Here is a 57671-nt window from a genome sequence, read left to right as displayed (position 1 = left end):
GTGGCTTTGGCGGCTCTAGCGATTATATTTATCATTCCTGTTTTTATAGATTACTGGGAGACCGGAATGGTTAACAGATTTCCTACTCTGATGGTATGCGGCTTCACCATGCTGTCAGCTGTACAGGCTTTTTTTAACGGTCTGGTGCTGGAGAATATAGCACTGGGTAAAAGAAGGCAGTTTGAAATGGATCTCAATTCTCTTCAGAGAAAGAAGACCAGGATGCAGGAAGAGCCTGAAGCCAAAGGCTGAAGCCTTGTGTATCCAGCGTATATTGTTTAATGATATATATAATTCATTGATGTAATAAAGGAAGGAAGTAATAATTATCATGCCTATCAAGATCAATTGTTTTATGGGAAAGCTTGGATGGAATGCCAGAAAATATATGCCTAACCTTGCCAGCGGTGCTTATCTGAAGCTCCAGTTTCTGACTAGGTCCAGGGCTCAGAAGAAGTATGTGGATTATTTCCTGGGCGGCGATAAGATACCTATGCCAAATGTGGTAAATATAGAGACTATCAACAGATGCAATTCCACATGTGCCTTCTGTACAGCCAATGTAAATGCAGAGAAGAGGCCACTTATGAAGATCGAAGATGACCTTTATTACAGCATCATCGATCAGCTGGCTGACTGGGGCTATAAGGGACATCTCACACTTTATGGCAACAATGAGCCCTGGCTTGATACAAGGATCGTGGACTTTCACAAGTATGCCAGGGAAAAGCTTCCTGAGTCATTTATATTCATGTCCACCAATGGCCTGCTCCTGACCATTGATAAGGTCAAAGAGATAAAGCCTTATATAAACCAGCTCATTATCAACAATTACAGCCTTGAGATGAAGCTTCATCCCAATCTTGAAAAGATAGTTAGGTATGTAAAGGCACATCCTGAAGAATTTGAAGATCTGGATATCCAGATACAGATGAGATATCTGCAGGAGGTATTGACCAACAGAGCAGGAAGCGCACCCAATAAGAAGGCTACTGAGAAGGTGATCAAAGAGACTTGTCTTCTTCCCTTCACAGATATGTGGATCATGCCCAACGGCAAGGCCGGCCTGTGCTGCTGTGACAATTATGAAGTGACTGACTTTGGTGATCTTCACAAGATCAGCGTCAAGGAGGCCTGGGAGGATCCTCGTCTCATGGAAGTCAGACGTATGATCGCAGATGGCAGGCAGAATTACAAGTTCTGTCAGCACTGTGACTTTATAGATGCCGGCTTTAGAATGCAGCTGGTCAAGGCTATCCTGGAAAACGGCGAAGATGCCGCACACAGGATCGGAGGCCAGGAACGTATGAAGGTCTTTGGCCAGGAAAAATAAAAGGTTACTGATAGCAAGATAAACTATATATATGATATTTGGCCCAATGGGGGGCGGAGAAGGCTATGCCCTACGTATTAGAGAATATAATTGATTTTCTGAAGAAGTTTTGGTATCTCATTCTAATAGCTGTATTTCTGATAGCTGTGATCATTTTCTTTTTACTGGTGGGAGAGGACAGTATGATTGCCATTCATGACAATCTTGACCTCTTTATACCCCAGTTTATGATGATGAAGAATGATAATTCCTTCTTCCTCATGGAATCGGGTACGGATTTTCTAAATGGGATCAGCAGGAATGTGCTGCCTTCGGAATTTTACCTTGGCAGCATAGTATATATGATCTTCCCCGCCTACAAGGCCTATATTGTCTGTTATATTCTAAAGGTAGTGATAGCTACAGGCTCAGGTCTTCTCCTTGCCTATGATGTATATGAGCATGAAGGCCTGGATAAATGGACCAAAAAGCATGTTTATTACGTCAGGCCCCAGCCCAAGGACCCTCATGCTTTTATGGCAGCATCTGCCCTTGCAGCGTTTGGATATGGGATAGTAAATCTCTTTCCTACATTTGGCATAGCCTTTGCATCAATGCCGCTCCTTATATTCTATCTCAGGAAAGTGAGAAGAGAGCCGCATTTTGTTTGGTTTATTCTTATTTTCTTTTACCCTGTTTTATCTTATTTTTCATATTTTGGACTTTTTATAATAGGATATATTTTTCTATCCATATTTTTCCTCTGGATATCCAGTAAGGAGTTTCCATGGACTAATCTCCTGGCGATGATAATCCTCGCCATTGGTTATGCTCTGTGTGAATACAGGCTCTTTGGTATGATGCTCTTTTCTGATGAGGTGACTATCAGGTCTACTATAAAGATAGCGACCATGACTCCTCTCCAGGCGACTCTTGAAGGCCTTAAGGTGTTTGCAGGGGGCATGATGCATGCTGATGATGCACATATGTATATCATCCTGCCTGTATGCATCATATATTTCTTTGTACTGAATATTGGATATATGAGAGATGGTAATCCCAAGGGCATATTCCATGATTATTTCAATCTCAGTATCCTGGGACTGGTATTTAACAGCGCGGTATATGGTCTCTATTACGTGGGACCTGTTAGAGCTTTCTTTGACCGCCTTATACCACCCCTTGCAGGATGGCAGTGGAATAGGACTGTATTCTTCAACCCCTTCCTCTGGTATATGGCCTTTGGCATAGTCCTTTGCAGGATCGCCATGAGCTCGGGCAGCAGGGACAGATCAGGCAGTGAGAAGCTCAGGATGAGACTCCTTGCAGCTGTTCTTGGTGTGGCCGCTTTGTTTGCAGTCCTTGCAGAGCCTATGCTCCCCTTTGGATCCGGGGCCAGGTATAACGATATCTACTATACGCTCCACTCTCTCTATTACCGCAGTCGTCATGACGGACAGGGACCGGATAGTCTTAGCTACAGGGAATTCTATGATACAGAGCTCTTTGACAAGATAAAGAGCGATATCCATTATACAGAAGGCGAGCAGGCAGTGGCATACGGCCTCTATCCTGCTCAGCTGGAATATAATGATATATCTACTCTTGATGGTTATCTGGGCTTTTATTCTCAGGAATACAAGGATAAGTGGAGAAAGGTAATAGCACCGGCACTGGAGCTTATGCCTGAGTCTGCAGCCTACTTTGACAACTCGGGTATCAGGTGCTACCTATACTCCGGGACTGAGGCAGCCATTCCTATGTATACCAGGAGCCTTGGAGGTATCAGTGCAGAGCCTCTCTATATTGATAATAATGCCCTGTGCGATCTGGGCTGCAAATATGTATTTTCCAGGATAGAGATCACGAATACAGAGGATGTGGGACTGACACTTGTTGGAGATTATGAGGGTCTTGCATATAAGCTCTATGTATATGAGCTTTCGAGGCTGGATATGCCAAAAGAGTCTGAAGACTAAAAAATAGCGTTTCGGATGAGCTATGATAAGAAGCCATCCGAAACGCTTTTTCATATTAACAGATAATTATCAGTGTATGGAGCCGGCATTTGCTTTATCAACTGGAGAGAAGGGCACCCATACATACGTAAGATCGTCTGTGACGTATTCCACGTCCTTAACAGTTCCCTTTTTGGCAAGGGCTATTGCTGCTTCGATGCAGGCAGCTCCCTGGCCAATAGCTGACTGATATACGCTAAACTGCATTTCGCCGTCCAGGATGGACTGACATCCGTCTACTGTTGCATCAATGCCTACTACAGGCACCGCTGCAGGATCTATTCCCATATCCTTCATGGCTTCTACTACGCCCAGAGCCATAGAGTCGTTATTGCAAATGACGCAGTCATAATCCTGCCCTGTCTTTAGGAATATCTTGAATTCGTCGGCTGCCTTCTGGGTATCCCAGTAGGCAGTATCGTTGAATACGAAGTTGGCATTTACTCCGTTCTTTTTGAAATAATTCTTTACAGCCTTGGTCCTGTTGATGGCAGCAGGGTGTCCGGGCTGGCCCTGGAAGAGCACTACGTTGAGGCTTCCGGGATTTCCCAGTTTGTTCCAGACATATTCGGCCTGCATGGTACCTGCATCTATCTCATAGCTTCCCACATAGATGTATTTATCGGGAGTCAGGTGTTCCTTGGAAGGCTGGGAGTTGGTAAAGATGATAGGCGTATCACCTGCTGTGACCTCAAGCTGCAGGGCAGTATCTGTGTCCACAGGATTGCATATAATGGCATCGTAGCCCTTGCTCACCGCATCCTTTATTTGAGCTACCTGTTCATCAACTGTGGCACAGGGCGCTCCGATATCGACCTTGACTCCGGTCTTTGCTCCTGCATCTGCAACTGAGTTCATGACCAGTTCCTTGAAGTCATCCAGGGTCAGGGTAGAGAAGAAGACCTTGACACCTGAGCCGTCAGCAGTGCCTCCTGAGGATGAAGCTCCGCAGCCATAAAGGGAGAGGAGCAGTAGGCTTGAAGCTGTCAATAATGCTAGTATTCTTTTGATATTATTATTGTGCGACATGGTATATATCTCCTATATAGAACAGATGATCACTTTTAATGGCTCACAGCTACCAGCTTTAGATCTTGAATTTCTGAACGTAGGATGTGAGAGTCTGGGATGTCTGTGCCAGCTCGTGAGAGTTGTCAGCTACATCCTGGCTGCTCTGAGTGATATTCTTGGCCATTTCGACCATATTCTCGCTGGTAGCCAGGATCTCATCAGCACTGGCTGCCTGTTCCTCTGATATGGCTGCTACGTTTGTAGCTACATCATCAACCTTTTGAACATCTTCCAGCATGGCATCTATGAGGCCATTGGATTCCTGGATGTTGACATAGATCTTGTCAAAGGTTTCCACTGCTATGTTGATCAGCGAAGAATTGGCTTTGATACTCTCTGCACTGTCATTGGCCTCACCTACAACCTTGTCTATAAGCTCTCTGACATCATTGATCAGTGCCGAGATATTCTGGGCGCTATCTGCAGAAGTCTGTGCCAGCTTGCCTATCTCTGTAGCAACTACAGCAAAGCCCTTGCCGGCATCTCCGGCCCTTGCAGCTTCAATGCTGGCGTTCAGGGACAGGAGGTTGGTCTCTTCAGCGATCTCACCGATCATGCCTACGATGTTGGTGATCTCTTCGGATGCCTGACCTACCTTGTTGATGGATTCTACCAGCTCCTCATTTGCCTTTGATATGTCGTTCATGGCAAGGCTTACCTTCTCCATGTCTTCACGGCCCTTTTGGGAGATCTCTACGGTCTCCTTCATGCTGGCACCAGCCTTGTCACTGTTATCCCTGGTATCAGCCACAACCTGAGCCAGGGTGGTAGCATTGGCAGCTATGTCGTTAACAGCTGTAGCCAGCTGGTCAACGGTCTGATTGAGCTGATCCATGGCTTCTGACTGGGCCTGTGATGCATCAAACATGATCTTGGATACTCTGGCACTGTTGTCGGATTCACCGCCCAGCTTATCGGATTCCTCGCTGATGTGGGAGAGCATGCTGCGCATGGAAGCTACGAATTCCGAAAGCTTGCTGCCCATGATGCCTATCTCATCATCACTGGAAGAATCTACTTCGATAGTGAAGTCTCCGGCAGTCATAGAAGAGATATTGCCTGAGATATTGCCCAGAGGAGCTATGACCTTCCTGATCACGAACAGTACGATGATCACGATCAGGATAATAGCAATGCCGCCTACCATAAAGAGGAGGACGCCCATCTGAGTTACTACCTGTAATATCACAGCTGTAGGGATATAAGATACCAGCACCCAGTCTGTGCCCGGTACTTCCTTAAAGGCTACCATGTTGCTGCTGATCTCTTTGCTGCTGAGATCCTCACCTATGATGGAGGAAGCTGCGCCGGCAAGGAGGGCATCACTACTGCTTTCAGACAGAGTGGTTCCAACAAGGCCTGAATCTCTGTGGGCCAGGATCCTGTAATCGTTGGTATCTACGAGAAATGAGCTTGCTCCTGACATCTTGACACCGGAATTGACGATGATAGTGATCTTATTAAGTGTCACATCAGCGCCCATGACCTTGATGACATCTGATCCGTCATTCAGGATACCTGTGGCGCTTATAACGGTCTCGCCCTGATCGTTGGTATAAGCTGTACCGTAAGCCATGGCTATACGGGAGAGACCCTGCTTGAACCAGGTACTGCCTGTGATATCGGTCTCATCCATAGTAGACTCAGTGGCTTTGTAGAGCTTGCCCTCTGTAGTGCCGATATAGAAGCCCTCAGGGGCATTGCTGTTATAGCCATAGAAGGAGTCCAGAATAGGTACCAGCAGTTCTTCATCAGCTCCTACGCTTTCCACGGTATGCTTGGCTGTCTGGAAGTAGGTCAGATTCTCCGTCAGCCAGGCTTCGATATTATCAGCCTGATTGGAAATGGAGGATTCCAGGGTCTCCCTTGCCATCTGACGCATCTTGTTTTTGGCTATGGATGCGGAAATATTGACCAGTACCAGCACCGTTACGATGATAACGGGGATGATGTAGATGAGGAGCTTTCTGCTGATCTTTTTGTTCTTTTTCTTTAGAGAAGTGATCACAGACTTTGTTTTTTTCTCCTTTTTTGAACTCATAATCATGATCTCCTGTATATATTATTAATGTCTTTGTCTGACTTTTTGACAGGGGCAAATGTAACGCTCCTTTACTATATTTCGGAGAAAAAGAGGATTGGATTAGAGAATTTTATAAATTAAAATAATTTAATGGCAGGAGTATAACCTGTTTTTGTCAGGTATATCCTGAAATAGAAAGATAATAGATGATCGGATAAATAGAAAAACCCCGATATCTCCATGTGATACGGGCCGCGGAATAGAAGCGCTTTTGTGTATTCCTGAGAGGCGGATCTGTATCATAGTTAGATATCGGAGTTAAGTAATTATATGTTCTTTACCAAATGTAATCCTTGATGTGGATAATGGAATCGTCGCTATTTGCAAGCCCCAGGTCATACTTGATATAACGCATCAGGGCTGCTGCATAGGCGCGGCGGCCATATATTGATAGGTGGACATTGTCCTCCAGATAGTCCTTGTAGGTATTCTTGTCCAGGTCCAGGACTGTGCCGCTCATGGAATTGAACTTGATGCAGTTCTCTGTATCATCAGCTATGAGAGTGGCTTCATTGGCATATTGGGCAAGGCTCCCTATTCCCTTGGATACAGTAAAGGCATCGCCCATGTCTGCTCCTGATCCATTGTAGAAGCGGCAGTAGCAGGGGGTACAGATAATGAGCTTGGCATGAGGGTTGAGCTCTCTTAGGATCATGATACCGGTCCTGAGAGCTCCTGCAAAAGTATGCTCGCTGTAGGGATCATCATCGTATTTCATATCCAGACCGTTGTAATAATCATTCCATCCATACTCTATGACAAAGTAGTCAACGGCGGTCACTCTGACCTTCTTAAAGTCTTCAAGCCATCTATCTGATAACTGGCTGTACTGATCAGGTGAGATATCACCCTTTAGCATGCGGCAGATCGCCGTGAAATTGGGCTCTTCATAATCACTGCCGTAGGTGGTATCAGTCTGGCTCCTCTCTATGGCGCAAGTGGTGCCACCGATTCCCAGATTGTACATATTGGCATAGGGGGAATTAAACATGGCTCCAACAACCTCAGGGATGGAGTTGTATTCGTTGCGGTGCCTGTCAAACTGGCTGTCGCCGATGAATACGATGTTCATATAACCGTCCAGCACAGGCTCGTTATATCCAAAGTCAAATGGCGGTGCTTCATCTTCCGGTTCAGCTTCTGTCACATCATCGCCCTCAGACTCTGGCGAGGTATTCTCAGGGGCTGCGTCAGCTTCCTGGTCTGTGCCATCGCCTGCTTCGCTTTTGGCTTCATCCGGGACATTTTCTTCTGAGTTGTCCTCTGCACCTGTCTTATCTTCGTCAGGAAGGGGATCTGTATTATCTTCATTAGTGATATCGTTATCGTCTGATTCTTCCCGGACTATTTCGCCAGGTACTTCGTCCTGTGGCATGTCCAGCCTGGGAGATGTGCAGCCTGCCATAAAGGCTGTCATCAGGACTATTGACAAGGCTTTATATATCTTATTTTTCATATTTCTCCTCCAATTATACTGCCCAAAAACAGTAACTAAATACTAACATATGTATTTAGATGTGGCAATTTATGGCATTACCCTTTATAATAAACTAGTTGTAATATTATGAAATGAGAGGCCTAGAATGAAAAAAGCACTTATCATTGGCGCTGGTCCTGCGGGACTCACAGCGGCATACGAGCTGTTAAAGCAGTCATCCCAGTCGGGAGAGAAGATCGATGTAGTGGTATTTGAAGAGTCAGGCGACTTTGGTGGTATTGCCAAGACAGTTAATTACAAGGGCAACAGGATGGATATGGGCGGACATCGTCTCTTCTCCAAGGTGCCTGAGGTTAACGCGTGGTGGAGTAATATGCTTCCGGCTCAGGGCGCACCTGCAATGGATGATATTATTCTGAACAGAGAAGTAGAGACTGCAATTGGCGGACCCGATCCTGAAAAGGAAGACAATGTAATGCTAAGGCGCCGCCGTGTCAGCAGGATCCTCTTTGATGGCAAGTTCTTTGATTATCCTATCAGTCTGAAATGGAATACTATTAAGACTATGGGATTTGCTACCACTATGAGAGTGGGATTCTCATATCTGGCTGCAGTTTTTCATAAGAGACCTGAAGATAATCTGGAAAACCTCTATATCAATAATTTCGGCAGGAAGCTTTATTCCATGTTCTTTGAGTATTATACAGAGAACCTCTGGGGCAGGCATCCCAGTGAGATCGATGCTTCCTGGGGAAAGCAGAGGACCAAGGGCCTGTCTATATTTGGTATCATCAAGGACTATTTGGGCAAGCTATTTAAGGTTAAGAACCGCAAGGTCAATACTTCCCTTATAGAAGAGTTTAAATATCCCAAATATGGCCCGGGCCAGATGTGGGATGTCACGGCACAGAAGGTTGAAGAGCTGGGCGGCACTATCTTGAAGCATGCCCGTGTTAAATCTTTCCACAAGGATGAGAAGGGCCTTCTCACATCCCTGACCTATGAACAGGATGGCAGGGAGATGACAATGGAAGGTGACTATTTCATCTCTTCCATGCCTATCAAGGACCTGGTAGGAGGTATGAATGACGTACCTGCAGAGCCTGCTCGTATAGCAGAGGGCCTGCCTTATCGTGATTATATGACTCTGGGCGTTCTGGTTCCCAGGATCAACCTTAAGAATGAGACCAAGCTGACCACTGTATCCAATATAGTGCCTGACTGCTGGATCTACGTACAGGACAGAAATGTCAAGATGGGCAGACTCCAGATCTATAATAACTGGTCTCCTTATCTGATCAAGGATCTGAAGAATACTGTATGGCTGGGACTTGAGTATTTTGTCAACGAAGGTGACGAATACTGGAATATGACTGAGAAAGAGTTCTCTGACCTTGGCGTATCAGAGATGGTCAGGCTGGGACTCATCGATTCAGCAGACTGTGTTCTGGATACTCATATGGAGAAGGTCAAGAAGGCATATCCTGCATACTTTGATACCTATGATGAGATCGATACTCTCATAGAGTGGCTGGATACTATTGATAACCTTTACTGCGTAGGACGTAACGGTCAGCACCGTTATAACAATATCGATCATTCCATGATCACTTCTTTTGAAGCTGTTAAATGTATCATGACAGGCTCCAAGGATAAGACCGCTATGTGGAAGGTCAATACCGAAGAGGGCTATCACGAAACAGTTGATGAGAAAGACGGAGAGAACGAAGTAGACTAAACTCCGAATATAGATCAGTAAGGAAAAAACAATGTCTGAAAATACATCCAGACCGGTCCTGTGGATCGTAATTCCATGCTATAACGAAGAAGAGGTGCTGCCTGTGACAGCTCCTCTTTTCCTGCATATGGTAGAAGAAATGACTGCCTCCGGCAAGATATCGGATAAGAGCAGGATCCTATTTGTGAATGACGGTTCTTCGGACAGGACCTGGCAGCTGATAGAGGATCTTTCAGATAGTGATCCCCATTACATAGGTATCAGCCAGAGCAGGAACAGAGGCCATCAAAATGCCGTACTGGCAGGACTTATGGAAGCCAAGGAGTATTGTGATATCACCATATCCATAGATTGTGATGGGCAGGATGATATTACTGCCATGGACAGGATGGTGGATGAATACCTTCTGGGCGCTGAGGTGGTATACGGTGTCAGGGCATCCAGGAAGAGCGATTCTTTCCTAAAGCGCTTTACTGCAGAATCCTTTTATAAGCTTCTCAACTCCATGGGAGCTGAGGTGGTATTTAATCATTCTGATTACAGACTTATCAGCAGCAGGGTCCTGGAGGAATTTGAGAATTTCAAAGAGGTCAATCTGTATCTGAGAGGAATGATCCCCCTTGTGGGCTTTAAATCTTCATCAGTCTATTATGAGCGTCATGAGAGGATGGCCGGTAAGAGTCATTATCCTATATCCAAAATGCTACAGCTGGCCTTTGACGGCATTACATCACTGTCTGTCAGGCCCATATCCATCATCACCAGTATAGGTATGATGACAAGTTTGATGGGCTTTATAGGTATCATCTGGGTATTTCTGGTATATTTTAACGGCTATAAGGTGGATGGATGGGCATCTACTCTTTGTATAGTATTATTTATCGGAGGTATACAGCTCTTATCTATGGGTGTGATCGGCACCTATATTGGCAAGATATACCTGGAGAGCAAGCATCGTCCCCGCTATATCATCAGCGAGAGGACCTGGCAGCCTTATGAGAGGCATTACAAGGGATAAAGACTATGGACATTCTTTGAATTGCAGGGATGTGCTTTGGCGTTGTGAATACAGTTTTGAAAGGAATGAAAATGGATTTATCATTGGAAAATAGTGTATGTCTGATAACAGGAGCGGCAGGCTTTATAGGCTATAATCTGTCTATGAGGCTGCTGGACATGGGAGCTATCGTTATCGGCATTGACAATATGAATGACTACTATGATGTGTCCCTTAAAGAAGAGAGACTCAGGATTCTGGAAGATAAAGCTTCCGGAGAGACTGAGGGCTCTTTTACTTTTGTAAAAGGAGATATATCCGATAAGGCGGCTGTAGATAGTATATTTGAAGAATATAAGCCTGATATTGTAGTGAACCTGGCTGCTCAGGCGGGAGTGCGCTACAGTATAGATCACCCTGATGTATATATAGCCTCTAATATCATAGGCTTCTACAACATATTGGAAGCCACAAGGCACAGCTATGATCGAGCAGATGGACAATACATGGGAGTACGTCATCTGGTCTATGCATCCTCTTCATCTGTATATGGCCAGAATGCCAAGATACCCTTTAGCACAGAGGACAAGGTAGACGAGCCTGTAAGCCTCTATGCTGCTACCAAGAAATCCAATGAGCTTTTGGCTCATTCCTATAGCAAGCTTTATAACATTCCCAGTACGGGACTTCGCTTCTTTACAGTATATGGTCCTATTGGAAGGCCTGATATGGCATACTTTGGCTTTGCAGATAAGTTAAAGCGCGGAGAGAATATCAAGATCTTCAACTATGGCAATTGTCAGAGGGATTTCACATATGTGGATGACATAGTAGAGGGCCTTGTCAGAGTCATGGTAAAGGCGCCTGATAAGCATGACGGTGAAGATGGACTGCCTGTTCCGCCTTATGCGCTCTACAATATTGGCGGCGGCAGACCTGTGAACCTTCTGGACTTTGTCAGCATATTGGGAGAGGAGCTCATGGGGGCAGGCGTGCTTCCCACGGATTTTGACATGGAGGCACATATGGAACTGGTGCCTATGCAAAGGGGCGACGTACCGGTCACCTATGCAGACACTGAGGCTCTTGAGAGAGATATGGATTATCGTCCTTCCACAGATCTTAGGACCGGTCTTAGGGCTTTTGCACGCTGGTATGCTTCCTTTTACAAATAAATGACGTGCATTCCTGAGTAAACACTTTTTTGTAAAATAATGCTTTATTATTGCTGATTTTCCTTTTTGGCCAAAAAAGTCAAAATATTACGGGATTTTTTCACAAATATTATGTACAATAATCAGCGGGGTAAAATAATAAAGCACGAAAAGTGCGGAAAGGGTTATTACATGTTATTAAAATCTATCAAGAAGGTAGTGCTTATGGGGGCACTCACGCTAAGCCTTGCACTGGGAGGAGTATGCTCCGTAGGAGCAGCTAATGTGCAGGCGGCAAGCTATTCACCGGAGACAGCAGGCAGGAGAGTGGTAGGATATATGCCTTCCTACAGGACCTATGCAATTGACTCCATCGATTTTTCAGCACTAACCCATTGCAATCTGTCATTCATGACATACGCAAATGGAACAGTATCTTTGGGATTCTCAGGATCAGATGTTACAAGAATCGTAAATAAATGTCACGATAACAACGTTAAGGCTGTTATAGCTCTTGGCGGATGGGGCGGCTTTATCAACGATGGCGCTTTTACTACAGCAGCTAAGAGAAGCTCTGTCGTAAACCAGATCATGAACTATGTGAATACATACGGTCTGGATGGTGTCGATATTGATATCGAGCTCAATGATGCTGATATCTGGAACAATTTTGACGCATTTATCTCAGAGCTCTCAGGCAGGTTAAAGCCTCAGGGCAAGTTATTGACTATGGCTGTTTCACCCTGGTTTACAGGTTCTATTGCAAACAGCACCTACAATTATTTTGATTTCCTGAACCTGATGACCTATGACTATAGCCAGAACGGCGGAGATGTGGCTCCCTGGAGTCAGATCTATGACAATGTCAATTACTACTCTTCAAGAGGAGTATCTAATGACAGGATGACCATCGGCGTTCCCTTCTATGGTTATGATTCTACAGGTGCTTCTTATACATACTCACAGATCATCGCTATGAGCCCTGCTGCAGCTAATCAGGACAAATATAACGGCATCGCCTATAACGGAGCTGCTACTATCAAGGCAAAGGCTGAGTATGCCAAGGGATTTGGCGGTATCATGATCTGGGAGATCGCACAGGACTCCTTTGATCAGAATTCACTCCTGGCTATCATCAAGAATGAGATGTCTGCAGGCGCCGGTAATGAAGGCGGTAATAATGGTGGTAACAACGGCGGCAACAACGGCGGAAATAATGGTGGCAATAATGGCGGAGGTATCGAGACTGCTTCCGGAGATGTCTATATCTACCAGGATATCAACTATGGCGGCAGATCTGCCAGCCTTGGAATTGGAAGCTATACATTGGCAGCACTCCAGGCAAAGGGCTTTAAGAATGACGACCTGTCATCCCTTAAGGTACCTTTTGGCTACAAGGTTACTCTTTATGCAGATGATAACTATAGTGGTGCCACAAGGGTGCTGACCTCAGACAGCAACTGGATAGGAAGCGACTTTAATGACAAGACTTCATCCATTAAGGTGGAAAGGGCCAGATTTCGTTTTGTTAATCGCAATAGCGGCCTTGCTCTTGATATTAATGGCGCCAGTCTGGATAACGGTGCGAATGTTCAGCAGTGGACGATCAACGGAACAGCTGCCCAGGGCTTTGAAATAAACAAAGAATCAGATGGCAGCTATGTGATCACCAGCATTATGCACGGCAAAGCCCTGGATATTGCTGATTGGGCCTGGGGAGATGGCGGCAATCTGCAGATATGGGACCGTGCAGGCAGTGATAACCAGAAATGGTATATTAACGATGCCGGTAACGGATATGTATATATCACCAGCAAATACAACGACAGATGTATAGATGCAGAAGGCCAGAGCACTACAGCGGGCGGCAATGTTCATATGTGGGAATACTTTGGCAATGCCAATCAGCAGTGGAAGATGGAACTGATCGATTGATCATGCGCTTGTCTATGGCAAAATGAGCATTAATTACAAAAACAATAAGATAGAGGTAGAAGTGACAGGTCACTATTACCCCCTGGGATGATTGTATTGGCAAATAAATGCCGCGCCTGACTGGAATGATTAGTCAGGCGCGGTTTTTGTCTATAAATCCTTTAATATTTTGTTCTGATTTCGTTTTCCATATGCTACTCTCAGGATGACAATTCGGTTATTATCATCGTCAATAATGTAATACGCTATATAATTATCAACAAGAAATCTGCGGACATCGTAATTATTTAAGAATTGATTCTCGACAATGTGCCCGGTTTTTGGACTCTTGCATATTTCTTCAAGTTTATCTTCAAAAGCATTCAAAAAAGCAGCCGCTGCATCAGGATTGGATAGATCATTTGAAATATATGAGAGGGTCTCGTCGATATCTGCTTCTGCTATTTCGGTTAATTCATAATAATATCTTTTAGAGGCCATGTCTTTCCCTCAGCTTTTTTATGGCTTTTCTTCCATCAACGGTCCTGTCATTCTCATAATCAGAAATACCTCTATTGATAAGAGTTGCCTCGTCAATCTTTCTCATGGTACGCTCATAATAATCTATATCCATTACAACAAGCTTTCCGTATCCGTTTTTGGTGACAAAAACAGGCTCATTGGATTCGGTGCATCTGCGTTCGATTTCTACTGTGTTCTTTAAATCTCTCATTGGAATTATCTGCATAATATTTTTCTCCTTTGTGGCTAAATTATATACCAAATATAGCCACAAAACAATGCTCAAGTTGTATAATTATCGTGATAATCTTGGGTGGAAAATGCAAGCTCAAACTATTATACTTAATATATATTGATAAATGTATTGGTATACTTAAAAGCCGGAGACGCCCTTGGATACACTTGAGTCTATGAGAAGAATAATAGTAATTGGTATGTGGTGCTTATTAATTATGGTGCTTATGACTTCTTGTACTGGGGAAAATGACAATGCCGTCAGTAACTCATCTATAAATACCGTTGATTCATCAAATAAGGAAGCATCAGAGCCGGACCAAAAAGATGATTGTTTTGAATCCTCAAGTTATATTTATGAAGACAGTGCTGTGGCGCAGTATTTAGAGGATTATGATCAGTTTTGGGATGAAATTGAAACAAACTATCCTTTTTATACTATGCTGGATGATCTGGGGATAGATGTTCAAGGCATAAAAGATACATATCGCGAAAATGTATATAAAGTTGAAGGGCCGGAAGGTCTAATGGTTATTTTGAATCAGGTATGCAGGCAATTAGGCGGATATGCGCATTTGTCTGTAGTCGATAAGCATACTTTTTTGGTATACAAAGATGCATATGAAGCCAGAAAAGATTTATACAATCCATGGTATGAAGTATTATCAGATGATAAGACTTTGAAACTATATGGAATGGAAGATGTAGAGAGTGAATCTACCGTTGATGAAGACACTGTCCAAACAGAAAACTCAAAATACGCATTTGTTAGAAGTAGAGTGATTGATGATGACATAGTATATATTCACTTTGGGAGTTTTGAGCACTTCACCGTTGATGCTGATCGAAATGTTATGAAGGATTACCTTGGAAAATATAAAGATTATAGCAATATAATCATAGATATCTCTGATAATCCGGGGGGAGATGATACATATTGGATGGAAAATATTGTTGCTCCTTTTGGCGGAAAATATGATTATAGCGAGCAATATTATTTTGCTGATTCACCCCTATTTTGGAATTTCTTCTCTAAAGGCAATGATGCAGAAATTATACATTTAACTCCTAAAGAGCAAGAAGACATAAAGAGCAAAACAGGTATAGATAATATCTCAATCAAACAAGAGTATAAGCAGGTATGCGATTTCACAGATTCTGTAGAAAGATCATTAAATACAGAAGCTAAGCGTTGGTTACTAGTCGGTGATATAACATACTCTTCAGCGGATTCTTTTGCATCTTTTTGCAAAAAGACGGGGTGGGCTACAGTTGTGGGCACACGTACAGGTGGATGTGGGAGCTTGCCTCCTGTTTTTGTACGCCTTGATAATACTGGTGTGTGTTTTAAATATACAAACGCTGTAAAGATAGAAGAGGACGGACGAGTAAACAATATATATGGTACGATGCCGGATATTATATCCAAAAAGAATGAAAAACCGTTGGATACAGTTTTGCGAGTGTTAAAAAGCGAAGACCAGTAGTTTTTATTAAATGAGGTTTGTGAGTTGAGAAGAAAAATCTTTATACTCTGTTTATTACTTAGCGCTTTGGGTATCTTTGCTTGCGCAAATGCCGGTTATACAGAGGATTTTGCTCGGAAAAACGCTTTTATAAGCGAATCTGCGGATTTTGAAAATACCTCTATATACTTAGAAGATTATGATCAATTTTGGCAAGTGCTTGAAGATTATTATCCATTTCTTCCTTTGCTACGAAATATGGATATAGATGTTGAAGATATAAAGAAATCGTATAGGGAACAGGTAACAAAGATAGATAGCGCCGAAGGGTTGAAGGTAATCCTTGATCAGGTAACCAGACAGCTTGGTAACTATGCACATCTTCGCCTTGTTAATTATGATGATATAAAACTATATCAAGGGCTGGAAGAGGAGGGAGATTTCAGTTCTAAAAGATGGTGTGAAGTACTGCTTAATGAGAAGACATTGGCATTATTTAAAGATGAATCTGAGTCTGAAGAGCCTATAGATAAAAACGGCTCTTCAAATTTTCGCTTTGTAAGCCATAAATATCTTGACGATTATGATGCTGTATATATTCGGATTGATTCATTTACGCATTCATCCGTTATGTCGGACAGCTGTCTAATGGAGTATTGCCTTAAAGGGCATGAAGATTGTGAGAATATCATTTTTGATATAACAAGTAATGGAGGCGGCGATGCAAGCTACTGGTTTGATAATATAGTTGCTCCTTTGGGAGGTGAATACAGTTATCACCAGGAATTATATTTTATTGATTCTCCGTTGTACAGGGAGTTCTATGATAATGGGAGTGGCTCTTTTGAGCATTTAAATATGGATTATAGTGAAAGGAAAAAAATAGAGGAAATAACAGGGATTGATGACTTGTCTATAAAAAGCAATGTTGATTTCAAATTCTATGGTGAGAACTATGGGAATGATATAATAGAAAATCACGCAAAAAAGTGGCTGCTTGTAAGTGAAGATACGTATTCTTCGGCTGATATGTTTACGGATTTTTGCAAGCAAACCGGCTGGGCAACAGTTGTAGGAAGACGAACAGGCGGAGACGGGGTATGTGATCCGGTTGTAGTGATGCTGGATAATACAGGAATATGCATACGCTTTACACTTGCAGTCAGATTGAATGATAAAGGTTTGGTCAATAATCTCTATGGCACTGTACCTGACATTATATCTAAAAAGAACGAAAAACCGCTGGATACGGTGCTTAGGTTGATAAAAGAAGGAAGGAAATGAAGATGAGACGACTATTTTTAGGAGCAAGTATATTATTGGTAATGGGTATGTGTGCCGCATGCTCACAACAAGCAGATACAGTACAACATACTGCACAAGCTGCAGATGTTCAGACTGATTCTACGATAGAGACTGTTAGAGATATTATTTTACCAGATACATCTTCATGGACAAAGCAGTTAGCTAATGAAGGAGAAACTCTCCAGGATCTGGATTTCAATGAGCAGGAGGATAAGATTGTTTTATCTTATAAGGACGTAGAGGGGAGTCAGAGGATTCAAGACTTTTACGTGCTTCTTAATGGAAATACTACAGTGAGTATTTCAGATGATGATAGGCTGTCACAGGAAGAACTGGAAGATAGATCATTAGAAGATATTTTGGCTTTTGATTTTGACCGGGATTCAAATCCTGAGTATGTATTTCTATTTGATACTCATGGTGCCGGAGGAAATGGTACACATGATGCCTGGGTGTTGTGGGTAAGTGATATGCCGCGCTTTGAACTCTTTGATCTTCTTGATTATTATGAGGAGGGTGAAGGTACAGATTCAGAAGGCGGCCTGGATACCCTTTATCAGATTCAGCGGGTAGAGGGTGATGCTTCCAAGATGCAGACTTATCAATACACATATATGGATGGGCATTCAGATTATACTGGAGATCTGGTGTCGTTAATTGGATATGATAGGGATCAAAAAGCATTTGTGGTATTAGATTCATGGAAAGAGAATATTGAAGATTAACAAAAAAGAGGCTTTTGCTGGTTATACTACAGCGAAGCCTCTTTTTCTATGGATTTGACTGTGGTAAGATATGAGCAAATAATCTGCTTTGGCAGGGAGGAATAATTATGAGTTTAGAGGGTAGGACTATCAGGTTTACCAAGATGCAGGGAGCCGGCAACGATTATGTATATATAAACGGAGAAGCTGAAAATATCCCTGATGAAGATAAGGCTGAGCTGGCCAGACGTGTATCAGACAGGCATTTTGGGATAGGAAGTGATGGACTGATCTTTATCAATCCAGATCCCAATGCTGATTTTGAGATGGAGATGTACAATGCAGATGGCTCCAGGTCTGAGATGTGCGGCAATGGTATCAGATGCGTTGCCAAGTATGTGTATGATCACAAGATGACTGATAAGACAAAGGGGCTGGCTATCAGTTCTTTTGGCAGAGTAAGATTTCTGGACCTTCAGACATCAGGGGGACTGGTCACAAGAGTACGTGTGAATATGGGAGCGCCTGAACTTATTCCGGCATCTATACCGGTCAGCACACAAAAGTTTGGCTCTATGGACAAGATTGTAAATGTACCTATCCCTGTAAAGGACAGGAATTTCTACATGACCTGTGTATCCATGGGTAACCCTCATGCTGTGGTCTTTTTGGGCGAGAATGAGAGTCTGGAGAACTTTGATATAGAGAAGTACGGTCCGGATTTTGAGAATCATCCTTATTTCCCTCAGAGGACCAATACAGAATTTGTGCATGTAGACAGTAAGAAGAGCGTTCATATGAGAGTATGGGAGAGAGGCACCGGCGAGACTCTTGCTTGTGGTACCGGCTGCTGTGCTACTGCTGTAGCCTGCATATTAAACGGGCTGACTGATGATGAGATCACGGTCAATGTACTTGGAGGCAAGATAATCTGCAGCTGGGACAGGGAAGAAAATACTGTGTATATGACAGGGCCTGCAGAGACAGTATTTGAGGGTGAGATAAAGTTTTGACAGTTTATGAGCTGCAAAGAGCTGTATACCGGATGACAGGCGGGAGCTATTATGCGTATACTGTACTATCACTGGAACGAGTTTACTGCTGAAGATACCATAGATTGCATGACAAGACTTGGGCACGAGCTGGTAATCTTTCGCTGCCCTTGGAATCTGTCAGATCAGGATGAACATTTTGAAGGAAGGCTGGAGGAAGCCCTAAGAGAGGGAACTGCCACGCCTTCTTTTGATATGGTATTTAGCTGGAATTTCTTTCCTATAATCTCCAGGGTCTGTCAAAGGGAAGGGGTTCCTTATGTCTCATGGGTATTTGATTCTCCTCATTTTCCCCTTGCATCGGTAGATGTGATAAATGATTGTAACAGGATATACCTCTTCGACAGGGCTCTGGTGGACCTATATAGAGAAAAGAATGTGACTACTGTCTCTTATGCTCCCCTGGGAGTCAATTCTGAGAGGCTGCGCAGGCAGATGGCTGCTCTTGATGGGGGAAGTAGGGTGTATGAACATGAGATATCCTTTGTGGGTAATCTCTATAATAATGAGTACAATTTTTATGATCTGGCCAGAGAGCTGATGCCTGACAAGCTGGGAGAATACCTGGATGAACTTATGGATAAGCAGCTCCCATATTTTGACAGGGATTATCTGGGAGATGATAAGCTCCTGCCTGCCTCTATGGTGAGGGAGCTGAGTGGATATCTCAGGATAGATGTATCCGGAGGCAGATATATATTTGATGAAGATATACTCCTAAGGGACATATTAAAGAAGAAGGTGACCCAGCTGGACCGCGCAGTTTACCTTCAGATGCTGGGCATGGAGCACAAGGTGGATCTGTATACCAAGCATGACGGCCCCAGCCTTGATAATGTATGCGATATGGGAGAAGCTGATTACCTGGAGCGGATGCCTCGTATATTCCACAGATCCAGGATCAATCTGAATATCATGATGAGGTCCATCAGAAGCGGTATGTCCCTGAGAGTCCTGGATATACTGGGCGCAGGCGGTTTTCTCCTGTCCAGCTATACATCCGAGCTTGCAGAGTATTTTGAAGATGGGAGCGAGCTTGTCATATTCAGAAATGCCGATGAGCTAAGGGACAAGGCGGCCTATTATCTAAAAGAGGAAGAGAGCCGGGCTGCCATTGCTCAAAGAGGCTGCATTAAAGCTCTGGCGGACTTTGATTATATGAAGCTCCTGCCACGTTTGCTAAAATAGGCCCCTTTATTTAGGCGTGATCATTTATCCGGATGACATGGCATATACATTCTTTGAGCTTTGGTCAGTAAATATATAAATATACAGTAATAGGCTCTTTGTGTGCATATTTTACATTCATTCCATGAAAAAAGAATAAATTTTGGCTAATATTTGATTGTCTCTGTTACTTTGATGTGCTAAACTATCTTTTGTCAGCGTACAAATGTCCGCATGGCGCGTACATTGTTTCGGAATAGTTTTTTGTAGGAAGTATTGATATCAGGGATTATCATGGGAGAGCACACAGGTTATTATGTGGTACGCCGCCAGGCAGTACCGGAAGTCCTGATCAAAGTAGTGGAAGCCAAGAAGCTTCTTGAATCAGGCAAGGTGAGAACGGTAAATGAAGCTGTGGAAGAGCAGGGTATCAGTCGCAGCTCATTTTACAAATACAAAGATGATATATATGAATTTCATGATACTCTTCAGGGAACCACTTTTACCCTGACTCTTCAGATGAATGACGAGCCCGGAGTATTGTCGGATGTCCTGTCTATCATAGCGGATTCAGGTGCTAATATCCTGACTATCCATCAGTCAATCCCGATTAACGGAGTGGCCAATCTTTCTGTATCCTTGCAGGTACTTAATGAATCGGCGAGCGCTACAGACCTTGCTGCGGCCATTGAGAGGAAAAGGGGCGTGCATAAGGTCCAGATAAGTGGACGAGGCGCCGATATATCCTGAGAAAGATATTTATTGTAGTAATATTATTTATCAGATCTTACGATCATGATCATATTAAGAGCTTGTTTAGGAGGAATATATGGCTAAGGTAGCAGTATTAGGGTACGGAACAGTGGGAAGCGGCGTGGTACACGTTGTGGATGTTAATAAGGAGCTGGTGGCAGAGAGTGCCGGACAGGATGTGGAGATCAAGTACATCCTGGATTTGAGAGATTTTCCCGGAGATCCTCATGAGGCTCAGGTAGTACATGATTATGACATTATCTTAAACGACCCTGAGATAGATGTTATCTGCGAGACCATGGGAGGTCTGGAGCCTGCATATACATTTGAAAAGAAGGCTCTGATGAAGGGCATCAGCGTGTGCACATCCAATAAAGAACTGGTAGCGGCTCACGGTCCTGAGCTTGTAGCTATCGCTAAGGCCAATAACTGCTCTTATCTTTTTGAAGCATCTGTAGGCGGTGGTATTCCTATCCTTCGTACACTTAATACCAGCCTTCGTCACGAGAAGATCGATCAGATCACAGGTATATTAAATGGTACTACCAACTATATCCTGACCAAGATGGACAAGGAGAAGGCAGGCTTTGCAGAGACTCTGAAGGAGGCTCAGGACAAGGGTTACGCAGAGAGAAATCCCGAAGCTGATATCGAAGGCTATGATGCCTGCAGAAAGACTGCTATCCTGGCTTCACTGGTAAGCGGCGAGTATGTATCCTATGAAGATATAGAAACTACAGGAATCACAGCTGTCAGTCAGGAGGATTTTGCCTATGCCAGAGCGCTGAACATGTCCATCAAGCTTCTGGGAATGGTCAAGAGAAATGATACAGGCTTCTTTACCATGGTATCTCCTTTCCTTTTGCCTGCTGAGCATCCGCTGGCATCAGTCAATGAGGTATTCAATGCTATCGTGGTACATGGCAACATGCTGGGCAATACAATGTACTACGGCAAGGGAGCAGGCAAGGATGCAACAGCATCTGCAGTAGTAGCTGATATGATCGACCTGGTAGCTCACAAGGGTCAGCACATAAATGTCAATCTGACAGACAAGCCTGCATCCCTTTCTGACAATGGAAGCTATGTACACAGATTCTTTGTCCGCACATCTGATGAGTGCGCAGAAGAGGCCAGAGAGATCTTTGGCGAGTCTGTTGAGCAGGTTACAACAGATGAAGTATTTGGTGAGTTTGCATTTGTTACAGATCTGATATCCGAAAAGGATTTTAGGGATAAATACGAAAAGCTGTCAGTCAAAAAGGGCTTCCTCAGGGAGCTGTGATAGCATTAATAAGCATCTGATGGAGAGGAAAAGGGGAAATGAAAAAGGTAGTAAAATTCGGAGGCAGTTCACTTGCCAGCGCAGAGCAGTTTAAAAAGGCCGCAGACATCGTACGCAGCGATGCCGACAGAAGATATGTGATACCCTCCGCACCGGGTAAGCGTAATTCCGGAGACAAGAAAGTAACCGACATGCTCTATGCATGTTATGCACTTGCTGAGAAAGACAGAAACTTTGACGTGGCTCTGGCTGATATAAAGGCCAGATATGACGAGATCATACACGGCCTGGGACTTGATTTCAGCCTGGCAGATGATTTTAAAGAGATCGAAGAGAACTTTAAGAATAAGGCAGGAAGCATGTACGCAGCTTCCAGAGGTGAGTACTTAAACGGCAAGATCATGGCAGAGTATCTGGGATTTACATTTGTAGATTCTGCAGAGGTTGTCAGATTCAAGGAAAACGGCGATTTTGACAGCGAGACTACCAACAAGCTCATGGCAGCAAGGCTTGCTGATATTGAGACTGCAGTAGTTCCCGGCTTCTTTGGAGCAGATGATAAGGGCAATATCGTGACCTTCTCAAGAGGCGGCTCCGATATCACAGGCTCTATCGTGTCCAGAGCTGTAAAAGCTGATGTATATGAGAACTGGACAGATGTCAGCGGCTTTATGATCGCGGATCCCCGCATCATCAGCCATCCTCAGTCAATCAGCATGATCACATACACAGAGCTCAGGGAGCTGGCTTACATGGGTGCTTCCGTACTCCATGAGGATTCTATCTTCCCTGTCCGCAAGGAAGGTATCCCGATCAATATCAGGAACACCAACAAGCCTGAGGATGAGGGTACATGGATCGTAGAATCCACAGCCCGCAAGTCCAAATATACCATCACCGGTATCGCAGGCAAGAAGGGATTTTGCTGCGTGAATATCAGCAAGGACATGATGAACTCTGAGGTAGGCTTTGTAAGAAAGGTCCTTCAGGCCTTTGAAGATCACCAGATATCTATTGAGCATGTTCCTTCAGGTATCGATACCATGACAGTATTCGTCCATGAGGATGAATTTATCAGCAAGGAACAGGCTGTTGTAAGTGAGATCCACAGATTGGCTAAGCCCGACATGCTGGAGATTGAGTCTGACCTGGGCCTTATCGCTGTAGTGGGACGTGGTATGAAGTCCACGAGAGGTACTGCAGGCCGTATCTTCTCAGCTCTTGCTCATGCCAATGTCAATGTCAGGATGATCGATCAGGGCTCTTCCGAGCTGAATATCATCATCGGCGTTGAAAACAGAGATTTTGAGAAGGCTATCAGAGCTATCTACGACATCTTCGTAGAGACACAACTATGAACGACATAGAAGTGCATCCATGCACTTCTAAGCATGTCGTAATACATCCGTGTAAACACGACATAGAAGTGCATCCATGCTTATATATAACTTTAAAGCTACCCGCGACATAAGTCGCGGGTTTTTTACATGGAGGATATCATAATTCACAGATATTTAATTGCTGTTAATCTTCTTTTGTTTTATCATTACAGATATGCGAAATTAGTAAAAAGATATAATGCATGATCTGGAGGTTATGATGGCAGTATCGGACGACATAAGAAAACAACATGAGAAAGTCAGAAAGAAAGGCTTTAAGGCAGGAGTGAAGTATTTTTGGGATTATTACAAGATACCTACAGCCGTAGTGCTATTTGTGGTGATCCTGGTAGTCTCTCTTGTGAGAGATATGCTCAATTCCAAGCCTTACGGATTTTATTGCACCATGTTTAATGTACAGAGCTCTCTGGAAAGCGGTAATATCGGAGAGCGGATGGAAGAGGAATTTACAGAGTATTCCAGTCTGGATGAGACTAAGTATACCTGCTACATAGATACTACTGCTATGCTCAATGTGACAGGATATGATGAGATCACAGTGGCCACCAGGCAAAAGATAGCGGCTATCACCGCGACTGCTGAGCTGGACTCACTTATTGCAGATCCTACGGTATTTGAGATGTATTCCATGGCCGGTTATTTTATGGATCTGGCTGATGTGATAGGGCAGGATGGCCTGGAGAAATACAAGGACCAGATCTATTATGTGGACCAGGCAGCTATAGATAAGGCCCAGGAAGATGTATACGATGTCGCGGCAGAGGAATCAGAGGGCAGATACGAATGGTATGATGATGATGCTGCAGCGGACAGTCAGGACGGAGCAAACGGCGATGACGCAGAGCCTGCTGGTGAGGATAATACTGACGGGACTGAAAACTCTGATGGACAGGGTCCTATAAAGTCAATGCAGCAGCTCATGGAAGGCGGACAGATAGTCCTTACTGCCAGAGATGAATTTGAACTTCCTGATCCTTCTCTTATGGAGAAGCCTGTGCCTGTAGGTATCGTGATCACTGATGCGCAGTATCTGGAAGAGACAGGAGCCTACAGCGGGACAGTGCCTATATACGGCGTACTGGCTAACTGTTCAAGGCCTGCCATGGCAAATGAGTTTTTGGAATTTCTCTATAAAGATAACTAAAAATAGATAAAAAATCGATAACTATAAAAGATAACAAAAAGCCCAGGCGAAAAGTTTTTATTTGAACTATAAAAACAACATAAAAATCATGAGAAAAGGTCTTGCATCTTTTTTAAAAGTAAGATAACATAAACGCTAATTAAAATTTTGACCAAATGGTCTAAATGGAAAGGATCGAAATGTACGAACTCGATTATGTAGAAACACTGGTAAAAAGAAAACCTCAGCCACTTTTTATTGCTTTGAAATATATTCTTGGTTTTTTCACTGTAGTATTTTTTCTTATGTTCATGACAGGCGGTGCTCTCCTTAATCTGGGAGGCATAGTAGGCGCAGTGGTATTTTTGATACTGACTGCAGCATCCGGCGCCGGCTGCTATTTTGCCAATCTTAATTCCAATATCGAATATGAATATCAGTACTGCGATAAGGAGATCACAGTAGACAGAATCTATAACAAGTCTTCCAGAAAGAGGGCAGCTACCTATGAGCTTAGCAAGATGGAGGTATTCGCTCCCGTATCTTCCTCAAGACTTGATGCTTTTAAGAATAGGAATTACAAGGAAGTGGACTTTGGAAGCGGAGTTATTGAGAGCCCCGACAGCCGTTTTATCATGTATTATGACGGCAAAGAAAAGGTTACCTTTAATCCCGATGAGAAGCTGATCGCAGCTGTTTATGCCGCTGCACCCAGCAAGACCGTTAAGGCTTGATGCAGGTACTAATTAACACTTTTTATATATAAGGAGAAATTATGGGCAAGATTATCGGTGAAGGCATTACATTTGACGACGTATTACTGGTTCCTCAGTTCTCTCAGGTCATCCCCAATCAGGTGAGCCTGGAGACCAATCTGACTAAGAAGATCAGACTCAACATCCCTATGATGAGTGCAGGAATGGATACCGTTACTGAGCATGATATGGCAATTGCCATGGCTCGTCAGGGTGGTATCGGTATAATCCACAAGAATATGTCTATTGAAGCTCAGGCAGAAGAAGTAGATAAGGTAAAAAGGTCTGAGAACGGCGTAATCACCGATCCTTTTTCACTTTGTCCCGAACATACACTGGCAGATGCTGACTCCCTTATGGGCAAGTTCAAGATCTCAGGTGTGCCGATCACCGAAGGCAAAAAGCTCGTGGGCATCATCACCAACAGAGATCTGAAGTTCGAAACAGATTACAGCCGCAAGATCAAGGATGTAATGACCTGCGAGAATCTGGTAACAGCACCTGCAGGCACTACTCTTGAAGAGGCCAAGGAGATACTGGGCAGATCCAAGAAGGAGAAGCTCCCTCTGGTAGACGAAGATTATAATCTGGTAGGTCTGATCACAATAAAGGATATCGAGAAGGCTGTTAAGTATCCTCTGGCAGCCAAGGACAGTCAGGGCAGACTCCTCTGCGGAGCCGGCGTAGGCATCACTGCTAACTGTCTGGAGCGTGTACAGGCTCTGGTTGATGCCAAGGTTGACTGTATAGTACTGGATTCAGCTCACGGACATTCCGAAAACGTTATCCGTGCTCTTAAGATGATCAAAGAGAAGTTCCCGGATCTGGACGTGATCGCAGGTAACGTAGCTACAGCTCAGGCTTGCAAGGATCTCATCGAAGCAGGCGCTGATGCTGTCAAGGTAGGTATCGGACCCGGTTCCATCTGTACTACCCGTGTAGTTGCTGGTATTGGTGTGCCTCAGGTATCAGCAGTCATGAACTGCTATGAAGTTGCCAAGGAGTATGGTATCCCGATCATCGCAGACGGCGGTATCAAGTACTCAGGTGATATCACCAAGGCTATCGCTGCAGGTGCCAGCGCAGTAATGATGGGCTCCATGCTGGCAGGCTGTGATGAGGCTCCCGGTGCTGCAGAGCTCTATCAGGGCAGAAAATATAAGGTATATCGCGGAATGGGTTCCATCGCTGCTATGGAGAACGGTTCCAAGGACCGCTATTTCCAGGAAGGCGCCAAGAAGCTGGTACCCGAAGGCGTTGAAGGCCGCGTAGCATATAAGGGTATGCTGGAAGATACAGTATTCCAGCTGATCGGTGGTCTCAGATCCGGTATGGGATATTGCGGCTGCGATACAGTTGAGAAACTCCAGGAGAACGGCCAGTTCGTAAAGATCACATCCGCAGCTCTTAGAGAGAGCCATCCTCATGATATCCATATCACCAAGGAAGCTCCCAACTACAGCGTGGACGACAGTCAGTAATATGGCATTTCCCAAGCTCCCTCTTGCAAAGAGGGAGCTTTTTTATCCCACTTTTACAAAAGCTTTATTCATGATATGATTAAAAATGACCATCTGTATCCTGGGTTTATGGATATGAGGAGTCAGTAAAATACAAAAGGTTGGTTTATAAAATGGCAGAGAAAGAGCTGAATCCTACAGAAAGTAGGAACTTTATCGAAAACGAGATTGACAAGGACCTGAAGGAGGGCGTCTACGATCATGTGCAGACGAGGTTCCCTCCTGAACCCAATGGTTTCCTTCATATAGGACATGCCAAGAGCATACTCCTCAACTATGGTATTGCTCAGGAATATGGCGGCAAGTTTAACATGAGATTTGATGATACCAATCCTACCAAGGAGAGAAGCGAGTTCATGGATTCCATTATCCGTGATGTGAACTGGCTGGGTGCCGATTATGAGGACAGACTCTTTTACGCATCTGATTATTTTGATCAGATGTATGAGTGTGCTGTCAAGCTGATAAAGAAGGGCAAGGCTTATGTATCAGAGCTGACTGCCGAGGAGATGAGAGAATACCGCGGTTCACTCACTGAGCCCGGCAAGGATGATCCAAACAGGGACAGAAGCGTAGAAGATAATCTGCGTATGTTTGAAGAGATGAAGAGCGGCAGCGTAGCTGACGGCGCCATGACTCTCAGAGCCAGGATCGATATGTCATCCCCTAATATCAACATGCGTGATCCCATTATATACAGAGTTGCTCATATGACTCATGCCAGGACAGGAGACAAGTGGTGCATCTATCCTATGTACGATTTTGCTCATCCCATTGAGGATGCTATTGAGGGTATCACTCATTCTCTTTGCACTCTGGAGTTTGAGGACCACAGACCCCTCTATGACTGGGTTGTAAAGGAATGCGAATTTGCTGCTCCTCCCCGTCAGATCGAGTTTGCCAAGATGTACCTGACCAATGTGGTAACAGGTAAGAGATATATCAAGAAGCTGGTAGAAGACGGCGTGGTAGACGGCTGGGATGATCCCCGCCTTGTCACTATCGCAGCTCTTCGCCGCAGAGGCTACACACCTGAGTCTATCAGGAAGTTTGTAGAGCTTCTGGGAATCAGTAAGGCCAACTCTTCTGCAGAGATGGCTATGCTGGAGTATTGTATCCGTGAGGATCTCAAGCCCTCCGCCAAGAGGATGATGGCAGTGCTCAATCCTGTAAAGCTCATCATAGACAACTATCCCGAGGGCGAGACTGAGGATGTAGTCATTGAGAATAACAAAGAGAATCCTGAGCTGGGAAGCAGAAAGGTTACATTTGGAAAAGAGCTCTTTATCGAAGCCGAAGACTTTATGGAAGAGCCCCCCAAGAAGTATTTCCGTATGTTCCCAGGTAATGAGGTCCGCCTGATGAATGCATATTATGTGACATGTACAGGCTGTGACAAGGATGAAAATGGCAATATTACCTGCGTCCATGCAACATATGATCCTGCTACCAAGGGCGGAGATTCTGCTGACGGACGTAAGGTCAAGGGTACTATCCACTGGGTCAGCGCTGCAGATTCCAAAGAAGTGGAAGTAAGACTCTACGAAAACCTTACAGATGAGGAAAAAGGGGTATATAATGAAGAGGACGGATCTCTTAATCTGAACCCTAATTCCATCACTGTGTTAAAGAATGCAAGGGTTGAGAAAGAGCTGGCAGAAGCAAAGTATCCTGACAGATTCCAGTTTGTAAGAAATGGATTCTTCTGTGTAGACAGCAAAGACTCCAAAGACGGTGCACCGGTATTCAACAGAATAGTATCCCTTAAGAGTTCATTCAAGCTCTCATGATGGAGGACAAACACATGTCATTTCTTTCAGGACTAGATAAGTTTGGCTTAGGTAATCTCAAAAGCGAGAAGGTGTTCGAAGAAAAGCCCCAGGAAAAGCCTAAGGAAGTTGAGAAACCAAAGGTAGTATCTGCTTCGGCTCAGGTGGTTGATGAGAAGAGCCTGGTATTTGAGAAGAAATATATTTGTCCTGTTTGCGAGACGGAGTTTACTTCCCTGACTGTCAGGACCGGCAAGGTCCATGTCAAGGAAATAGAGATCGATCTACATCCTATATATGATCTGATGGATGAACTAAAGTATGACATTGTTGCATGCCCTGATTGCGGATATGCGGCCCTTGCCAGATATTTCGCAAGCGTTACCAGGAGGCAGATTGATAATATCAGGCAGAAGGTCTGCATGAATTATAAGCCCAATAATAATTATTATGAGAAATATACCTATCAGGATGCTGTAGACAGATACCAGCTGGCTCTGGCTAATGCCATAGTCAAGGATGCAAAGGCTTCCGAAAAGGCATATCTGTGTCTTAGGTATTCCTGGCTGCTGAGAGGTATCCTTAAGCAGGATCCCAGCGAGAGAGATGAGAGCTATACCAAAGAGAAACTGGAGGAGCTTGAATCTGAATCCAAGGAACTCCTTAAGCTGGCTCTGGACGGTTTCGTGGATGCCAAGCAAAAGGAGAGCTTCCCTATTGCAGGTATGAATACCATTACCTTTGATTATTTGCTTGCAGCTCTCTTTTATGAGAATGGTGATTACAGCAGTTCTAAGAGGCTGATAGGTGAGCTGTTGGTATCAAGGTCAGCTCCCAGCAGCATCAAGGAAAGGGCCAGAGATATCAAAGATCTCATTGCCCAAAAGGAAGGTCGTAATCAGATTGAAGAAGATGATTATGATGATGCATGATCCCATGTCTTTTGGAGCACAATGAAAATGCATGTAATTTATTTATTGCGGCTTTTGTGAAAATATGAAACAAACAAAAAGGCATCCGCTTTATGCGGATGCCTTTTAAGAAGCAAACGTAAAATATGAGAGCTTATAGAAGCAGCTTATCACTTATCGCTGGTTTCGTCTGTCTCATCATCAAAGAACTCTTCACTGTCATCGTCGCTGCTCTCATCGGCCTCATCATCAGAGCTGCTGTCATCAGCATCCTTGGAAGGGCTTGTGATATTGACATAACCTCTTCCTGAAGCAGCCTCTGCATCTTCATCGTCGAAGTCGTCGAAATCATCAAAGTCATCATCCTCGGGATCTGTATCAAGACTTCCTGATGACTTGTTCATATAGTAATAAGCGCCTGCACCTGCAGCAGCAACCAAACCACACAGGAATAGAAACTTACCAAAACCATTCTTGGAACCAGACATGTATAACCACCTTCCCGCGCAAAATGCGCTATGCATTAGCTAATTTTTTAATCAATGCCCCGCAATACTTATATTGTAATGATATAGTCGACAAAAGTCAAAAAGGAGTTAACTGTAATGGAGGAGAAATTTTTTGATCTGAAAAAAGAGAAGCAGGACAGGATCTTCAACGCTGCCATGGAAATCTTTGCGGTAAATGGATATGACAATGGCTCAACCCAGGAAATAGTAAAGAAGGCGGGGATCAGTAAGGGACTTTTGTTTCATTATTTTGAGACCAAGAAAGAGCTGTATTATTTCCTCTATGATTACTGCTTCAGAGTATTACAGCTTGAGGTACGAAGCAGCTCTCCGGCTACAGGCGAAGACTATTTTGACCTGGTATACAGGCTTGTGGATATAGAGACCACGATCATGGGGCATTATCCCTATATGATAGCTTTTCTGGAGAAGGGGGCTGAGGTAAAAGATCCTGAACTGGATAAGATGCAGGATATGTACGCTGATTACAGAAAGCTTTTGTCAGACTATCTGGAAAAGGCAGATATAGAAAATTTAAGGCCTGAGGTGGACCTTATCGCCTTAAAACGTCTGGTACATGTGGCTATCTGCGAAGTCAGGAGGAGACTTGGGGAGAAGGGGATGCTGGAGCCCATAGCATACAAGGCAGGCATAAGCAGGTATTTGGACATGCTGGTTAAACTTTCCAGGATATGTCGTGTATCTTATTACATAGAAGTGCATCCATGCACTTCTGATCATGTAAATGATACATCCTGTATCAGATTACATAGAAGTGCATCCGTGCAAGTTAAATACGCGTCCAGGAGGTAGCCATGAACAAGATCGTTGTAGCAGGTATTACCCAGCTAGAAACTGTGGTACATGTGGACAAGATCCCCTTTGACAGCTCTGAAAAGATTTATCAGAGGCCTGTTTTTATAGGTGGTGGTGGTGATGCCTATAATGAGGCACTGGCGCTTACCTGGCTGGGTGATGAAGTGTATTTTATGTCCATGGCAGGAAGAGATGTTAATATCAATATCTTCAATCCTCCGGGAACAGGCATAGATTTTGATACTACCTATATCCTTCAAAACATGGATTATACTCCCAATGAAGTGATATTCTATGATGACGATCAGAGGCAGATGATCTTTGAAGATCTAAAAGGTATCAGAGATGTGGGATATGATCTGTCAATGCTGCGTCCTATCATGTCATGTGCAGACTGTCTTCTGGTATCCAATGCCAATTTCTGCAGACCCTTTGTCAAAGAGGCTGTTGCCCAGAATAAGAAGATATGCCTGAACCTTCGTTACTACAGGAAGGAAAAGGAGATCTACAATATGGATTTCCTGGAGAATGCCAATATCATGTATTTCTCCGATGACTCTATTGATATGGATCCTTACGATTTTGTAAGGGATATGGCGGCCCGCTTTGATCCTGAGATCATCATCCTGGGACAGGGTAAGGACGGTCTGATACTCTACGACAAGAGAAGGAATATCTGCGTGCATTATAATTCCGTGGCTACCAACAAGGTAAAGAACACACTTGGCGCGGGTAATGCACTTATTGCTACCTTCCTGCATTACTTCCTGGAAACGGGAGACAGCGTAAGGGCTATCAAGAAGGGCCTTTTGTGTGCATCCTACAAGACAGGATTTGAGAGGACCAGAGAAGGTTATATGACTCCCGAACAGGTAGATCAGTGGCACAACCTTATCTGGAATGAAGAGAAGGTTACGGACAAGTACGGTGTATCTGAGCAGTAAAGTATATTTAAATATGTGATATAAGGGCAGTCTGTAGTTGCAGGCTGCCCTTTTTCAGGACATCCGGATTGCTGAGATGCTTTATTGTGACAGGTGTGTATACCCGGTTATATATAAAATAATCAAGATAACCCACCACCTTTAGGTGGTGGGAATATCTTGATTACGGGTGCGGGGTTATAAGCCCCGTACCCGTAGAACTGCGTCAGCAGTGATTTTATAACGAGCAAAAAGCGAAGCGTTTGCGAGTTTAACAAGCTGTTTTATTACTGGAGGTTAAGCGATAAATCTTTTTATAAAAAAATGTTTGAAAACGTTTTCCGAGAATGCTATGATGAAAAATAGGGGCACAACTATGTGATAAATAGGATCTGCCCTTATATGTAAACGCTGCAAAATGCAGCATGATCAGTGTTTTAGTAATAATAAGTGAGAGGGATTGTTATGGCAAAGAAAGAAGAGATGAAAAAAGCAAAGAGAAGAAGCGGTGTCCTGATGCCTGTGTCTTCACTTCCGTCACCTTACGGTATCGGAGGATTTGGAAAGAGCGCCAGGGATTTTGTGGATTTCCTGAAGAAAGCAGGACAGAGCTATTGGCAGATATTGCCTTTGGGACCTACCAGTTACGGTGATTCTCCTTACCAGTCATTTAGTACTTTTGCCGGTAATCCTTATTTTGTAGATATAGATACACTCATCGGCAGAGGCTTTCTTACTGAAAAGGATGCAAAGAAATATGCCTGCAGATCAGATCACTATGTGGATTACAGTGAGCTCTATAAGAAGAGAATGGCTCTTCTCAAGCTTGCATATAAGAACAGCGGCATCAGTGCTTCTTCTTCAAAGAGCCCTGATCCAAAGTATGTAAAGGCTTTTGCGGCATTTTGCAAAGAGAATGCCTGGTGGCTTGATGATTATGCACTCTTTATGGCTCTCAAGGATTCACATGGTGGTGTCAGCTTTGATAAGTGGCCTGAGGGCGAGAAGAACAGGGATGAGGCTACTCTGGACAAGCTTAGGGACAAGTATGCTGATGAGATAGATTATGTAAGATTCATTCAGTTCGAGTTTATCGTAGAGTGGACAGAGCTCAAGGCATATGCCAACAGGGAAGGAATAGAGATAATAGGAGATATCCCGATCTATGTATCTGCGGACAGCTCCGATATGTGGGCTAATCCCGCCCTCTTCCAGCTGGATGACAATAACCAACCTACAGGCGTGGCAGGATGTCCTCCCGATGCATTCAGCGCTACAGGCCAGCTCTGGGGCAATCCTCTCTATGACTGGGATTATCACAAGAAGACAGGCTATGACTGGTGGATGAAGAGGATAGCTCATTGCTTCAAGCTCTATGACGTGGTCAGGATTGATCACTTCAGAGGCTTTGATGAGTATTATGCTATTCCTTATGGTGATGAGACCGCAGAGTTTGGTAAGTGGAAGAAGGGACCCGGATACGACCTGTTTAGGGCTATGAAAGAGAAGTTTGGAGACAGCCTGAGAGTCATCGCAGAGGACCTGGGCTATCTTACACCTTCTGTTATAAAACTAGTGCAGAGAACTGGCTTCCCGGGAATGAAGGTGCTGCAGTTTGCCTTTGATTCAAGAGAGGACAGCGATTATCTGCCTCACAACTATACCCAGAACTGCGTAGTATATACAGGCACACATGATAATGAGACTACACGCGGCTGGTTTGAGACATGTCCCTCAAAGGACAGGACTTTTGCAAAGCAGTATCTGGATATCCATAGCAGAAAGGATATCGCATGGAAATTTATCCGCTGCGCTCTGGGCTCTGTAGCCGATACCTGCATCATTCCCATCCAGGATTACCTCAATCTGGATGACAGCGCCAGGATCAATACTCCTTCCACTCTGGGCGGCAACTGGGAGTGGAGACTCGTTGAGGGCGATTTGACAGATGAACTGGCAGAGCGTATGCTGACCATGACCAGAATGTACGCTAGATTCTGATCATAAGCTTAATATACGGAGTAAAGTCATGGGAATGGAGATTGAGAAGAAGTATACTGTTAAGAACTTGCCGGAAGAACTTGATAGCTATCCATATCATCTCATAGAGCAGGGTTATCTGAATGTAAGACCTGCTATCAGAGTGAGAAAGCAGGATGATATCTATTACATGACATATAAGGGCGCGGCAGGAGTGATGGCCAAGGAAGAGTATAATCTGGAGCTGGATGAGGAGTCCTACAGGCACATGCTCTCCAAGGCTGATGGCAATATCATCACCAAGAAGCGCTATCTCATCCCTCTTAATGAAGATGCCTTTACTAAGGAGGCCATTGCTGCTGACAGGGCTCTGTCAGAGGCACTGGATAAAAAAGAGATGGTCATCGAGCTGGACGTATTTATGGGCAGGTTTGAAGGGACAGTTGTTGCAGAAGTGGAATTTCCCTCATTAGAGGCTGCCGCAGCATACAAAGCTGCAGACTGGTTTGATGAGGACGTAACGGAGGACCCCAGGTACAGAAACTCCTATATGAGCAGGCTCCCGTGACATCTTGCAGCCAGATTGTATCTTAAGCAGATATAAGTGATATCTCGTCCCGGAAAGGATCCTTTCCGGGACTGTTTATGTCCCCGGGATCCTGTTTTAAAATACGAAAAAAAGACTGGCAATGTATTTACACATGTGTTACAATCCTTTAATGGCTGTGTTTATCATTATAGTCTGATTGATTATTATCCGACTGCCATCGCGGCGATACGATGAACCGGAGCAGCCGGTAAGTATATTGTAGTTTAAGGAGGATCCGATCTAAAATGAAGGTTAATGTTGAGAAGTTAGAGAAGAGCATGGCAAAGCTGACTATCGAAGTTCCTGCTGAGGAGTTCGAGAAGGCTATCGAGGAGACATACAAGAGGGAGAGAGGTCGTATTCAGATCCCCGGTTTCCGTAAGGGTAAGGCACCTCGTAAGATGATCGAGAATATGTATGGTTCAGGCGTATTCTATGAAGACGCTGCCAACAGCCTGATCAATAACAACTATCCTCAGGCTCTTAAGGAGTGTGGTGAGGAGGTAGTATCCGATCCCAAGATCGATGTTACTCAGATCGAAGCCGGCAAGGATTTCATCTTCACAGCAGAAGTTGCTCTTAAGCCCCCGGTAAGCTTGGGCAAGTACAAGGGTATCTCCGTATCCAAGCAGGATACAGAGGTAACAGATGCAGATGTTGATGCTGAGCTTGAGACAGAGAGAAACAAGAACTCAAGAATGGTTGATATCACAGATCGTGCAGTTAAGAAGGACGACCTTGTAAAGCTTGATTTCGAAGGCTCTGTAGACGGAGTTGCTTTCGACGGCGGTAAGGGCACAGATTATCCTCTTACTATCGGTTCCGGTTCTTTCATTCCCGGATTTGAAGATCAGCTCATCGGTGCTGAGATTGATAAAGAGACAGAAGTTAATGTTACATTCCCTGAAGATTATCAGGAAGCAAGCCTTGCAGGTAAGGCTGCAGTATTCAAGTGCACAGTAAAGGGCATCAAGGAGAAGCAGCTTCCCGAGCTTAATGATGAGTTCGCTTCCAACGTATCTGAGTTTGAGACTCTTGATGAGTTCAAGGAAGATCTGAAGAAGAGGATCGCTGATCGTAAGACAGCTCAGGCTAAGGCTGCCAAGGAAGATGAGTGCGTTAAGGCTCTTATCGAGGATTCCGAGATGGAGCTGCCTGAAGCAATGGTAAAGACTCAGCAGAAGCAGATTGTAAATGAGTTTGCTCAGAGAATGCAGTATCAGGGCCTGACCATGGAGCAGTACTTCCAGTACACAGGCACCAATGCTGAGAAGATGATGGAGCAGGTTAAGCCCCAGGCTGAAGAGCGTATCAAGAGCCGTCTGGTACTTGAGGCAGTTGTTGCAGCTGAAGGTATCGAAGCTTCTGAAGATGATGTTAACGAGCAGATTAAGAAGATGGCTGAGCAGTACAGAATGGACGAAGCTAAGGTTAGGGATCTTCTGGGTGATGATCTTGACCAGCTCAAGAAGGACATTGCTGTTCAAAAGGCTGCAGATTTCATCGTAGAGAATGCGAAGGAGTCCAAGAAGGCTAAGAAGGCTGACAAAGAGTAATCTATAATGCAATAATTATGAGGCCGGCTGAAGTTAATATCAGCCGGCTTCTTTGTTTTAAATGGCCTTTTGAGATTTTTAAGACTTATTTCATTGATTAAAAGTCTTTTAAAGGGTAAACTGTTTATGTAGTATGTCTATTTCAAAATATAGGTATAGCATGCTCAAACCTAAACTAAAAGACTGGAGGCATAAATAATGAGTTTAGTACCTTACGTCATAGAACAGACCAGCCGCGGTGAGCGGTCTTATGATATTTATTCACGACTGCTGGAAGACAGGATCATCTTCCTGGGCGAAGAAGTCAATGCGACCAGCGCCAGTGTAGTAGTGGCACAGCTCCTCTTCCTGGAGGCAGAGGATCCCAGCAAGGATATCCACCTCTATATCAACAGCCCCGGTGGTGAGATCACTTCCGGTATGGCTATCTACGATACCATGCAGTATATCAAGTGTGATGTATCCACTATCTGCATCGGTATGGCAGCCAGCATGGGCGCCTTCCTTCTGGCAGGCGGCACCAAGGGCAAGAGACTGGCTCTGCCCAATTCCGAGATCATGATCCATCAGCCTTCCGGCGGATCACAGGGTCAGGCTACTGAGATTGAGATCGCAGCTAAGCATATCCTCAAGATCCGTGAGAATATGAACAAGATCATGGCTGAGAACACCGGCAGGACCTATGAAGAGATCGCCGATGCTACAGAGCGTGATAACTGGATGAGCGCTGAGGAAGCATTGAAGTTTGGCCTGATCGATACAGTGGTCAGCTCAAGGAGCGAGTCCGGCGAAGCTAAGGACAAGAAGGATAGATAATAACAGATTCTGATAAAGGAGTAATAATGGCAGGAAAGAATTCCGGAGAAATCCGCTGCTCATTCTGCAATAAGACACAGGATCAGGTGAAGAAGCTGATCGCAGGCCCTGCAGGGGTGTATATCTGTGATGAGTGTGTTGACATCTGTGCAGATATCATTGATGAGGAATTTGACGATGAGATGGAGGCAAAGGTTGATAATGATATCAATCTCTTAAAGCCTGCTGAGATCAAAGACTTCCTGGATGATTTTGTGATCGGTCAGGAAGAGGCAAAAAAGGTCCTCTCCGTAGCCGTATACAATCATTACAAGAGGGTGACGAATCCCAAGGACAATGATGACGATGTTGAACTGCAGAAGAGTAATATCTGCATGATCGGACCTACAGGTTCCGGTAAGACTTATCTGGCACAGACACTTGCCAAGATCATCAATGTGCCTTTTGCCATAGCCGATGCCACTACACTTACTGAGGCAGGCTATGTAGGTGAAGACGTTGAGAATATATTGCTGAAGCTGATACAGGCTGCAGATTATGATATTGAGCGCGCCCAGTACGGTATTATCTATATCGATGAGATAGATAAGATCAGCAAGAAGGGCGAAAATGTATCCATCACCAGAGATGTATCCGGTGAAGGCGTACAGCAGGCTCTTCTTAAGATCATAGAAGGTACGGTTGCCAGTGTTCCCCCTCAGGGCGGACGTAAGCATCCTCACCAGGAAGTGATCCAGATCGATACCAGCAATATCCTCTTCATATGCGGAGGAGCCTTTGATGGTCTGGAGAAGATCATTGAGGCCAGAGTAGATCGCAAGTCTATCGGCTTTAACGCAGAGATACTGGACAAGTCTGAGAGAGAAGTGGGAGAAGTGTTAAAGCAGGTATCCCCTCAGGATCTTGTGAAGTTTGGTATCATTCCTGAGTTTGTAGGCCGTGTGCCTATTGTGGTGACTCTTGAAGGCCTTAGCGCAGATACACTGGTGCGTATCCTCAAGGAGCCCAAGAATGCTCTTGTCAAGCAGTACAAGAAGCTCTTCGGCCTGGATGACGTAGAGCTCACATTTGAGGATGATGCCATAAAGACTATAGCAGATATGGCTCACGAGCGTGAGACAGGCGCTAGAGGTCTGAGATCCATCATGGAGAAGGCTATGATGGATGTAATGTTCACCATTCCTTCTGATGACAAGATCAAGGAATGCATCATTACCAAGAGTGCAGTAGAAGGTAAGAGTCAGCCTCTTCTTGTTTACAAGGATCAGGCAAGGCTGAAACCTGCAAAATAAGTGCTGATCACAGATATCTACAATTAAGTACACAAGGGCGGGGGCGGTGCTCCTGCCCTTTATCTCAGTTTAGGGCCGATCAGCTGCAGCAAATATTTGTCCGCCTGATCTTGTGATCAGATAAGCCTGATATTTTGGCTAAAAAGGAGAAAAAGATTTGGAATATAAGATCAAGACAGCCGAGCTGGAAACAGTGTGCGGTATCACATCAACACTTCCTAAGAATACACAGCCTGAATTTGCCTTTGCCGGCAAATCCAATGTAGGCAAATCATCACTGATCAACGGCCTGATGAACCGCAAATCCCTGGCTCGTACCAGTTCTGAACCCGGCAAGACTCAGACTATCAATTTCTATCATGTGAACAACGAGTTTTATCTGGTGGATCTGCCTGGATACGGCTATGCCAAGAGAGCAAGGACAGAGGTGGAAAAGTGGGGCAAGATGATCGAGAAATATCTCCATACTTCCAAAGCCTTGAAGCAGGTATTCCTCCTCATAGATATCAGGCATGCTCCGGGAGCCAATGACATCCAGATGTATGAATGGATACTGTCTCAGGGTTATGAGCCTGTTATCATTGCAACCAAAGCTGACAAGCTCAGCAAAAACCAGCTTCCCAAGGCTGTAAAGCTTATTCGTCAGACTCTGGGAATGAGCTCTGAGCAGAAGCTGATCCCCTATTCGGCGCTGTCCAAGGCAGGACGCGAGGATATATATCAGCTGCTGGTGGATCTGGCACCGGAGCTGGCTCAGGAATAAAATGACGTAAGGGTCAAAAGTCATTTCGATTCGAGCTTGCTCGAAATCGAATATGAATTTATGACCCGCAAAACATGAGCAAAGTAGCACGTAGTGCGGAATTGCGAATGTTTTAGGATTGTGAGAGTTTCGAAGAAACGGAACAATCCGTTAGTCATAAGGTGTCAAAAGGAACTTTTGACACCTACCTCATAAAATAAGATCATTAACGAAAGCCAATTGTTTACATAAACGATTGGCTTTTATCTTTTTTTAGGAAGTGAACACAATTGCTACACATTTGAATCACAATTCCGTCACAGCTTCTCCTTAGACTTAGAATCATCAAAAGAGATGAGAACCGGCTGAGAGCGTTGATCATATAGCCGATCGAAAGGAGATAATCATGAGTAACGAGAATTATGATCAGATGAATGGTAATTATTCAAATGGTATATCAGAAGGCTACGGCAATATACCTGTAGAGCCCGGCAATAGAGATAATAATAACAAGAAAACCAAAAAGGGCGGAAATAAGATGGCCAGGGCTGCAGCAGCCATTGCTCTGGCAGCAGTCTTTGGATTAAGTGCAGGCGCAGGTGTATACGGAGTCAAAGAGTATAGCTCGGTAGCTGAAAAAGGCATAATGAACTGGCTGGATGAAAAGGCATCAGCTGCAGATGAAGCTGGTGCTGATACTGCAGAAGCCGGAGCTGATCAGCCTGAAAGATCCTCAAAGCTGGGAGAACTGTCAGATGAAGCAAAGGACAGCGGAGCTTTAAAGCTTGGACATGGCGGTGTATCCATCATCAGCAGCGACGTTACAAGCGTAGTAAAGAGCGCAATGCCATCTATTGTATCCATAGATTGTAATTTCAAGACCAGGACCATGAATTTCTTTGGTCAGACCATGGAGCAGGAACAGGCAGGTTCCGGTTCGGGAATCATAGTAGGCAAGAGCGACAGCGAGCTGATAATTGTGACCAACAATCATGTGGTAGAGGGCGCCAGCAGCATGAGCGCCACCTTTAGTGATGGCAACTCAGCTACAGCATATCTGAAAGGCACTGATCCTTCTGTGGATATCGCTGTTATAGCAGTTGAAATAGAGGACATTACAGATGATACCCTTGATGCCATCAAGATAGCTTCCATAGGTAATTCTGATGAGCTCCAGGTAGGCGAGCCTGCCATAGCTATCGGTAATGCTCTTGGATATGGCCAGTCTGTAACAACAGGCGTAGTCAGCGCCCTTGGCAGAGAGATAGAGACAGAGGATGGTGAAAAGAATTCCTTTATCCAGACAGATGCAGCAATCAATCCCGGCAATTCTGGCGGAGCTCTCCTTAATGCGTCAGGTGAAGTCATAGGCGTTACCTCCAGTAAGATCGGTTCTACAACAGTAGAAGGCATGGGCTTTGCAATCCCGATCTCAGACGTAGAAGAGCTCATTGACAGGTTAATGAACCTGGATACCAAGATCGCTGTCAAGGATGAGGACAGGGGAGCTCTGGGCATCTCTGTAATGACTCCCAGCGGCATCGACGGAGCATATGTGGCAGCTGTTAATGAAGGCGGCGCAGCTGACAAGGCAGGCATCAAGGAAGGAGACCTGATCACAGCTTTTGATGGCAACAGTATCACATCCGCAGCTGATCTGACATCTATGATGAGCTATTATGAAAAAGGCTCTACAGTAACTGTAACAGTCCTTCGTAAAGACAACGGTCAGTACGGCAGCCTTGATATAGAAGTCACACTTGGTGAAATGCCTCAGGAAGAGGAAGATAACTAAGAATAAAAATCTAGGGAAAAACACAGTGATAGCGTGTTTATAAAAGAAAACCAAAGAATACATACCTCGTTGGATAATAGTGATAATACGACAGACTGCCGGCAATCATAAATTTGCCGGCAGTCTGTTGTGTTTTGGATATCCACTTGAACTAAGGCCCATAAATATCGGATAATGAAGAGTGGTAGTTAATTGTGCTAAAGAGGACCTATTAATGGCAAAGAGGATACTGATAGACTGGAGGCCCAGGTTTGACCAGAGTGTCAGAGCCAGGGGCATGGATTATCATCTAAAGAACAGAGTGCGCAATATTATCAGGAAGGGGCAGGTGATATCCGGCGAGGTAATAGGAGAAGCAGGGGTGCATTACCTGGTTACCGTGGGCCTTGCGGATAATTCCAATTCTGTGATATATGAGAACTGCACCTGTGAAGAAGCAAGAGAGGGCAAGCGCTGCAGGCATGAAGCGGCTCTTTTGTATGAGCTGGAAAATAACCTTGCCGAAGCTCTTGATGAAATAGAAAACGAGATTGCAGAGATTGCGGTTAGTGAAAATGTCAGTGAAACTGACCTCATGGGCGGAGAGGGTTATAAAATTAATGATAATGGTATAGTGGTATATGATCCGCCGGATAAGGGACAAACGCCGGTATCTGCAGTGGATGAGATCATGAGCTACCGTTATTATGATTATCCTGCGATCCTTGAGAGCGCAGAGATAGAGCCCTCTACCTGGAAAAAGGGAGTGCTCCTGGCCGGGAACGGGGATATCACTATTACGGATGTCAGCTTTCAGTCAGCCACAGGTATGCTATCTTATCTGCAAAAAGATCCAAATTCATCTCCTCATGATAAGTATGCCGTTATAGAGGGAAGACTTAGAAACTCCCAATATAAAGTGAACATTACCATGGGGCCATGCAGAATGATATTCCACAACTGCATGGTCCTTGGATGCCGCGGTAACGGCTTTAAATACGTAAAGGAGCTCTGTGAGCACGAAGCGGCTCTTCTATATCTCTTTAAAGACTATCTGGATAATAACGGGGTTGAAGTGGATGCTACCGATGAAATGGCAGCAGGCCTCATGAGAGCTATCGCATACGACAAGGGCTTGCCTGATACTGAGTGGGATGGGGCCGCCGAAAGTGATGGGCTGGACATAGTTCCTGAGCTTAGTCTGACCGGGAGCGGTGAGCTGGCAGCTGTCTTTTATCTATATACTCCCAGGAAATACAAGATCAGTAAGCTAAATGAATTCTATCTGGCGGTAAAGAATAACAGGCCTATGAAATTTGGCCCTACGGTTATCAGACTGGGCAGGGGGCTCCTGGGTGCTCATGGCCGGGTAGTATATGATTTTCTGGATAATCTGGCTGAGGAAAACAGAGGTGCTCGCATCCATGGTTCCTTTAGGACCAGCAGCTATTCCTCGCTAATGTATAACAGAATGGATGAGAATGTGGACCTGTTTGGATACAAGGATGAAGTATTCCTATATGGTCATTATCTGGACTCCTTTTATGATATCTGCGAAGGATACAGCATAGCTGCTCATGGATTTGACGCTGAGGAGCCGGGAAAAGGCAAAAGGCAGCTGGAAATGGGAAACGAGATGGTCTCCCCAGTCATCAATATAGAGCGCATGCAGGGCAGTGATGACAAGCCTGTGGGAATAAGGATAAGTGGCAGAATCCCCCATGTCTTTAAGGGTGAGAAATATTCTTATATAGTCGCAGGCGGAAAGCTAAACCGTATAAGCAGCCATGATGCCAGGACAATAGAGCCCCTGCAGAGGGCTGCAAAGGGCGGCCTTTTGGACATAAGCGTAGGCATGAGGAATCTGAGCAGGTTCTACTACTACACCCTGCCTGAACTGACAGAGAGAGCAACGGTCAATGTAAAGGATGAAGATTGGATAAATAATTATCTCTTGCCCAAGGCAAGCTTTTGCTTTTATCTGGACAGGGAAAAGGGCTATGTGACATGCAAGGCAGAGTATTCCTATGGAGACTATACAGGGACCTTGTTTGCAGGCTCCATGAACAGCGAGGGCTTTAGGGACACAGGTATAGAAAATGAGGTCCTGCAGCTGCTAGGGCGGTTCTTTCCCGATAAAGATGAAGATAATGAGCTCTTCATCTGCAATGAAAAGAAGAATGAGGAGCTGGTATATGATCTTCTCTCCTATGGCCTTGATGAGATGCAGGCATTGGGCCAGGTGCGTCATACAGACAGCTTCCTGGCGCTGAATATCCGTAAGAATGCCAAGCTAAGGGTGGGTGTGTCCATATCCTCAAATCTCCTGGATCTGGAGCTGTCAGCTGATGATATCAGCCCCGATGAGCTTATGGCTATACTGGACTCATATAGAAAGAAAAAGAGGTATTACAGGTTAAAGAACGGTGACTTTATCCGTCTGGAGGGTGAGAGCATTGAAACTCTGGGCAGGATAATGGATGATCTGCATCTGGACCTGCGCTCCTTTGTGGAAGGCAAAATGCAGATACCTGCCTACAGGGCCCTATATCTGGACAGGATGCTTGAAGAGGGCAGTGGTATGTATGAGCATAGGGACAGGCATTTCAAGAAGCTGATCCAGGAATTCAAGACTATAAGAGACGCAGAATTTGACCTGCCGGCAGGCCTTAAGGGCCAGCTCAGGAGCTACCAGGAGGAGGGCTATCAGTGGATCAGGACCCTTGGTAAATACGGCTTTGGAGGAGTACTGGCAGATGAGATGGGCCTAGGCAAGACTATCCAGGCTATAACGGTATTGGAAGCCCTAAGGGAAGAGGGGGAGGCAGGCACGTCCCTTATCGTGGTGCCGGCTTCTCTTGTTTATAACTGGGGCGAAGAAATCAGGCGCTTTGCCCCCGGTCTGAACTGCATCCTCATAACCGGGAATAAGACTGAGCGCAGAGGGAAGATCAGGGACATAGAGCATTATGATGTGGCTGTAACAAGCTATGATCTCATCAAGAGAGATATAGCTGAGTATGAGGATCACAGCTTTAATGTGCAGATCATAGATGAAGCTCAGTATATCAAGAATCACCTGTCTCAGGCGGCCAAGAGCGTAAAGCTCATAAAGGCAGACTGCAAGCTGGCACTGACGGGCACACCTATAGAAAACAGACTATCCGAACTATGGAGCATTTTTGATTATCTGATGCCCGGTATATTGTATAGCTACAATTACTTCCGGGATAAATATGAAATGCCTATAGTAAGGGACGAACAGACAGATGCCATGGAGAGGCTAAGGAGCATGGTAGCACCTTTTATCCTGAGAAGGAAAAAGAAGGACGTGTTAAAGGATCTTCCGGATAAGCTTGAAGAGATCCGCTATGCGCAGATGGATGAGGATCAGAGGAAGCTCTATGATGCCCAGGTTTATTATATGAAAGCCCGTCTGGAAGGCCAGAGTGAAGAAGACTATACAAAGAGCAAGATAGAGGTGCTCTCAGAGCTGACCAGGATCAGGCAGATCTGCTGCAACCCGGCGCTGTGCTTTGAAAAATACCGCGGCTCCAGCGCAAAGACAGATCTGTGCATGGATCTCATTGGCCAGGCTATAGAAGGAGAGCACAAGATACTGGTATTCTCCCAATTTGTATCCATGCTTGATATACTAAAAAAGCGCCTGGATAATGAAGGAATAAAGTATTATGTGATCACAGGCTCCACACCAAAAGAGCATAGGCTCGAGCTGGTAAAAGCTTTTAATAAGGGCGTAGTCCCTGTATTTCTCATATCCCTAAAGGCAGGTGGCACAGGCCTTAACCTTACAGGTGCGGATGTTGTGATACATTATGATCCCTGGTGGAATCTGGCTGCTCAGAACCAGGCTACGGATAGGGCGCATAGGATAGGACAGAAAAACCCTGTGACAGTATTTCGTCTGATCGCCAGTGATACTGTGGAAGACAAGATATTGGAGCTCCAGGAGAAAAAGAAGGCTCTGGCAGAGGATATTCTGGAGAGTGAAGGCGTAGCTTCGTCATCGCTTTCCAGGGATGACCTTTTGAATCTTCTTGAATGAAAAAGACTTGTTGGATAAATATGAAAGGATTGAGATTTATGCTTGATAATGCAGCATCAAAGGAAAAGATCAATAATATCAAATGCTTTATACTGGATATGGATGGTACCATTTATCTGGGTAATGAACTCTTTGACTGCACACTCCCCTTCCTTGATAAGGTAAAGGACAGCGGCAGAGAATTTTACTTTTTTACCAATAATTCCTCAAAGAGCAGGAATGCCTATATTGAGAAGCTAAGGGCTATGGGCATCGAGATCAGCCCTGACCAGATGATGATCTCCACACATGTGATCCTAAGATTCCTGGCCAAAAATCACCCGGGTAAAACAGTATATGTGGTGGGTACGCCGTCGCTATTAAAAGAATTTGAAGAAGGCGGTGCAAAGATGGTGGAAGATGATCCTGATATTGTGGTTCTGGGCTTTGATACCACCCTTAATTATGAGAAGCTGGAGAAAGCCTGCAGATTCATTCGTCACGGCAGTATATTCTACGGCATCAATCCTGATTGGAACTGCCCGGTTGAAAACGGCGAGTTTATCCCTGACTGCGGCTCAATAGCCAAGCTGATACAGGCATCTACAGGCGTGGAAGCACAGTTTTTTGGCAAGCCCTCAAGGCATACTCTGGATTATATAATCGAGAAAACAGGCTATAAAGCTGATCAGATTGCTATTGTGGGAGACAGACTTTATACCGATATAGCAGTTGCAGATAAGAGCGATGTATCCTCTATTCTGGTATTGACGGGAGAGAGCAGTATGGAGGATCTGGAGGAGAGTGATGTGAAACCGGACATGATATTCGATTCACTGGAGGATATCCGCAAACTCCTGGTGTGAGGTGTGTATGGAAAAAATAGTGATCCTGTTGGGTGACGCAGGCAAGTTCATGGTCCGTGGTATGGTCAAAGGCCTTGAGGCACAGGGCTTTACTACTCTTGTGGTATATCCTGATCTGGAGGGCCTTAGGACCTTTGAGAATAAGACCAATTATTATATCTATTATCTGGAGGGTGATCCCCCGGGTGAAGTGTTGGATTATCTTAACTCTGAGACCGGCGCAGGACTCTTCCATATCTTCCTCGTAGGAAGCGTGGAAGAGATGGATAAGGCCCGGGAAGGTCTTCCTGATATCAAGAATATCCATAGATATGAGAGGCCTATAAATGTTAAAGTCCTAGCTTCTGAAATAGACAGTATCATGAGCGGGGATAAGGGAGGATCTGAAAATGCCAAAAAGAAGATCCTCTTGGTGGATGATGATGGAGTAATGCTCAGGACCATTAAGGGCTGGCTGAAGGATGATCATGAGGTCTTCATAGCAAACTCCGGCTCCAATGCCCTGGGTTTTCTGGAGAATAACAGGGTGGATCTGATACTACTTGATTATATGATGCCGGAGATGTCAGGCCCTGATGTATACATGAAGCTCCATGAAAAGCCTGAAACAGCGGACATACCTGTTATGTTCCTTACTGCCAGAAGCGACAAGAATTCCGTGATGAAGGTTGCAGAGCTAAGGCCTGTTAAATACCTTCTTAAGACCATGGAACCTGATGAACTGAAGGCAATCATAGCAGACTTTTTTGCAGCTAGGCTTGAATAGTATATAAAATAATCAAGATAACCCACCACCTTTAGGTGGTGGGAATATCTTGATTGCTTGATTATTTGAATTGATTACGGGAAGGATCATAATTATATCCTATTGCACTAAGCTTGTCTGTGATCTCCTGCAGGGCTTCATTATCAAGGTCCAGTCCTTCTGCAAGAAGATCAAGGGTTGAGTAATTATCTCTCAGCTGTGTGTTGATGTAGGACAGGAGCATTACGGGATCCTTGGGTAATGTGTTCATCTTTTCCTCCGTGTTAAAATCCATTACAGAATTGGTTCATTATGCACCTTACTGCGCACTTGCAGTCAGGCCGTCTGCGCCTTTGTCAAAGCTTATCACAGCGCCGGGATTGATATTTCCGGACAGGATAAGCTTTGCGGCCATGGTCTCCACGTTCTTTTGTATATAGCGCTTAAGGGGCCTTGCACCATAGCTGGGATCGTAGGCCTCATCGGCGATATATGCCTTTGCTGCATCTGTGAGACTGATGCTGATCTCTCTGTCTGCCAGGCGCTTGTTCAGGTCTGTTACTATCAGGTCTATGATAGCAGTTATATTGTCTTTGGTCAGAGGACGGAACATGATGATCTCATCCAGCCTGTTTAGGAATTCGGGCTTGAAATGCATGTGGAGCTCTTCTGTAACTTCGGCCTGGGCTTCATCTGATATGGAACCGTCTGATCTGATGCCTGAGAGAAGGGCAGGGGCTCCAAGGTTTGAAGTCATGATCAGTATGGTATTCTTGAAGTCTACAGTACGTCCCTGGGAATCAGTTACGCGGCCATCGTCCAGTATCTGCAGCATGACATTGAATACATCGGGATGAGCCTTTTCTATCTCGTCAAAAAGGATGACTGAGAAGGGCTTTCTGCGTACAGCTTCTGTAAGCTGACCGCCTTCCTCATAGCCCACATATCCGGGAGGCGCGCCGATCAGGCGGGACACACTGAATTTCTCCATATATTCACTCATATCTATCCTGACTATATTATTCTCATCATCAAATAGTGATGCAGCCAGGGATTTGGCAAGCTCTGTCTTGCCCACGCCTGTAGGTCCCAGGAAGAGGAAAGAGCCTATGGGTTTGCCCGGATCCTTGATACCGGCCTTGGAGCGCATGATTGCTTCTGCAACCTTTGTTACAGCTTCATCCTGGCCTATGACTCTCTTGTGCAGATGATCTGCCAGGTGCAGAGTCTTGCTCCTCTCGCTTTCGGAGAGCTTGGATACAGGGATTCCGGTCCATTTGGATACTATCCTTGCGATCTCATCCTCTGATACCTTGTCATGCACCAGTCTGGAAGCATCATCAGAAGAGTCTGCAGCTTCTTCTGCAGCCTCAAGCTCTGCCTGGAGCTTTGGAAGTGTGCCATATTGAAGTTCGCTGACCTTGGTAAAGTCGCTGTTTCTGGTAGCTACCTCTATCTCTGCGTTGACAGAGCTGATCTTTTTTCTGATATCAGCCAGGCGCTCTGCAGAATCTTTTTCATTGGTCCACTTGGCCTGGCGCTGGGTGAATTCCTCATTGAGCTCAGCCAGTTCTTTTCTCACATTGGACAGGCGCTCAAGGGAGAGGGAATCGTCCTCTTTGCTAAGGGCAGTCTCTTCAATCTGCAGCTGCCTGATCTTGCGGTTCATCTCATCCATCTCGGCAGGCATGGATTCCATCTCGGTCTTTACAAGGGCGCAGGCTTCATCCACCAGGTCGATAGCCTTATCAGGCAGGAATCTGTCTGAGATGTACCTGTTGGCAAGGACTGCTGCGCTTACCAGGGCATTATCCGTGATCCTGACCTTGTGGAAGTCTTCGTAGCGTTCCTTGATACCCCTTAAAATGCTGATAGAATCCTCTACTGTGGGCTCGTCCACCATTACCGGCTGGAAACGGCGTTCAAGAGCTGCATCCTTTTCGATGTACTGTCTGTATTCATTGAGAGTGGTGGCGCCAATGCAATGGAGCTCGCCCCTTGCAAGGAGGGGCTTTAACATATTGCCGGCATCAAGGGCGCCGTCGGTCTTGCCTGCGCCTACTATTGTATGCAGTTCATCTATAAAGAGTATGATCTCGCCCTGGCTTCTGGCTACGTCTTCCAGGACTGCCTTAAGCCTCTCTTCAAATTCACCTCTGTACTTGGCTCCTGCCACCAGGGATCCCATGTCCAGACTAAAGATCCTCTTGTCTCTAAGAGAAGAGGGGACGTCATTATTGGCAATCCTTTGCGCCAAGGCCTCTACTACAGCGGTCTTGCCGACACCGGGCTCGCCTATGAGGACGGGATTATTCTTGGTCTTTCTTGAGAGGATCTGGATGACTGTGCGAATCTCGGTGTCCCTGCCTATTACGGGATCCAGCTTCTGGAGCCTGGCCTTCTCTACCAGTTCATCGCCGTATTTGCTCAAGGCATCATAGGTGGCTTCGGGATTATCACTGTTGACAGTCTGTCCGCCCCTGACCTGGTACAAGGCCTGGAGAAATGAGTTCCTGATAATGCCAAATTCATTAAAGAGGCTCTTAACCTCTTTGTTTGGATGGGCGATGACTGACAGGATCAGGTGCTCTACGGATACATAGGAGTCACCCATGGCCTTGGCTTCATCCTCGGCATTTATAAGGGCCTTGTTCAGGTACTCGCCCAGATGGACATTGCCTCCTATTACCTTGGGTCTCTTCTCTATGAGGGCTACTACTCTGTTCCTGAAGGTATTAGAATCTATGCCCATCTTGCCAAGGAGATTGGCAAGGAGGCTATCATCCATGTCCAGCAGGGAGAGGAGCAGGTGCTCTTGTTCAATCTCCTGGTTACCATAATCTGATGCCAGCTTCTCACAGCCATTGATGGCTTCTATTGATCTTTGGGTAAATTTCTGTATATTCATGATTACCTCACTTATGGATATGATAAAAAAGTGATCACAAAAACTGTTCTATTACATCTATAACAAATATAACATACTGTATTACGATGTCAACGGGAATACTATTAAATATATCTTAACTTTTGGAGCTATATGATGTATAGTAGGTCGAAAGGGTTAAAATACAGATTAAATAGATTGTTTCAGCTTTTTATGCTACGCAGTCATGATATAACTTTTTTATCAGGAGGAGTATATGCAGATCAAAAAGATTCTTGAAGAAGATAAAGTGACCATATCAATGGAGGTATTTCCCCCAAAGAAAGAAGATAATCTCGAATCCGTGGAGGCTGCTGCCTGCAAGATCGCAGAGCTAAAGCCTGCTTTTATGAGTGTGACCTATGGCGCAGCAGGCACCACAAGGGGATACACTCTGGAAGTAGCCAAAAAGATCATGGATGATACTGCAGTTCCTGTATTGCCTCATCTTACATCTATCGCATCATCCAAGGCTGACGTGGATGATATGCTCAGCGGTATGAAAGAAGCCGGTATCAATAATATCATGGCTCTCAGAGGAGATCCGCCAAAGGACGGCATAGTAAAGGATGATTTCAAATATGCCAGTGATCTTGTGGCTTATATCAGATCCGGTGAATTCGGCAAGAATCTGAGTGTAGGCGGCGCTTGCTATCCTGAAGGACATGTGGAATCAGCAAACAAGAAAGAGGATCTGAAATATCTCAAGGAGAAGGTAGATGCCGGAGTGGACTTTCTGACTACTCAGATGTTCTTTGATAATAATGCCTTCTATAATTTCCTCTACAGGGCCAGAGAAGCAGGCATCACAGTACCTGTACTGGCAGGTATCATGCCCATCACAGCAGCCAGACAGCTGGGCAGGAGTGTTGCCCTCTCCGGCACTATGGTACCACCCAGGTTCAGCGCCATTGTGGACCATTTTGGCACTAGTGACGAAGCTATGAAGCAGGCCGGCATCATCTATGCTTCAGAGCAGATCATTGACCTTATGGCCAATGGTATTAAGCATATCCATGTATATTCCATGAATAAACCTGATGTGGCAGCAGGCATTCTGGATAACCTCATGAAATTATTGTAAAAGCATATGTTATTAGACGTACCTTCAGAAGCACGCATTTACTGCGTGTTTCGTGAGAACATTTTGATTGGATTAAGGAGATATAAGTATGAATAATAAGTTAACAAACATGGTCATGACAGCGTTTTTTGCAGCTTTGTGCTGCGTAGTATCACCTATATCTGTTCCTCTGCCGGGAGGAGTGCCGGTCACCTTGCAGACAGCCTGCGTGCTCCTGGCAGGCCTGGTCCTTGGACCGGTATCAGGTTTTATGGCTATGCTGGTATACCTTATGCTTGGCGCAGTTGGGCTTCCGGTATTTGCAGGTATGAGTGCCGGCATATCTGTAATAGCAGGCCCTACCGGGGGCTTTCTTCTGATGTGGCCCTTTACTGCATTTATAGCCGGCTATATCTATAAAAGGTTTGCGTCTAACAAGAAAGACATTTCCAGATACGTTATCATGGCCTCTGCAATGCTGCTTTCCAGCGTAGTGATGTATGTGGGCGGCCTTATCTGGTTTTGCTTTGTCACAGGCATGGATCTTGCCGGAGCTATCAGTCTCTGTCTGATCCCCTTCATTCCCGGCGATATCCTCAAGATGGCTATGGCAGGTCTTCTTACTCTGCCACTGGAGAAGGCGATTAAATATATGCTTCCCCCAGATACCAAAAAGAAGGTAATAAAAGGGATATGAAAAGTATTTGGAAAGAGTAAGTTCAGTGACCGGGATGTTGACATCAGTATCAATTGCTGCACCAAATCCCACTTTGACCTTTGGGAAAAAATGTGATATCATGACTCAGTTCAGTTTTTGGAGGAACTGGATTTTGAAAAGTTTAGAAACTTTAGCGCCATGAGCCACGCATGACAGCTGCAGGTGCGCGCATACTTCGGGATATGATGAAGATGCAGCCGGCTGCAGAGATGAGTGCAGGGACAACGAGGTTTCGGGTTATCGATAATTCGGCGGGTGCCCGGACGCTTGCATAGGAGCGAAAGCAGTCAGTAAACAGCGGAGTGATCCGTGAACAAAGGGACTGCTGCTATGCGGGAGTGTTGTTAGTAGTGAAAGGAAAAATTAAATATGTGCGGAATTATTGGATTTACCGGTTATAAGCCTGCGCAGGATATCCTTCTGGATGGACTGCAGAGGCTCGAGTATCGCGGCTATGACAGTGCAGGTATCGCTTTCTTTAAGGATAACAGCGGCCACGTATCTGTGAGAAAGACTGCGGGAAAGGTGAACGATCTGCGTGCTATATGCGACGAGGAAAATACTTCCTCCACAGGCATAGGACACACCAGATGGGCAACACACGGCGGTGTTACCAATGCCAATGCCCACCCTCACAAGTTCGGTGAGGTTACTCTGATCCACAATGGTATCATCGAGAACTATCACGAGCTTATTGAGAAGTATGACCTTAAGGGTAAGCTGAAGTCCGATACCGATACAGAGGTAGCTGCAGCAGTTATCAGCTGCAATTATTCAGGTGATCCTGTATCAGCTATCAGAGCAGCGGTTTCTGAGCTCAAGGGATCTTTTGCATTCTGTATCCTCTTCAAGAATCACCCCGGTGAGATCTATGCAGTACGTAATGTCAGCCCTATGGTTGCTACACATACTGATGATCACGGCTCCTTTATTGCATCGGACCTTACAGCATTTATCGAATATTCAAACAGCTATTTTGTAGTGCCCGAATACCATATCATGACAATGACAGACGGCGGTATCAAGCTGGAAGATATGGAGGGCAATGATGTAGCTCCCCAGTACATGACAGTGGACTGGGACGTATCTACAGCTCAGAAGGGTGGATATCCCCACTTCATGATCAAGGAGATACACGAGCAGCCTCAGGCGCTCTCTGATACTATGGGACCCAGGATCAAAGACCTGCTTCCTGATTTTGAAGAAGACGGTATCCCGGACAGCCTCTTTGAAGGAGTCAAGGATATCACTGTTATCGCCTGTGGTACTGCAATGTATGCAGGTAATGTGGGCAGGACTCTGATACAGAATAAGTTTGGTATACCTGTGACTATTGCCATTGCTTCAGAGTTTAGATATGAGCGTCCCACTATCAGCTCAGATACACTGGTGATCGTATGCTCACAGTCAGGTGAGACAATCGATACACTTGAAGCTTTGAGACTGGCAGGAAAGTATACAGACAGGACTCTGGCAGTAGTAAACGTAAAGGGTTCATCTATCGCAAGAGAGAGTAACTATGTGCTCTATACCCATGCGGGCCCTGAGATCGCTGTTGCCAGCACCAAGGCATATTCAGTTCAGGTAGCTGCTATGTACCTCATCGGCTGCAAGTTGGGACTGGTACTTGGAAGGGCCACTGAGGCTGAGGTAAGAGAGTTTATCTCAGGACTGAAGAATATCCCTTCTCTCATCGAGGAAGTGCTCAAGATGGAGGAGAGGATCAAGGGTCTGGCCAATCGTATGGTCAATACCAAGGATGCTTTCTATATTGGAAGAGGACTTGATTATACTCTGTCCATGGAAGGCGCTCTTAAGCTCAAGGAGATCAGCTATATCCACTCCGAAGCCTATGCTGCAGGTGAGCTCAAGCACGGCACTATATCACTTATCACAGACGGAACACCGGTTATTGCTATTGCTACACAGCAGAACGTATACAGCAAGGTGATATCCAACATCCGCGAGGTTAAGGCCAGAGGTGCTTATGTGCTCCTGATCAGCAAGGACAAGGAGATCACAGATGAGACAGTATGTGATGAGCATATCTCCATACCGGATATCAGTGATGAGCTGACAATATTTGAGTCCATCATCATCCTGCAGATCCTGGCTTACTACACATCAGTAGGCAAGGGTATCGATCCCGATCAGCCCAGGAACCTTGCAAAGTCTGTTACGGTAGAATAAAGCTGCGGACAAGAAAAGGCAGATAATCACAAGATTTAACATTGGAACTCTTTGATTCAACGTATATAATAATTAAGTAGTCCAAAAGTCATTATGGTATTAATATATCCTGTAATGACTTTTTGGCGTGTTTTCAAATACTATACGTTGAAAAGGAGAGTGTAGAAATGCAGGTCATAGCAAAGAAAACATACGATGAGGCATCGGCTGCTGCAGCAGACCTTTTGGCTGCAGCTATCCTGATGAAGAGGGATGCAAAGCTCGGTCTGGCAACGGGGGCTACACCGGTTGGCTGCTACAAGGAACTGGTGAAGAAGTATGAAAGCGGTATGCTGGATTTTTCAAGGGTAACAACAGCTAACCTTGATGAGTATAGGGGACTGGACGGAAGCCATGAACAGTCATACAGGTATTTCATGGACAGTCATCTTTTTAACCTTGTAAATATAGATAAGTCCAGAACTTATGTACCGGATGGGACTATTGAGGATCCTGATAAAGCTTGCAGTGATTATGACAAGCTCCTGGATGAGAAGATAGGGGCATTTGACATTCAGCTCCTGGGCATTGGAAGTGACGGACACATTGGCTTCAATGAGCCCTGTGACTACTTTAACTTAAAGACCCAGTGCATCACCCTTGAGGAATCCACAGTCAAAGATAACGCAAGACTTTTCTTTGGCGGTGATCTGGACGCTGTGCCAAGGCAGGCTTATACCATGGGAATAGGTTTTATCATGAGATCCAAAAAGATCATCATCATGGCAACAGGTGAGAGTAAGAGGGATATTGTGGAGAAGGCCTTCTGCGGACCTGTAACTCCCCAGGTACCCGCTTCTATCCTGCAGCTGCATCCTGATGTAGTACTGGTAGGCGATGCAGCGGCTATACCTGATGCAGTTGTAGAGAAATATAAATAACAGATAAGAGTCATATGAATATAGTATTATACGAACCTGAAATACCTTACAATACCGGCAATATAGGCAGGACCTGTGTTGCCACAGGCACCAGGCTCCATCTTATAGAGCCTCTTGGTTTTAGCCTGGAACAAAAAGAGATAAAGAGGGCGGGGCTGGATTACTGGCCCCGTCTGGATTTGTGTGTATATCCTTCATTTGAAGACTTTATGCAAAAGAATAATAACCCCAAAGTGTGGATGGCAACCACAAAGGCTCACAGGGTCTACTCTGACGTGACCTATGGCATGGATGACTTTATCATGTTTGGGCCTGAGAGCAGGGGAATACCTGAGGAGATCCTGGTGGAGCATGAAAAGGAATGTATCAGGATCCCCATGTATGCGGATGAACGCTCCATCAATCTATGCAACAGCGCTGCTATTATTCTCTACGAAGCCCTTCGGCAGAACGATTTTGAGGGCCTGACCAAAGAAGGTGAGCTCCACAGGCTCAGCTGGTGAGGCTGCTTGCTGCTCACTTGGCTGATATGATCATAAAGAGCTACAACAGAAGGCTATTTTTCTCGCTCGCGACACTATAAATGGTGTTTTACTAAATTCTTCTGCAGCCTTCTTTTTATAACGCCTCACTCGAAAGAACTCCGGGCTTTCAGCCCGTTCAGACAACTTTCTCGTGGGCGTTTTGAAGGCTGCGTATGAAGAATTAGTAAAAACTACCATTTATAGTGAATGCTCACTGCGGAAAATAGCCTTCTGTTGCAGCATTAGCTGATCATTGACAGATAGTGAACAGTAAGCCAGCCTGTATGATGGAATCTGGAAGGTTATGCGATGTTTTTTTGACAGGGATATGATTTCATTGTAGAATAATAGCTGTTGCTCAGTTGCGCGCTGAGAGTCATATTTACTTGGCATGCGCTATTTGTTATATGCGATAAGGGATTATCGTATTATTGGATTGGGTGGATAGCAGATATCCGATACCGGAGGTTTAGATGAAGATTGCAGTTACTTATTCAAATGGAGAAGTATTTCAGCACTTTGGCAAGACAGAGCAGTTCAAGGTGTATGAGATAGAAGATAATAAGGTTGTATGTGCCGAAGTGATTGGCAATGACGGCCTGGGACATGAGGCTCTTGCAGGCCTGTTAAAGGACAAGGATATAGAACTTCTCATCTGCGGTGGAATGGGCGAGGGCGCCAAAAATGCCCTTGCAGAAGCAGGTGTTGAAGTAATATCAGGTGCCGAGGGTGATGCTGATGGAGCAGTCAGAGCTTATCTTGCAGGTGAGCTTGAGTCCAAGGGTGTGACCTGTGACCATCACGATCATCATGAGGAAGGTCACAGCTGTCATGATCAGGAAGAGGAAAGCTGCGCAGCAGAAGCTGAGAGCTGCGGAGGATGCGGATCTGATGATGAAGAAGGCTGCGGTGGCTGCTGCGGCGGAGACGACAGTGAAGGCTGCGGCGGTTGCGGAGGCGGCTGCGGTGGCTGCGGAGCTCCCAGGATCATCCTGGAAGGCAAGAATGCAGGTAAGACAGTAAAGGTACATTACAACGGTACACTGGATGATGGCAGCAAGTTTGATTCTTCTTATGACAGAGGCGAGCCTCTTGCATTCATCAGCGGCGCTGGCATGATGATAGAGGGATTTGATAAGGCTGTTGTAGATATGGAAGTAGGTCAGAAGGTAAATATTCATCTTGAGCCTGGCGAAGCATACGGCGAGTACGATGAGAAGAGAATCCTGAACCTCAAGATCAGTGAGCTTCCCGGTGCTGAGAACCTGGCTCTTGGCGATCATGTATATCTTCAGAATACAATGGGAGGAGCTTTCCCTGTGACTGTAACAGCTCTTACTACAGAGTCCATCACACTGGATGCAAATCATGAGCTGGCAGGCAAGGCACTGAACTTCGAGATCGAGCTTGTAAGTGTAGAGGATTGAAAATACGACATCATGTCGGAATACATCCTTGTATAAACGACATAGAAGTGCATATTTAAGATATGATTCCCCGGAGCGGATTTGGCTTATTAGCAATTCTGCTTCGGGGTTTTTGCTTTCTATAAAGAACATATGATCGCTATATATACTCTTCATTTAATATATACATATACCGATATACTATGTGGACCTAGATGACATTTACAAATGAAGGACCCGAAAATGAATCTGCAGGCTATCATAGTAGCAAATGTTACCGGATTTATTCTGATATTCTTTTTATATTTCAGTCGTTTTATCACCAGGACCAAGAGCGGAGTGGAAGATAAGGCCTTTGATGCCATGATGTATCTTGGTATGGTGGGTCTTATTGTGGAGCCCATCACCTTTGCTGTGGATGGTATCCCATCTGCCGTGGGTTATTATGTGAATCTCCTTGGTAATACATATCTGTATTTTGCAAATGGCAGCGGTATCTTCTTTTGGCTGATCTATGTGGATCTGATGCTATATCATGATATTGACAGAGTAAAGAGAATATATTCCAGGGTGGCTATCCCTGTAGGGATATTGCTATTGTCTCTTATAGGTAATCTTTACTTCAAATACTATTTCTATGTGGATGAGAATTTTGTATACCACAGAAAACCCACGATTTATATATTTTATATTTATCTGATGATATGCTCGGCATACAGCCTCGTGATATATCATCAGGCCAGATTAAAGAATGGCAGGACTGCCTTTTTTCCTATATATATGTTTCTGGTGCCCATAGTGGTATCCAGTGTATTGCAGATGATATTCTATGGTATTTCCCTGGCCTGGCTGGGCCTTGCCATAGGAAGCGTGGCGCTCTATATGAGTCTGCAGCAGCAAAAGGCCTATGTGGATCCTCTTACCGGCCTCTATAACAGGCTGTATCTGGCACATATACTATTCAAGATCAGTAGCAGTACTGCTGCGTATTACGGAATGATGATAGATTTAAACGGTTTCAAAGCCATAAATGATACATATGGGCATTCGGCTGGAGACAGGGCTCTAACTGATGCAGCCAGGATATTTGCCGCAGGAGTGGATGCCAGGTCTACGGTATTTCGTTATGCTGGAGATGAATTCATCATCATGACAAAGGCATCTGATGAGGAAGAGATCAAGGCCCTTAGTGACAAGCTGTACAGGGCGGCAGAAGACTTTAATGACAGCGGCAAAAGGCCTTATCACTTGGGATTTGCCATAGGCTATGGCAAATATGATAATAAGAATGATGATATGGATAGCTTCCTTAGAAAGATTGATTATGACATGTACAGGGTAAAGACTATGCAGAAGGAAGCTGATATGAAAGTTAATAGCAGCAGTTCTTGCTCTCAACGTAGCTTATAAACTCATCCAGAGGCAGGGGCTTTGAAAAATAGAAGCCCTGGAGCATCTGTACGCCAAGCTCTGCCAGTGTATCTGCCATTTCCTTGTCTTCTACGCCTTCTACGATTATCATCTTGCCGCGGCCCAGGAATTGTTCTATAACTTCCAATAGGAGCTTATTGCCGCTTCTA

General features: G+C 44.9%; 48 protein-coding genes (2 of these 48 running past the window's edge). 39 read left to right on the top strand and 9 right to left on the bottom strand.

All coding sequences use genetic code 11. The features are described 5' to 3' along the window. The 3 genes from G636_RS0104430 to G636_RS0104420 form a co-directional block, all read left to right on the top strand. Positions 1 to 252, top strand: the final stretch of a protein-coding gene (locus G636_RS0104430; protein ID WP_026507047.1) for a glycosyltransferase family 2 protein. 705 nt of this gene lie to the left of the window's left edge; the window shows 252 of its 957 coding nt (coding positions 706-957); the start codon falls outside the window, past its left edge; the stop codon is at positions 250 to 252. 79 nt (positions 253 to 331) lie between these two features. Further along, positions 332 to 1333 carry a radical SAM/SPASM domain-containing protein gene (locus G636_RS0104425; RefSeq protein ID WP_026507046.1) on the top strand — a complete coding sequence of 334 codons (1002 nt, stop codon included), beginning with the start codon at positions 332 to 334 and terminating at the stop codon, positions 1331 to 1333. A gap of 65 nt (positions 1334 to 1398) precedes the next feature. Beyond that, entirely contained in the window at positions 1399 to 3291 is a 1893-nt protein-coding gene (locus G636_RS0104420) for a DUF6044 family protein (RefSeq protein WP_026507045.1), read from the top strand. Positions 3292 to 3360: 69 nt separating this feature from the next. On the opposite strand, the gene G636_RS0104415 is transcribed toward G636_RS0104420, so the two are convergent. The 3 genes from G636_RS0104415 to G636_RS20450 all read right to left on the bottom strand — a co-directional run bounded on the left by G636_RS0104415 (position 3361) and on the right by G636_RS20450 (position 7940). Further along, the gene (locus tag G636_RS0104415) at positions 3361 to 4359 is read right to left on the bottom strand and encodes a substrate-binding domain-containing protein (protein WP_051226516.1); all 999 of its coding nucleotides are present in this window, start codon (positions 4357 to 4359) and stop codon (positions 3361 to 3363) included. Positions 4360 to 4417: 58 nt separating this feature from the next. Then, the gene (locus G636_RS0104410; protein ID WP_051226514.1) at positions 4418 to 6442 is read right to left on the bottom strand and encodes a methyl-accepting chemotaxis protein; all 2025 of its coding nucleotides are present in this window, start codon (positions 6440 to 6442) and stop codon (positions 4418 to 4420) included. Between the two features lie 319 nt (positions 6443 to 6761). Further along, positions 6762 to 7940: an SGNH/GDSL hydrolase family protein gene (locus G636_RS20450; protein WP_026507042.1), complete on the bottom strand. Its 1179-nt coding sequence runs from the start codon at positions 7938 to 7940 to the stop codon at positions 6762 to 6764. Between the two features lie 127 nt (positions 7941 to 8067). On the opposite strand from G636_RS20450, the gene G636_RS0104400 reads away from it, so the two are divergent. The 4 genes from G636_RS0104400 (at position 8068) to G636_RS19325 (ending at position 13746) form a co-directional block, all read left to right on the top strand. Beyond that, positions 8068 to 9660, top strand: a complete 1593-nt coding sequence (locus G636_RS0104400) for an NAD(P)/FAD-dependent oxidoreductase (protein ID WP_026507041.1) — start codon at positions 8068 to 8070, stop codon at positions 9658 to 9660. Between the two features lie 31 nt (positions 9661 to 9691). Further along, on the top strand, positions 9692 to 10678 hold the full coding sequence (locus tag G636_RS0104395; protein ID WP_026507040.1) for a glycosyltransferase family 2 protein: 987 nt from the start codon (positions 9692 to 9694) through the stop codon (positions 10676 to 10678). 65 nt (positions 10679 to 10743) lie between these two features. Continuing rightward, complete coding sequence (locus tag G636_RS0104390) at positions 10744 to 11832, top strand: NAD-dependent epimerase/dehydratase family protein (RefSeq protein ID WP_026507039.1); 1089 nt, start codon at positions 10744 to 10746, stop codon at positions 11830 to 11832. A 171-nt stretch (positions 11833 to 12003) separates the two neighbouring features. Beyond that, on the top strand, positions 12004 to 13746 hold the full coding sequence (locus tag G636_RS19325) for an RICIN domain-containing protein (RefSeq protein WP_051226513.1): 1743 nt from the start codon (positions 12004 to 12006) through the stop codon (positions 13744 to 13746). Positions 13747 to 13896: 150 nt separating this feature from the next. Here G636_RS19325 and G636_RS0104380 read toward each other — a convergent pair whose 3' ends face one another. Together G636_RS0104380 and G636_RS0104375 are read right to left on the bottom strand one after the other, a co-directional pair. Next, on the bottom strand, positions 13897 to 14226 hold the full coding sequence (locus G636_RS0104380; RefSeq protein ID WP_026507038.1) for a type II toxin-antitoxin system RelE/ParE family toxin: 330 nt from the start codon (positions 14224 to 14226) through the stop codon (positions 13897 to 13899). Further along, positions 14216 to 14458: a prevent-host-death protein gene (locus tag G636_RS0104375; RefSeq protein WP_330363902.1), complete on the bottom strand. Its 243-nt coding sequence runs from the start codon at positions 14456 to 14458 to the stop codon at positions 14216 to 14218. The genes G636_RS0104380 and G636_RS0104375 overlap by 11 nt, the downstream gene beginning before the upstream one ends. Before the next feature lie 181 nt (positions 14459 to 14639). Here G636_RS0104375 and G636_RS0104370 point away from each other — a divergent pair, with 181 nt between their 5' ends. The 13 genes from G636_RS0104370 to G636_RS0104310 all read left to right on the top strand — a co-directional run bounded on the left by G636_RS0104370 (position 14640) and on the right by G636_RS0104310 (position 29712). Further along, positions 14640 to 15968: a S41 family peptidase gene (locus G636_RS0104370; RefSeq protein ID WP_081668260.1), complete on the top strand. Its 1329-nt coding sequence runs from the start codon at positions 14640 to 14642 to the stop codon at positions 15966 to 15968. 24 nt (positions 15969 to 15992) lie between these two features. Further along, positions 15993 to 17231 (top strand): S41 family peptidase, encoded by a 1239-nt coding sequence (locus G636_RS0104365; protein ID WP_155832317.1) that lies wholly within the window; start codon positions 15993 to 15995, stop codon positions 17229 to 17231. Further along, positions 17228 to 17977, top strand: coding sequence for a hypothetical protein (locus G636_RS0104360; RefSeq protein WP_026507034.1), 750 nt, complete (start codon positions 17228 to 17230; stop codon positions 17975 to 17977). Before G636_RS0104365 ends, G636_RS0104360 begins: the two co-directional genes overlap by 4 nt. Positions 17978 to 18105: 128 nt before the next feature. Then, positions 18106 to 18969, top strand: coding sequence for a diaminopimelate epimerase (gene dapF, locus G636_RS0104355; RefSeq protein ID WP_026507033.1), 864 nt, complete (start codon positions 18106 to 18108; stop codon positions 18967 to 18969). 51 nt (positions 18970 to 19020) lie between these two features. After that, positions 19021 to 20196 (top strand): CgeB family protein, encoded by a 1176-nt coding sequence (locus G636_RS0104350; protein WP_026507032.1) that lies wholly within the window; start codon positions 19021 to 19023, stop codon positions 20194 to 20196. A gap of 273 nt (positions 20197 to 20469) precedes the next feature. After that, a complete protein-coding gene (locus tag G636_RS0104345) occupies positions 20470 to 20925 on the top strand; it encodes an ACT domain-containing protein (protein ID WP_026507031.1) in 456 nt (151 codons plus the stop codon). A 79-nt stretch (positions 20926 to 21004) separates the two neighbouring features. Further along, positions 21005 to 22213, top strand: coding sequence for a homoserine dehydrogenase (locus G636_RS0104340; RefSeq protein WP_026507030.1), 1209 nt, complete (start codon positions 21005 to 21007; stop codon positions 22211 to 22213). A gap of 38 nt (positions 22214 to 22251) precedes the next feature. Then, on the top strand, positions 22252 to 23571 hold the full coding sequence (locus G636_RS0104335) for an aspartate kinase (protein WP_026507029.1): 1320 nt from the start codon (positions 22252 to 22254) through the stop codon (positions 23569 to 23571). 220 nt (positions 23572 to 23791) lie between these two features. Continuing rightward, complete coding sequence (locus G636_RS0104330; RefSeq protein ID WP_196803029.1) at positions 23792 to 24757, top strand: hypothetical protein; 966 nt, start codon at positions 23792 to 23794, stop codon at positions 24755 to 24757. Positions 24758 to 24921: 164 nt separating this feature from the next. After that, positions 24922 to 25470, top strand: a complete 549-nt coding sequence (locus G636_RS0104325; RefSeq protein ID WP_026507027.1) for a hypothetical protein — start codon at positions 24922 to 24924, stop codon at positions 25468 to 25470. A gap of 41 nt (positions 25471 to 25511) precedes the next feature. Beyond that, positions 25512 to 26972 (top strand): IMP dehydrogenase, encoded by a 1461-nt coding sequence (guaB, locus tag G636_RS0104320; RefSeq protein WP_026507026.1) that lies wholly within the window; start codon positions 25512 to 25514, stop codon positions 26970 to 26972. Positions 26973 to 27124: 152 nt separating this feature from the next. Further along, positions 27125 to 28801 carry a glutamine--tRNA ligase/YqeY domain fusion protein gene (locus G636_RS0104315; protein ID WP_026507025.1) on the top strand — a complete coding sequence of 559 codons (1677 nt, stop codon included), beginning with the start codon at positions 27125 to 27127 and terminating at the stop codon, positions 28799 to 28801. A gap of 14 nt (positions 28802 to 28815) precedes the next feature. Then, positions 28816 to 29712, top strand: a complete 897-nt coding sequence (locus tag G636_RS0104310) for a DUF2225 domain-containing protein (protein WP_035778740.1) — start codon at positions 28816 to 28818, stop codon at positions 29710 to 29712. 149 nt (positions 29713 to 29861) lie between these two features. Here G636_RS0104310 and G636_RS17280 read toward each other — a convergent pair whose 3' ends face one another. Further along, entirely contained in the window at positions 29862 to 30179 is a 318-nt protein-coding gene (locus G636_RS17280) for a hypothetical protein (protein WP_051226509.1), read from the bottom strand. Between the two features lie 117 nt (positions 30180 to 30296). On the opposite strand from G636_RS17280, the gene G636_RS19320 reads away from it, so the two are divergent. From G636_RS19320 to G636_RS0104245, 12 genes are all read left to right on the top strand, one after another. Further along, complete coding sequence (locus G636_RS19320) at positions 30297 to 31013, top strand: TetR/AcrR family transcriptional regulator (protein ID WP_051226508.1); 717 nt, start codon at positions 30297 to 30299, stop codon at positions 31011 to 31013. Positions 31014 to 31015: 2 nt separating this feature from the next. Then, complete coding sequence (locus G636_RS0104295; protein WP_026507023.1) at positions 31016 to 31960, top strand: carbohydrate kinase family protein; 945 nt, start codon at positions 31016 to 31018, stop codon at positions 31958 to 31960. Between the two features lie 444 nt (positions 31961 to 32404). Beyond that, positions 32405 to 33940 (top strand): 4-alpha-glucanotransferase, encoded by a 1536-nt coding sequence (malQ, locus tag G636_RS0104290; RefSeq protein WP_026507022.1) that lies wholly within the window; start codon positions 32405 to 32407, stop codon positions 33938 to 33940. A gap of 34 nt (positions 33941 to 33974) precedes the next feature. Beyond that, positions 33975 to 34487, top strand: coding sequence for a CYTH domain-containing protein (locus tag G636_RS0104285; protein WP_026507021.1), 513 nt, complete (start codon positions 33975 to 33977; stop codon positions 34485 to 34487). A gap of 266 nt (positions 34488 to 34753) precedes the next feature. Next, complete coding sequence (tig, locus tag G636_RS0104280; RefSeq protein ID WP_026507020.1) at positions 34754 to 36064, top strand: trigger factor; 1311 nt, start codon at positions 34754 to 34756, stop codon at positions 36062 to 36064. 198 nt (positions 36065 to 36262) lie between these two features. Next, positions 36263 to 36880 (top strand): ATP-dependent Clp endopeptidase proteolytic subunit ClpP, encoded by a 618-nt coding sequence (clpP, locus tag G636_RS0104275; RefSeq protein ID WP_026507019.1) that lies wholly within the window; start codon positions 36263 to 36265, stop codon positions 36878 to 36880. 26 nt (positions 36881 to 36906) lie between these two features. Then, positions 36907 to 38172: an ATP-dependent Clp protease ATP-binding subunit ClpX gene (gene clpX, locus G636_RS0104270; protein WP_026507018.1), complete on the top strand. Its 1266-nt coding sequence runs from the start codon at positions 36907 to 36909 to the stop codon at positions 38170 to 38172. Positions 38173 to 38329: 157 nt separating this feature from the next. Further along, a complete protein-coding gene (gene yihA, locus G636_RS0104265; protein ID WP_026507017.1) occupies positions 38330 to 38935 on the top strand; it encodes a ribosome biogenesis GTP-binding protein YihA/YsxC in 606 nt (201 codons plus the stop codon). A gap of 385 nt (positions 38936 to 39320) precedes the next feature. Continuing rightward, complete coding sequence (locus tag G636_RS17270) at positions 39321 to 40709, top strand: S1C family serine protease (protein WP_035778737.1); 1389 nt, start codon at positions 39321 to 39323, stop codon at positions 40707 to 40709. Positions 40710 to 40923: 214 nt separating this feature from the next. After that, positions 40924 to 44754, top strand: coding sequence for a DEAD/DEAH box helicase (locus G636_RS19315; protein ID WP_051226506.1), 3831 nt, complete (start codon positions 40924 to 40926; stop codon positions 44752 to 44754). A 20-nt stretch (positions 44755 to 44774) separates the two neighbouring features. Then, entirely contained in the window at positions 44775 to 45599 is an 825-nt protein-coding gene (locus G636_RS0104250) for an HAD-IIA family hydrolase (RefSeq protein WP_242826915.1), read from the top strand. A 7-nt stretch (positions 45600 to 45606) separates the two neighbouring features. Next, entirely contained in the window at positions 45607 to 46365 is a 759-nt protein-coding gene (locus tag G636_RS0104245; RefSeq protein ID WP_026507015.1) for a response regulator, read from the top strand. 61 nt (positions 46366 to 46426) lie between these two features. Here the strand turns inward: G636_RS0104245 and G636_RS0104240 are convergent, their stop codons facing one another. Both G636_RS0104240 and clpB read right to left on the bottom strand, forming a co-directional pair. After that, positions 46427 to 46615, bottom strand: coding sequence for a DUF4250 domain-containing protein (locus G636_RS0104240; protein ID WP_026507014.1), 189 nt, complete (start codon positions 46613 to 46615; stop codon positions 46427 to 46429). Between the two features lie 48 nt (positions 46616 to 46663). Then, positions 46664 to 49252, bottom strand: coding sequence for an ATP-dependent chaperone ClpB (gene clpB / locus G636_RS17260; RefSeq protein WP_035778735.1), 2589 nt, complete (start codon positions 49250 to 49252; stop codon positions 46664 to 46666). Between the two features lie 235 nt (positions 49253 to 49487). Here clpB and G636_RS0104230 point away from each other — a divergent pair, with 235 nt between their 5' ends. The 7 genes from G636_RS0104230 to G636_RS0104200 all read left to right on the top strand — a co-directional run bounded on the left by G636_RS0104230 (position 49488) and on the right by G636_RS0104200 (position 57501). Further along, positions 49488 to 50354 carry a methylenetetrahydrofolate reductase gene (locus G636_RS0104230; RefSeq protein ID WP_026507013.1) on the top strand — a complete coding sequence of 289 codons (867 nt, stop codon included), beginning with the start codon at positions 49488 to 49490 and terminating at the stop codon, positions 50352 to 50354. A gap of 88 nt (positions 50355 to 50442) precedes the next feature. Continuing rightward, complete coding sequence (locus G636_RS17255) at positions 50443 to 51030, top strand: biotin transporter BioY (protein WP_051226504.1); 588 nt, start codon at positions 50443 to 50445, stop codon at positions 51028 to 51030. Positions 51031 to 51420: 390 nt separating this feature from the next. After that, on the top strand, positions 51421 to 53241 hold the full coding sequence (gene glmS / locus G636_RS0104220) for a glutamine--fructose-6-phosphate transaminase (isomerizing) (RefSeq protein WP_026507012.1): 1821 nt from the start codon (positions 51421 to 51423) through the stop codon (positions 53239 to 53241). Between the two features lie 167 nt (positions 53242 to 53408). Next, a complete protein-coding gene (gene nagB / locus G636_RS0104215; RefSeq protein WP_026507011.1) occupies positions 53409 to 54161 on the top strand; it encodes a glucosamine-6-phosphate deaminase in 753 nt (250 codons plus the stop codon). A 14-nt stretch (positions 54162 to 54175) separates the two neighbouring features. Further along, a complete protein-coding gene (locus G636_RS0104210) occupies positions 54176 to 54664 on the top strand; it encodes a tRNA (cytidine(34)-2'-O)-methyltransferase (RefSeq protein WP_026507010.1) in 489 nt (162 codons plus the stop codon). Positions 54665 to 55158: 494 nt separating this feature from the next. Further along, positions 55159 to 56112: an FKBP-type peptidyl-prolyl cis-trans isomerase gene (locus G636_RS0104205; protein WP_026507009.1), complete on the top strand. Its 954-nt coding sequence runs from the start codon at positions 55159 to 55161 to the stop codon at positions 56110 to 56112. 222 nt (positions 56113 to 56334) lie between these two features. Next, positions 56335 to 57501, top strand: a complete 1167-nt coding sequence (locus G636_RS0104200) for a GGDEF domain-containing protein (RefSeq protein WP_026507008.1) — start codon at positions 56335 to 56337, stop codon at positions 57499 to 57501. Here G636_RS0104200 and G636_RS0104195 read toward each other — a convergent pair. Next, positions 57464 to 57671, bottom strand: the 3' portion of a protein-coding gene (locus G636_RS0104195) for an EAL domain-containing protein (RefSeq protein WP_026507007.1). It continues 1715 nt past the right edge of the window; only the last 208 of its 1923 coding nucleotides appear in the window; the start codon falls outside the window, past its right edge; its stop codon occupies positions 57464 to 57466. The genes G636_RS0104200 and G636_RS0104195 overlap by 38 nt on opposite strands.

The sequence above is a fragment of the Butyrivibrio sp. MC2013 genome, assembly GCF_000424585.1.
In the GTDB taxonomy this organism is placed as follows: domain Bacteria; phylum Bacillota; class Clostridia; order Lachnospirales; family Lachnospiraceae; genus Butyrivibrio.
This window is presented reverse-complemented; position numbering and strand designations above follow the sequence as displayed.

What these genes read in the sequence shown, in the direction of transcription:
- G636_RS0104425 (WP_026507046.1), top strand. Translation starts at nt 332, where the DNA reads ATGCCTATCAAGATCAATTGTTTTATGGGAAAGCTTGGATGGAATGCC.
- G636_RS0104420 (WP_026507045.1), top strand. Translation starts at nt 1,399, where the DNA reads ATGCCCTACGTATTAGAGAATATAATTGATTTTCTGAAGAAGTTTTGG.
- G636_RS0104415 (WP_051226516.1), bottom strand. Translation starts at nt 4,359, where the DNA reads ATGTCGCACAATAATAATATCAAAAGAATACTAGCATTATTGACAGCT.
- G636_RS0104410 (WP_051226514.1), bottom strand. Translation starts at nt 6,442, where the DNA reads ATGAGTTCAAAAAAGGAGAAAAAAACAAAGTCTGTGATCACTTCTCTA.
- G636_RS20450 (WP_026507042.1), bottom strand. Translation starts at nt 7,940, where the DNA reads ATGAAAAATAAGATATATAAAGCCTTGTCAATAGTCCTGATGACAGCC.
- G636_RS0104400 (WP_026507041.1), top strand. Translation starts at nt 8,068, where the DNA reads ATGAAAAAAGCACTTATCATTGGCGCTGGTCCTGCGGGACTCACAGCG.
- G636_RS0104395 (WP_026507040.1), top strand. Translation starts at nt 9,692, where the DNA reads ATGTCTGAAAATACATCCAGACCGGTCCTGTGGATCGTAATTCCATGC.
- G636_RS0104390 (WP_026507039.1), top strand. Translation starts at nt 10,744, where the DNA reads ATGAAAATGGATTTATCATTGGAAAATAGTGTATGTCTGATAACAGGA.
- G636_RS19325 (WP_051226513.1), top strand. Translation starts at nt 12,004, where the DNA reads ATGTTATTAAAATCTATCAAGAAGGTAGTGCTTATGGGGGCACTCACG.
- G636_RS0104380 (WP_026507038.1), bottom strand. Translation starts at nt 14,226, where the DNA reads ATGGCCTCTAAAAGATATTATTATGAATTAACCGAAATAGCAGAAGCA.
- G636_RS0104375 (WP_330363902.1), bottom strand. Translation starts at nt 14,458, where the DNA reads ATGAGAGATTTAAAGAACACAGTAGAAATCGAACGCAGATGCACCGAA.
- G636_RS0104360 (WP_026507034.1), top strand. Translation starts at nt 17,228, where the DNA reads ATGAAGATGAGACGACTATTTTTAGGAGCAAGTATATTATTGGTAATG.
- G636_RS0104350 (WP_026507032.1), top strand. Translation starts at nt 19,021, where the DNA reads ATGCGTATACTGTACTATCACTGGAACGAGTTTACTGCTGAAGATACC.
- G636_RS0104345 (WP_026507031.1), top strand. Translation starts at nt 20,470, where the DNA reads ATGGGAGAGCACACAGGTTATTATGTGGTACGCCGCCAGGCAGTACCG.
- G636_RS0104340 (WP_026507030.1), top strand. Translation starts at nt 21,005, where the DNA reads ATGGCTAAGGTAGCAGTATTAGGGTACGGAACAGTGGGAAGCGGCGTG.
- G636_RS0104335 (WP_026507029.1), top strand. Translation starts at nt 22,252, where the DNA reads ATGAAAAAGGTAGTAAAATTCGGAGGCAGTTCACTTGCCAGCGCAGAG.
- G636_RS0104330 (WP_196803029.1), top strand. Translation starts at nt 23,792, where the DNA reads ATGCATGATCTGGAGGTTATGATGGCAGTATCGGACGACATAAGAAAA.
- G636_RS0104325 (WP_026507027.1), top strand. Translation starts at nt 24,922, where the DNA reads ATGGAAAGGATCGAAATGTACGAACTCGATTATGTAGAAACACTGGTA.
- guaB (WP_026507026.1), top strand. Translation starts at nt 25,512, where the DNA reads ATGGGCAAGATTATCGGTGAAGGCATTACATTTGACGACGTATTACTG.
- G636_RS0104315 (WP_026507025.1), top strand. Translation starts at nt 27,125, where the DNA reads ATGGCAGAGAAAGAGCTGAATCCTACAGAAAGTAGGAACTTTATCGAA.
- G636_RS0104310 (WP_035778740.1), top strand. Translation starts at nt 28,816, where the DNA reads ATGTCATTTCTTTCAGGACTAGATAAGTTTGGCTTAGGTAATCTCAAA.
- G636_RS17280 (WP_051226509.1), bottom strand. Translation starts at nt 30,179, where the DNA reads ATGTCTGGTTCCAAGAATGGTTTTGGTAAGTTTCTATTCCTGTGTGGT.
- G636_RS19320 (WP_051226508.1), top strand. Translation starts at nt 30,297, where the DNA reads ATGGAGGAGAAATTTTTTGATCTGAAAAAAGAGAAGCAGGACAGGATC.
- G636_RS0104295 (WP_026507023.1), top strand. Translation starts at nt 31,016, where the DNA reads ATGAACAAGATCGTTGTAGCAGGTATTACCCAGCTAGAAACTGTGGTA.
- malQ (WP_026507022.1), top strand. Translation starts at nt 32,405, where the DNA reads ATGGCAAAGAAAGAAGAGATGAAAAAAGCAAAGAGAAGAAGCGGTGTC.
- G636_RS0104285 (WP_026507021.1), top strand. Translation starts at nt 33,975, where the DNA reads ATGGAGATTGAGAAGAAGTATACTGTTAAGAACTTGCCGGAAGAACTT.
- tig (WP_026507020.1), top strand. Translation starts at nt 34,754, where the DNA reads ATGAAGGTTAATGTTGAGAAGTTAGAGAAGAGCATGGCAAAGCTGACT.
- clpP (WP_026507019.1), top strand. Translation starts at nt 36,263, where the DNA reads ATGAGTTTAGTACCTTACGTCATAGAACAGACCAGCCGCGGTGAGCGG.
- clpX (WP_026507018.1), top strand. Translation starts at nt 36,907, where the DNA reads ATGGCAGGAAAGAATTCCGGAGAAATCCGCTGCTCATTCTGCAATAAG.
- G636_RS17270 (WP_035778737.1), top strand. Translation starts at nt 39,321, where the DNA reads ATGAGTAACGAGAATTATGATCAGATGAATGGTAATTATTCAAATGGT.
- G636_RS19315 (WP_051226506.1), top strand. Translation starts at nt 40,924, where the DNA reads ATGGCAAAGAGGATACTGATAGACTGGAGGCCCAGGTTTGACCAGAGT.
- G636_RS0104250 (WP_242826915.1), top strand. Translation starts at nt 44,775, where the DNA reads ATGAAAGGATTGAGATTTATGCTTGATAATGCAGCATCAAAGGAAAAG.
- G636_RS0104245 (WP_026507015.1), top strand. Translation starts at nt 45,607, where the DNA reads ATGGAAAAAATAGTGATCCTGTTGGGTGACGCAGGCAAGTTCATGGTC.
- G636_RS0104240 (WP_026507014.1), bottom strand. Translation starts at nt 46,615, where the DNA reads ATGAACACATTACCCAAGGATCCCGTAATGCTCCTGTCCTACATCAAC.
- clpB (WP_035778735.1), bottom strand. Translation starts at nt 49,252, where the DNA reads ATGAATATACAGAAATTTACCCAAAGATCAATAGAAGCCATCAATGGC.
- G636_RS0104230 (WP_026507013.1), top strand. Translation starts at nt 49,488, where the DNA reads ATGCAGATCAAAAAGATTCTTGAAGAAGATAAAGTGACCATATCAATG.
- G636_RS17255 (WP_051226504.1), top strand. Translation starts at nt 50,443, where the DNA reads ATGAATAATAAGTTAACAAACATGGTCATGACAGCGTTTTTTGCAGCT.
- glmS (WP_026507012.1), top strand. Translation starts at nt 51,421, where the DNA reads ATGTGCGGAATTATTGGATTTACCGGTTATAAGCCTGCGCAGGATATC.
- nagB (WP_026507011.1), top strand. Translation starts at nt 53,409, where the DNA reads ATGCAGGTCATAGCAAAGAAAACATACGATGAGGCATCGGCTGCTGCA.
- G636_RS0104210 (WP_026507010.1), top strand. Translation starts at nt 54,176, where the DNA reads ATGAATATAGTATTATACGAACCTGAAATACCTTACAATACCGGCAAT.
- G636_RS0104205 (WP_026507009.1), top strand. Translation starts at nt 55,159, where the DNA reads ATGAAGATTGCAGTTACTTATTCAAATGGAGAAGTATTTCAGCACTTT.
- G636_RS0104200 (WP_026507008.1), top strand. Translation starts at nt 56,335, where the DNA reads ATGAATCTGCAGGCTATCATAGTAGCAAATGTTACCGGATTTATTCTG.